Annotated in this window: 57 protein-coding genes, 1 tRNA gene and 1 pseudogene (2 of these 59 only partly in view); 46 read left to right on the top strand and 13 right to left on the bottom strand. The window is 41.2% G+C overall.

Annotated elements, in window-relative coordinates; translation table 11 throughout:
- The 4 genes from hisIE to VCASEI_RS07935 form a co-directional block, all read left to right on the top strand.
- Window positions 1-69: the final stretch of a bifunctional phosphoribosyl-AMP cyclohydrolase/phosphoribosyl-ATP diphosphatase HisIE gene (gene hisIE / locus VCASEI_RS07950; RefSeq protein WP_089110165.1), read on the top strand. 588 nt of this gene lie to the left of the window's left edge; 69 of the gene's 657 nt are visible here — the last part of the coding sequence; its start codon lies off the left edge, out of view; its stop codon occupies window positions 67-69.
- A gap of 256 nt (window positions 70-325) precedes the next feature.
- A complete protein-coding gene (locus tag VCASEI_RS07945) occupies window positions 326-748 on the top strand; it encodes a MarR family winged helix-turn-helix transcriptional regulator (RefSeq protein WP_086961096.1) in 423 nt (140 codons plus the stop codon).
- 26 nt (window positions 749-774) lie between these two features.
- Entirely contained in the window at window positions 775-1,863 is a 1,089-nt protein-coding gene (locus tag VCASEI_RS07940) for an HlyD family secretion protein (protein ID WP_086961098.1), read from the top strand.
- Between the two features lie 12 nt (window positions 1,864-1,875).
- Window positions 1,876-3,393 carry a DHA2 family efflux MFS transporter permease subunit gene (locus tag VCASEI_RS07935; protein WP_089110164.1) on the top strand — a complete coding sequence of 506 codons (1,518 nt, stop codon included), beginning with the start codon at window positions 1,876-1,878 and terminating at the stop codon, window positions 3,391-3,393.
- Window positions 3,394-3,490: 97 nt separating this feature from the next.
- Here VCASEI_RS07935 and VCASEI_RS07930 read toward each other — a convergent pair whose 3' ends face one another.
- The 4 genes from VCASEI_RS07930 to VCASEI_RS07915 form a co-directional block, all read right to left on the bottom strand.
- On the bottom strand, window positions 3,491-3,979 hold the full coding sequence (locus VCASEI_RS07930; RefSeq protein ID WP_086961102.1) for a YchJ family metal-binding protein: 489 nt from the start codon (window positions 3,977-3,979) through the stop codon (window positions 3,491-3,493).
- 32 nt (window positions 3,980-4,011) lie between these two features.
- Window positions 4,012-5,238, bottom strand: coding sequence for an EAL and HDOD domain-containing protein (locus tag VCASEI_RS07925; RefSeq protein WP_089110163.1), 1,227 nt, complete (start codon window positions 5,236-5,238; stop codon window positions 4,012-4,014).
- 178 nt (window positions 5,239-5,416) lie between these two features.
- Complete coding sequence (gene lpxH, locus VCASEI_RS07920) at window positions 5,417-6,163, bottom strand: UDP-2,3-diacylglucosamine diphosphatase (protein ID WP_089110162.1); 747 nt, start codon at window positions 6,161-6,163, stop codon at window positions 5,417-5,419.
- A gap of 84 nt (window positions 6,164-6,247) precedes the next feature.
- Window positions 6,248-6,742, bottom strand: coding sequence for a peptidylprolyl isomerase (locus VCASEI_RS07915; RefSeq protein ID WP_086961108.1), 495 nt, complete (start codon window positions 6,740-6,742; stop codon window positions 6,248-6,250).
- A gap of 221 nt (window positions 6,743-6,963) precedes the next feature.
- On the opposite strand from VCASEI_RS07915, the gene cysS reads away from it, so the two are divergent.
- Together cysS and VCASEI_RS07905 are read left to right on the top strand one after the other, a co-directional pair.
- A complete protein-coding gene (gene cysS / locus VCASEI_RS07910) occupies window positions 6,964-8,346 on the top strand; it encodes a cysteine--tRNA ligase (protein WP_089110161.1) in 1,383 nt (460 codons plus the stop codon).
- Between the two features lie 88 nt (window positions 8,347-8,434).
- On the top strand, window positions 8,435-9,013 hold the full coding sequence (locus VCASEI_RS07905) for a thymidine kinase (RefSeq protein WP_089110160.1): 579 nt from the start codon (window positions 8,435-8,437) through the stop codon (window positions 9,011-9,013).
- A gap of 153 nt (window positions 9,014-9,166) precedes the next feature.
- On the opposite strand, the gene VCASEI_RS07900 is transcribed toward VCASEI_RS07905, so the two are convergent.
- From VCASEI_RS07900 to cmoA, 5 genes are all read right to left on the bottom strand, one after another.
- Window positions 9,167-10,138 carry an alpha-L-glutamate ligase-like protein gene (locus VCASEI_RS07900; RefSeq protein WP_086961114.1) on the bottom strand — a complete coding sequence of 324 codons (972 nt, stop codon included), beginning with the start codon at window positions 10,136-10,138 and terminating at the stop codon, window positions 9,167-9,169.
- 3 nt (window positions 10,139-10,141) lie between these two features.
- Window positions 10,142-11,650 carry an inactive transglutaminase family protein gene (locus VCASEI_RS07895; RefSeq protein ID WP_089110159.1) on the bottom strand — a complete coding sequence of 503 codons (1,509 nt, stop codon included), beginning with the start codon at window positions 11,648-11,650 and terminating at the stop codon, window positions 10,142-10,144.
- 57 nt (window positions 11,651-11,707) lie between these two features.
- Window positions 11,708-12,481, bottom strand: coding sequence for an ATP-dependent zinc protease family protein (locus VCASEI_RS07890; RefSeq protein ID WP_086961118.1), 774 nt, complete (start codon window positions 12,479-12,481; stop codon window positions 11,708-11,710).
- Window positions 12,482-12,590: 109 nt separating this feature from the next.
- On the bottom strand, window positions 12,591-13,562 hold the full coding sequence (gene cmoB, locus VCASEI_RS07885) for a tRNA 5-methoxyuridine(34)/uridine 5-oxyacetic acid(34) synthase CmoB (RefSeq protein ID WP_086961120.1): 972 nt from the start codon (window positions 13,560-13,562) through the stop codon (window positions 12,591-12,593).
- Window positions 13,563-13,624: 62 nt separating this feature from the next.
- The gene (cmoA, locus tag VCASEI_RS07880; protein ID WP_086961122.1) at window positions 13,625-14,353 is read right to left on the bottom strand and encodes a carboxy-S-adenosyl-L-methionine synthase CmoA; all 729 of its coding nucleotides are present in this window, start codon (window positions 14,351-14,353) and stop codon (window positions 13,625-13,627) included.
- Window positions 14,354-14,831: 478 nt separating this feature from the next.
- Between cmoA and aspS the strand changes: the two genes are divergently transcribed.
- The 16 genes from aspS to nadA all read left to right on the top strand — a co-directional run bounded on the left by aspS (window position 14,832) and on the right by nadA (window position 29,177).
- Complete coding sequence (aspS, locus tag VCASEI_RS07875) at window positions 14,832-16,607, top strand: aspartate--tRNA ligase (RefSeq protein WP_089110158.1); 1,776 nt, start codon at window positions 14,832-14,834, stop codon at window positions 16,605-16,607.
- A 130-nt stretch (window positions 16,608-16,737) separates the two neighbouring features.
- On the top strand, window positions 16,738-17,259 hold the full coding sequence (gene ruvC / locus VCASEI_RS07870; protein WP_086961126.1) for a crossover junction endodeoxyribonuclease RuvC: 522 nt from the start codon (window positions 16,738-16,740) through the stop codon (window positions 17,257-17,259).
- An 86-nt stretch (window positions 17,260-17,345) separates the two neighbouring features.
- On the top strand, window positions 17,346-17,966 hold the full coding sequence (ruvA, locus tag VCASEI_RS07865; protein ID WP_086961128.1) for a Holliday junction branch migration protein RuvA: 621 nt from the start codon (window positions 17,346-17,348) through the stop codon (window positions 17,964-17,966).
- 14 nt (window positions 17,967-17,980) lie between these two features.
- Entirely contained in the window at window positions 17,981-18,991 is a 1,011-nt protein-coding gene (gene ruvB / locus VCASEI_RS07860; protein WP_086961129.1) for a Holliday junction branch migration DNA helicase RuvB, read from the top strand.
- Window positions 18,992-19,390: 399 nt separating this feature from the next.
- Complete coding sequence (cydA, locus tag VCASEI_RS07855; RefSeq protein WP_089110157.1) at window positions 19,391-20,977, top strand: cytochrome ubiquinol oxidase subunit I; 1,587 nt, start codon at window positions 19,391-19,393, stop codon at window positions 20,975-20,977.
- Between the two features lie 14 nt (window positions 20,978-20,991).
- The gene (gene cydB / locus VCASEI_RS07850) at window positions 20,992-22,128 is read left to right on the top strand and encodes a cytochrome d ubiquinol oxidase subunit II (RefSeq protein ID WP_086961133.1); all 1,137 of its coding nucleotides are present in this window, start codon (window positions 20,992-20,994) and stop codon (window positions 22,126-22,128) included.
- A gap of 12 nt (window positions 22,129-22,140) precedes the next feature.
- Window positions 22,141-22,248, top strand: a complete 108-nt coding sequence (gene cydX, locus VCASEI_RS07845; RefSeq protein WP_006075291.1) for a cytochrome bd-I oxidase subunit CydX — start codon at window positions 22,141-22,143, stop codon at window positions 22,246-22,248.
- Entirely contained in the window at window positions 22,241-22,543 is a 303-nt protein-coding gene (locus VCASEI_RS07840) for a cyd operon YbgE family protein (protein ID WP_086961135.1), read from the top strand. Before cydX ends, VCASEI_RS07840 begins: the two co-directional genes overlap by 8 nt.
- 134 nt (window positions 22,544-22,677) lie before the next feature.
- Window positions 22,678-23,097 (top strand): tol-pal system-associated acyl-CoA thioesterase, encoded by a 420-nt coding sequence (gene ybgC / locus VCASEI_RS07835; RefSeq protein ID WP_238321373.1) that lies wholly within the window; start codon window positions 22,678-22,680, stop codon window positions 23,095-23,097.
- On the top strand, window positions 23,087-23,773 hold the full coding sequence (tolQ, locus tag VCASEI_RS07830; protein WP_089110156.1) for a protein TolQ: 687 nt from the start codon (window positions 23,087-23,089) through the stop codon (window positions 23,771-23,773). Before ybgC ends, tolQ begins: the two co-directional genes overlap by 11 nt.
- A gap of 2 nt (window positions 23,774-23,775) precedes the next feature.
- Window positions 23,776-24,225, top strand: a complete 450-nt coding sequence (tolR, locus tag VCASEI_RS07825; protein ID WP_086961139.1) for a protein TolR — start codon at window positions 23,776-23,778, stop codon at window positions 24,223-24,225.
- Between the two features lie 7 nt (window positions 24,226-24,232).
- Window positions 24,233-25,225 carry a cell envelope integrity protein TolA gene (gene tolA / locus VCASEI_RS07820; RefSeq protein WP_086961141.1) on the top strand — a complete coding sequence of 331 codons (993 nt, stop codon included), beginning with the start codon at window positions 24,233-24,235 and terminating at the stop codon, window positions 25,223-25,225.
- Between the two features lie 58 nt (window positions 25,226-25,283).
- Window positions 25,284-26,597 carry a Tol-Pal system beta propeller repeat protein TolB gene (gene tolB, locus VCASEI_RS07815; RefSeq protein ID WP_374700997.1) on the top strand — a complete coding sequence of 438 codons (1,314 nt, stop codon included), beginning with the start codon at window positions 25,284-25,286 and terminating at the stop codon, window positions 26,595-26,597.
- 32 nt (window positions 26,598-26,629) lie between these two features.
- On the top strand, window positions 26,630-27,145 hold the full coding sequence (pal, locus tag VCASEI_RS07810) for a peptidoglycan-associated lipoprotein Pal (RefSeq protein ID WP_086961145.1): 516 nt from the start codon (window positions 26,630-26,632) through the stop codon (window positions 27,143-27,145).
- 12 nt (window positions 27,146-27,157) lie between these two features.
- Entirely contained in the window at window positions 27,158-27,934 is a 777-nt protein-coding gene (gene ybgF / locus VCASEI_RS07805; RefSeq protein ID WP_089110155.1) for a tol-pal system protein YbgF, read from the top strand.
- Between the two features lie 181 nt (window positions 27,935-28,115).
- The gene (gene nadA / locus VCASEI_RS07800; protein ID WP_086961149.1) at window positions 28,116-29,177 is read left to right on the top strand and encodes a quinolinate synthase NadA; all 1,062 of its coding nucleotides are present in this window, start codon (window positions 28,116-28,118) and stop codon (window positions 29,175-29,177) included.
- Between the two features lie 153 nt (window positions 29,178-29,330).
- On the opposite strand, the gene VCASEI_RS07795 is transcribed toward nadA, so the two are convergent.
- On the bottom strand, window positions 29,331-29,906 hold the full coding sequence (locus VCASEI_RS07795) for a UPF0149 family protein (RefSeq protein WP_170924589.1): 576 nt from the start codon (window positions 29,904-29,906) through the stop codon (window positions 29,331-29,333).
- Between the two features lie 371 nt (window positions 29,907-30,277).
- Here VCASEI_RS07795 and VCASEI_RS07790 point away from each other — a divergent pair.
- The 13 genes from VCASEI_RS07790 to phnE (VCASEI_RS07735) all read left to right on the top strand — a co-directional run bounded on the left by VCASEI_RS07790 (window position 30,278) and on the right by phnE (VCASEI_RS07735) (window position 44,581).
- A tRNA-Ser gene (locus VCASEI_RS07790) sits at window positions 30,278-30,365 on the top strand.
- Window positions 30,366-30,565: 200 nt separating this feature from the next.
- Window positions 30,566-30,715, top strand: coding sequence for a Fic family protein (locus tag VCASEI_RS19870; RefSeq protein WP_353681903.1), 150 nt, complete (start codon window positions 30,566-30,568; stop codon window positions 30,713-30,715).
- Between the two features lie 458 nt (window positions 30,716-31,173).
- A complete protein-coding gene (locus VCASEI_RS07785) occupies window positions 31,174-31,770 on the top strand; it encodes a methyltransferase domain-containing protein (RefSeq protein ID WP_089110154.1) in 597 nt (198 codons plus the stop codon).
- A gap of 7 nt (window positions 31,771-31,777) precedes the next feature.
- The gene (locus VCASEI_RS07780) at window positions 31,778-32,872 is read left to right on the top strand and encodes an HNH endonuclease (RefSeq protein WP_089110153.1); all 1,095 of its coding nucleotides are present in this window, start codon (window positions 31,778-31,780) and stop codon (window positions 32,870-32,872) included.
- Between the two features lie 244 nt (window positions 32,873-33,116).
- Window positions 33,117-33,806 (top strand): GntR family transcriptional regulator, encoded by a 690-nt coding sequence (locus tag VCASEI_RS07775; RefSeq protein ID WP_089110152.1) that lies wholly within the window; start codon window positions 33,117-33,119, stop codon window positions 33,804-33,806.
- Between the two features lie 30 nt (window positions 33,807-33,836).
- Entirely contained in the window at window positions 33,837-34,751 is a 915-nt protein-coding gene (gene prpB / locus VCASEI_RS07770) for a methylisocitrate lyase (RefSeq protein ID WP_089110151.1), read from the top strand.
- Between the two features lie 659 nt (window positions 34,752-35,410).
- Window positions 35,411-36,541, top strand: a complete 1,131-nt coding sequence (gene prpC, locus VCASEI_RS07765) for a bifunctional 2-methylcitrate synthase/citrate synthase (protein ID WP_089110150.1) — start codon at window positions 35,411-35,413, stop codon at window positions 36,539-36,541.
- Window positions 36,542-36,565: 24 nt separating this feature from the next.
- Window positions 36,566-39,157: a Fe/S-dependent 2-methylisocitrate dehydratase AcnD gene (gene acnD, locus VCASEI_RS07760; protein WP_162621061.1), complete on the top strand. Its 2,592-nt coding sequence runs from the start codon at window positions 36,566-36,568 to the stop codon at window positions 39,155-39,157.
- A gap of 23 nt (window positions 39,158-39,180) precedes the next feature.
- Window positions 39,181-40,428: a 2-methylaconitate cis-trans isomerase PrpF gene (prpF, locus tag VCASEI_RS07755; protein ID WP_089110148.1), complete on the top strand. Its 1,248-nt coding sequence runs from the start codon at window positions 39,181-39,183 to the stop codon at window positions 40,426-40,428.
- Between the two features lie 465 nt (window positions 40,429-40,893).
- The gene (phnC, locus tag VCASEI_RS07750; RefSeq protein WP_197709569.1) at window positions 40,894-41,760 is read left to right on the top strand and encodes a phosphonate ABC transporter ATP-binding protein; all 867 of its coding nucleotides are present in this window, start codon (window positions 40,894-40,896) and stop codon (window positions 41,758-41,760) included.
- A gap of 47 nt (window positions 41,761-41,807) precedes the next feature.
- Window positions 41,808-42,728: a phosphonate ABC transporter substrate-binding protein gene (phnD, locus tag VCASEI_RS07745; protein ID WP_089110147.1), complete on the top strand. Its 921-nt coding sequence runs from the start codon at window positions 41,808-41,810 to the stop codon at window positions 42,726-42,728.
- Between the two features lie 78 nt (window positions 42,729-42,806).
- Window positions 42,807-43,682 (top strand): phosphonate ABC transporter, permease protein PhnE, encoded by an 876-nt coding sequence (phnE, locus tag VCASEI_RS07740; RefSeq protein ID WP_086963112.1) that lies wholly within the window; start codon window positions 42,807-42,809, stop codon window positions 43,680-43,682.
- 2 nt (window positions 43,683-43,684) lie between these two features.
- Window positions 43,685-44,581 carry a phosphonate ABC transporter, permease protein PhnE gene (gene phnE, locus VCASEI_RS07735; protein WP_086963114.1) on the top strand — a complete coding sequence of 299 codons (897 nt, stop codon included), beginning with the start codon at window positions 43,685-43,687 and terminating at the stop codon, window positions 44,579-44,581.
- A 32-nt stretch (window positions 44,582-44,613) separates the two neighbouring features.
- On the opposite strand, the gene VCASEI_RS07730 is transcribed toward phnE (VCASEI_RS07735), so the two are convergent.
- Window positions 44,614-45,285: a glutathione S-transferase gene (locus VCASEI_RS07730; RefSeq protein ID WP_086963116.1), complete on the bottom strand. Its 672-nt coding sequence runs from the start codon at window positions 45,283-45,285 to the stop codon at window positions 44,614-44,616.
- A 110-nt stretch (window positions 45,286-45,395) separates the two neighbouring features.
- On the opposite strand from VCASEI_RS07730, the gene VCASEI_RS07725 reads away from it, so the two are divergent.
- Window positions 45,396-47,690, top strand: a complete 2,295-nt coding sequence (locus VCASEI_RS07725) for a peptidase U32 family protein (protein ID WP_089110146.1) — start codon at window positions 45,396-45,398, stop codon at window positions 47,688-47,690.
- A 344-nt stretch (window positions 47,691-48,034) separates the two neighbouring features.
- On the opposite strand, the gene VCASEI_RS07720 is transcribed toward VCASEI_RS07725, so the two are convergent.
- Window positions 48,035-48,322 carry a GreA/GreB family elongation factor gene (locus tag VCASEI_RS07720; RefSeq protein WP_086963122.1) on the bottom strand — a complete coding sequence of 96 codons (288 nt, stop codon included), beginning with the start codon at window positions 48,320-48,322 and terminating at the stop codon, window positions 48,035-48,037.
- A gap of 701 nt (window positions 48,323-49,023) precedes the next feature.
- Here VCASEI_RS07720 and phnF point away from each other — a divergent pair.
- Genes phnF through phnP form a run of 10 tightly spaced genes read left to right on the top strand, consistent with a single transcriptional unit; the run spans window position 49,024 to window position 57,125 of the window.
- Window positions 49,024-49,719, top strand: coding sequence for a phosphonate metabolism transcriptional regulator PhnF (phnF, locus tag VCASEI_RS07715; RefSeq protein WP_089110145.1), 696 nt, complete (start codon window positions 49,024-49,026; stop codon window positions 49,717-49,719).
- Window positions 49,720-50,187 carry a phosphonate C-P lyase system protein PhnG gene (gene phnG, locus VCASEI_RS07710; RefSeq protein ID WP_086963126.1) on the top strand — a complete coding sequence of 156 codons (468 nt, stop codon included), beginning with the start codon at window positions 49,720-49,722 and terminating at the stop codon, window positions 50,185-50,187.
- 59 nt (window positions 50,188-50,246) lie between these two features.
- On the top strand, window positions 50,247-50,918 hold the full coding sequence (phnH, locus tag VCASEI_RS07705; protein WP_089110144.1) for a phosphonate C-P lyase system protein PhnH: 672 nt from the start codon (window positions 50,247-50,249) through the stop codon (window positions 50,916-50,918).
- Entirely contained in the window at window positions 50,909-52,039 is a 1,131-nt protein-coding gene (locus tag VCASEI_RS07700) for a carbon-phosphorus lyase complex subunit PhnI (protein WP_089110143.1), read from the top strand. Before phnH ends, VCASEI_RS07700 begins: the two co-directional genes overlap by 10 nt.
- Window positions 52,032-52,982, top strand: coding sequence for an alpha-D-ribose 1-methylphosphonate 5-phosphate C-P-lyase PhnJ (locus VCASEI_RS07695; protein ID WP_226983252.1), 951 nt, complete (start codon window positions 52,032-52,034; stop codon window positions 52,980-52,982). The genes VCASEI_RS07700 and VCASEI_RS07695 overlap by 8 nt, the downstream gene beginning before the upstream one ends.
- Window positions 52,976-53,809, top strand: a complete 834-nt coding sequence (gene phnK / locus VCASEI_RS07690; RefSeq protein ID WP_086963132.1) for a phosphonate C-P lyase system protein PhnK — start codon at window positions 52,976-52,978, stop codon at window positions 53,807-53,809. Before VCASEI_RS07695 ends, phnK begins: the two co-directional genes overlap by 7 nt.
- Window positions 53,810-53,812: 3 nt before the next feature.
- The gene (phnL, locus tag VCASEI_RS07685; protein ID WP_226983253.1) at window positions 53,813-54,583 is read left to right on the top strand and encodes a phosphonate C-P lyase system protein PhnL; all 771 of its coding nucleotides are present in this window, start codon (window positions 53,813-53,815) and stop codon (window positions 54,581-54,583) included.
- A gap of 12 nt (window positions 54,584-54,595) precedes the next feature.
- A complete protein-coding gene (phnM, locus tag VCASEI_RS07680) occupies window positions 54,596-55,729 on the top strand; it encodes an alpha-D-ribose 1-methylphosphonate 5-triphosphate diphosphatase (protein WP_089110142.1) in 1,134 nt (377 codons plus the stop codon).
- Entirely contained in the window at window positions 55,729-56,313 is a 585-nt protein-coding gene (gene phnN, locus VCASEI_RS07675; protein ID WP_089110141.1) for a ribose 1,5-bisphosphokinase, read from the top strand. Before phnM ends, phnN begins: the two co-directional genes overlap by 1 nt.
- A 20-nt stretch (window positions 56,314-56,333) precedes the next feature.
- Window positions 56,334-57,125 carry a phosphonate metabolism protein PhnP gene (gene phnP / locus VCASEI_RS07670; protein ID WP_319020507.1) on the top strand — a complete coding sequence of 264 codons (792 nt, stop codon included), beginning with the start codon at window positions 56,334-56,336 and terminating at the stop codon, window positions 57,123-57,125.
- 93 nt (window positions 57,126-57,218) lie between these two features.
- Here the strand turns inward: phnP and bcsG are convergent.
- Window positions 57,219-57,671, bottom strand: a pseudogene (gene bcsG, locus VCASEI_RS07665) (cellulose biosynthesis protein BcsG) (it continues 884 nt past the right edge of the window).

The raw sequence follows: 57,671 nt of genomic DNA, 5'->3' as shown, positions 1-57,671 counted from the left end.
TTTGTATTGCTGCAAGATCAAGGTCTATCGTTTAATGATGTCATCAATAAATTAAAAGATAGGCATTAATAGTTGGAGCCTTTATTTTTAAGGTGTAATTGTTTTTAAGGTCAAGCATTTGCTTGGCCTTTTTTGTTTTTATTTCCTTTGTAATTAGTATGTTGTATTTTTACTATACATTTGTGCAGTATTTTTGTTGAAGATTTAGTAAGTAAGGCTTACTATATGGGTGTTCTTAATCAATATAAATAAAATCCAATTGGCTCTACCCATTATTTGTGTATTGATTCATGACCTGTTTGTTTCTTTTTTATCAAGGTATCTCATGGCTAAAACTCATGTTGGTTATTTACTCTCTGATGTATTGCGTTTGGTTCGCAAAAAATTTCAGAATGATCCTGAGATAGGGAGTTTAACTTTGGCACAAGCAAAAGCACTCAGTGTTATTGCTCGTAATGAAGGAATTAAGCAAGTTGATTTGGCTGAATTACTGGAAATAAAGCCAATGACAGTCGTGAGAGTTATTGATCAACTCGTTGAGGAAAAATTAGTGAAACGCTGCCCTAGCCCTTCTGATAGGCGAGCGCATTTAATTTATTCACTTCCTCCCGCAAAAGTTCAGCTTGAAGTGGTGCAGGGCGTGAGTAATAGAGTATGGGATATAGGTTTAGATGGGTTAACTAAAGAGCAAAAAGAACAGTTCCTCTCTACTCTTGATCATATACACCAAAACCTTCTATCAAATTAATATCATCATTTTAGGTAACATAATTTATGTCTAATGACTCTGTGCATTCAACGAATGCTGATACGGCACAATCGACATCACTTGACTTAAAAAGAAAATCAAAATTTAAATCAAAACGATTTATTTTCCTTTTTATTGTCCCTGTACTGATTGTGGTAGGAAGCCTATTTATTTATTTACAAGGTGGGCGCTATGTTGAGACGGATAACGCTTATGTGAAAGCAGATAAAACCCCCATTAGTGCTGAAGTTTCAGGGAGAGTGACAGCGGTTCCTGTCATTGAAAACCAACACGTTAATGCTGGTGATTTACTGATTCAGATTGATCCTAAGCCTTATCAGTATGCTGTTGACCGAGCAAAAGCGAATTTAGATGATATTCGAACTAGCTTGGAAACAACGAAAGCAGAATATCAAAGTAAATTGGCGAATATTGAAGTGGCAAAAAGTCAGTTAGATTACGCGAGAAAAGAAGAAAAACGTCAATATGACTTGCGTAAAAAGAACTATGCGTCGGTTGCAGAATATGATTCTGCTCATCAAAAGACATTGTTATTTGAGCTACAGATTAATATGTTGAACAAGCAATTAGACCAAGTGGCTGAAAGTTTAGGCGGTGATCCCCAAGCGCCTGTTGAACTCCATCCTAAATATCATTTAGCACAAGCTGAATTAGAACAAGCGCAAAATGACCTTACTCATGTCAATGTCTATGCCCCTGCAGATGGGATCGTATCTAAGGTGATTGAAACTGGACAATATATTTCACCAAACACTACCACAATGTTATTGGTGGCTAATTCTAATTTATGGATAGAAGCTAATTTTACGGAAAAGGAAATGAGCAACATTAAAGTGGGTCAGTTAGTGGATATCGATGTGGATTATGCGCCTGATGATTTTTGGGAAGGTCATGTAAAGAGTATTAGTCCTGCGACTGGCTCTGAATATTCAGTAATTCCAGCTCAAAATGCGACAGGAAATTGGGTGAAAATCACTCAACGAATCCCTGTTCGAATCCAAATTGAACCTAAAGAGAATGCACCTCAGCTTCGAGCTGGTATGAGTGCTAACGTGACAGTGGATACCAACAATATCCGTCATTTACCTTTTTAGTAAGGTGAGAAAATGAGTCAAGCTGTATTAAATCAACCAGAAGGTGAGGACGTTTCAAAACGTATTTTTATTACCTTCTCTGTCATGCTTGCAACGATTATGCAGGCATTAGATACTACGATTGCCAATGTTGCTTTACCTCATATGCAAGGTGCAATGGGAGCGACTCAGGATCAAATTTCTTGGGTTCTAACATCTTATATTGTTGCATCTGCGATAGCTATGCCATTGACTGGCTTTGTGGCAGCAAGAATTGGACGTAAGCGTTTATTTATCTATTCAGTGATTGGTTTTACCATTGCTTCTGCTTTGTGTGGTGCAGCACAATCACTTGATCAAATTATCATGTTTCGTTTACTGCAAGGTATTTTCGGAGCAAGTTTAGTCCCTTTATCACAATCAGTTTTGCTCGATACTTACCCAAAAGAACAGCATGGCTCAGCAATGGCCTTATGGGGGATTGGTGTAATGGTTGGGCCGATTTTAGGCCCTTCATTAGGTGGTTGGCTAACTGAATATTATAACTGGCGTTGGGTGTTTTACATCAATATTCCATTTGGTGCTTTGGCTTGGTTTGGTATTGCTGCATATGTAAAAGAAACCAGTATTGAAGCGGATCGTAAGTTTGATTTATTTGGCTTTACGCTTATTGCTGTTGCGATTGGTTCTTTGCAGTTATTTCTTGACCGGGGCGAATCGCAAAATTGGTATTCGAGTATGGAAATCATTATTGAAACGGGTTTAGCCGCTCTTGCAATGTATATGTTTGCCATACATATGTTTACGGCTAAAAAACCGTTTCTTGATCCTGCGATGTTTGCTGACCGAAATTTTGTGGTGGGGATAACCGTTGGCTTTATGATGGGGGTTGTACTCCTGGCCACGATGGCTTTATTGCCTCCTTTTATGCAAAGTTTAATGGGCTATCCAGTCCTGGATGTCGGTTTCTTATTAACACCCCGAGGCTTTGGTACCATGGCTGGGATGATGATAGTAGGGAGGCTAGCAAGGCGAGTTGATCTGCGCTATTTAATGGTCGTCGGTACTTTACTCATGATTTTTTCTTTGTGGGAAATGACACTCTTTACTGCTGAAGTCAGTTCATGGGATATTATTCGTACGGGGGTCGTTCAAGGGTTAGGGTTGGGATTGGTTTTCGTGCCACTCTCAACAATGGCGTTCTCAACGCTCGCACCGAAGTATCGAACCGAAGGAACCGCGCTATATAGTTTGATTCGAAATATAGGCAGTAGTATTGGTATTTCGGTCGTGACTACTTATTTAGCACACAGGGTACAGATCAATCATGCTGCTTTTTCTGAATACATCACCCCATTTAGCCACCCACTGCATATGGCGGCTGAAAAAGGGATGTATGATATTTCAACTCAAGTGGGTCTGCTTTCCATTGATGCAGAAGTTAATCGACAAGCGGCTATTCTAGGTTATTTACAAGATTATCGATTGATGATGTTTGTATGTGTAGTGATGCTTCCTCTCATCTTCTTGCTTAAACGAACCAAAAGTTAATTCAATAAAACAGCCTGATATAAAGTATATCAGGCTGTTTTCATTAGTTGTTTTTCTGTGTGTTTAAAGTCGCTTATTTCTTAACCGCAACAATTGCTTAACCACAACATTTCTTAAACTTTTTGCCACTCCCGCAAAGGCAAGGTTCATTTCGACCGATTTTTGTATCAGCGATTGTTTTCAATAGACGTGGGTCTACGATTTTTTCTTCAGGAATAACACCGTCAATATAACGCCACTCATTATCTTCTTTTAAAAAACGTGAACGTTCATGTAAACAATAGGATTGCCCATTGTCTTCAAAGTATGCTTTGAATTCGACATAACCTTCATCATCTTGTTCTTGGCTATCAATCACTTTCAATTCAATCCAATGGCTGCGAACCGATTCTTCAATAGATTCCGCTTGTTCATAAGCTTTGCATGAAGAATGGTAGGTTTTTAGGACAAATTCAACATCATTGAGTACGTGAGCAGAATAACGTGCACGCATCAGTTGTTCTGGATGCTTAGCGAATTGAGCATTTTGATGGATAGGCTGGCAACAATTTTCATAAGCTTGTGGATGACCGCATAAACAAGGCATAAATTTTTCTCTTTATATAAGGATATTTACCGTCAGTCGCTTTTTTTTTTGCCTTCTAGACGTAAATAATGATATTCGGGAGTAGACCAATTTAAAGCATTTTCTCTGTATAAGTTCGCATCTTCTGGAGCAAGCTTTAGTTTTTTAGAAAACCATTTGATACAAGATTGATCGTTTTTTTCATAAGCAATCGCCAAAGCAAGAATGTCACCAAGTATGCCTTTTTGCTCTAGTAAAGCATTAATAGCTTCAGGTGTTAAAGGTAGAGTATGAATAAGTTGAGATAGGGGTTGTTCTAGTAGTTTATCCAACTCTGAAAACATGCCGACAAAATAGGCTTGGTCAATGGATGTATTGATATGTTCAGTTGCTGCAACTTGTTCACAAAAATGTGCACGCTCCATGGAGGATTGGTAATACCGTGAAGGCGAAAGTTCATGGGCTGCTGCAATGGATAATGATATGAACATTTTGATGCGTTCATATCCTAGTGTTGCAAAGGCTTTAGTAAATGATGAAAAGGGCTGAGGTTGGTGTGAATTAATAAATCGCATCAGTTTGTATGACATTGTTACATCATGCCGTATTAAACGTTCAACCAGCTCAAAGTCAATAGACGTACTATTAATGGCAATATTGAGTTGTTCGACAGTAAAAGGGGATGATCCTATGCGTTTCTTTTTAATAATTTCTGGTTCATAGATGATATAGCCTTGAAAATAATCAAAGCCTGCCTGTTTGCTGGCTTCAAGTTCTACTTTATTTTCAATCTTTTCTGCGAGGTAATAAAGGTTATATTGTTTGTGTTGTTTGATGAATTTTTCAGCTTCAGCAATGGATATTTGTTTAATATCAAATTTTACGGTTGTGATGTAAGGGAGAAAACGTTCCCAAGATGACGATGGAATAAAGTCATCTAAGGCGATTTTATAACCTTTCTGATGCATAGATTTAACCGCTTCAAAAAGTTCATCATTGGGAGGGCAGCTTTCTAAAATTTCAATCATCAATAAGTGGGGTGGAAACAAGGTTGGAACTTGATCAACGAGAGATTGATAAGGGAAATTAACGAGGCAAAGTTTACCATCATATCCCTGAACATTAGTTAAGAAAAAATGTTCAATTAATAATCGACTCGTGGCCCTGTTGGGATCCATTTGTGGAAAAACATTATTAAAGCCTTCTCTGAATAATAATTCATAGGCAACAATATGGTTATCCCCATCTACAATGGGCTGTCGTGCAATAAAAGAGTACATCTTCTAATCTCTTGCTCTTATATTGATATATAAAATGAGTTGATAATAACCAACGACCATATATGAAAAGTCCCTTGCTTTCTATCTTGATAGTGTGGATTGTCGAGTGAATTCAAAACTCATATCTTGAAGTCACTTGGGTATAAGAATAGGTGAATACGTAATATAGCGTGTATTTTTACTGAGACTTTTGATCAGAAAGCGAAAATTGACGATTTTCTAATGAATTACCGTCAGTGTTACATACTAATACAGAGCCTTGGGTGTACCAATCACCAAGTACAATCCTAGTTGCAAGCCCGTTGCTGGTGGTGTGCTGGTGAATATTGGGCCGATGGGTATGCCCGTGAATCATTTGGATGACTCGGTTGTCTTCGAAAACAGAAACGACTTCTTGTGGAGTCACATCCATTATAGACATGTGCTTTATTTTTTTTTGGGCTCGTATTTTGTTTTGAACATTAGTGACGATTTTACGCCGGATAAATAATGGTATACAGTTAAAAATGCTTTGTAACCACGGTTTATGCACGGTACGCCGAAATGCCTGATAGTTTTCATCCATAGTGCATAGGGTATCGCCATGGAGAATGACGGTAGGTGTCCCATAAAGATCAATAACGGCTGTCTCTGGTAATAATTGCATTCCTGTTTCTTGGCAAAAACGCTTACCGAGTAAAAAATCACGATTACCTTGGATAAAGTAACAAGCCACACCTGATTGAGTTAATGTCTTGAACGCATTTTTTATTGAAGAGTGGAAAGGTGAATCATCATCATCGCCAATCCAAAATTCAAATAGGTCACCAAGAACATATAAAGCTTCTGCTTTTGGTGCCTCATTACGCATGAAGGTTAAAAAGCACTCTGTGATGTCGGGGCGTAAAATGGATAAATGTAAATCAGCAATAAATAATGTGGTCATAGACAGTCAATATTGAGGATAAGATAAAGATAAGGGAGATAATTCTCCCTTATCTACTGTATCGAATCGGATAAGCCGTTGGCTTTATGCTTCGATTGTAGTGCTGTTGATCATAACATCTTCAAGTGGTACATCTTGGTGCATGCCGTAAGATCCTGTGCTTACTGCTTTGATCTTCTCAACAATATCCATACCTTCAACGACTTCTGCAAATACACAGTAACCCCAACCGTTCATTGATTCAGATTTAAAATCAAGGAAAGTGTTGTCGTTAACATTGATGAAGAATTGTGAACTTGCAGAATGAGGTTCCATTGTGCGAGCCATAGCCAATGTGCCTGTTTTATTGCTTAGACCATTATTTGCTTCATTTTTGATGGTTGCACGAGTTGCTTTTTCTTTTAAGCCAGAAGTCATGCCACCACCTTGAATCATAAATCCATCGATAACACGGTGGAAAAGTGTGTTGTCGTAGAAGCCATCTTGGCAATATTTTAGAAAGTTAGCACTTGTTTCTGGTGCTTTTTCTTCGTTTAATTGAATTTTGATATCGCCGAAGTTGGTGTGAAGGATAATCATGGTTTGGTCCTTTATCATTGGATTTAGTTTTGTCATATAAAGTCTCAATTTTATAGCATGTGAAACCTAAAGCAACTTTAAACGAACAACTTCATTAACGGATGAAATTGACTGAGTTTTTATCGAGCAGATGTGCTAGTTAAAAGCGCTTTAATATCGACTTAGATTCAGGTTTGGGTATAATCACTAGTTAGAATTTTCACCAGATGCAGATAGAGATCATGTTAAAAATATATAATACGTTGACCCGACAGAAAGAGGAATTTAAACCCATCCATGCTGGTAAGATTGGCATGTATGTTTGTGGGGTGACTATCTACGATCTTTGTCACATTGGCCATGGGCGCACTTTTGTTTCTTTTGATGTTATCTCGCGTTATCTGCGTTTTGTAGGGTACGACCTTACTTTTGTTCGTAATATTACGGATATAGACGATAAGATCATCAAACGTGCAGCTGAAAATGGTGAAAGCTGTGATGAGTTGACGGAACGTCTTATTCAAGAAATGTATAGCGACTTTGATGCATTAAACATTAAACGTCCAGATGTGGAGCCAAGAGCAACACATTATATAAAAGAAATTATTGAACTGGTTGCAACCTTGATTGAACGCGGTTTTGCTTATGTTGCTGATAATGGCGATGTGATGTTTGAAGTGAAAAAATTTGAACAGTACGGAAAGCTTTCGGGTCAAGATCTTGAACAACTGCAGGCTGGCGCACGTGTTGACATTGAAAGTGCAAAACGTAGCCCGATGGATTTTGTAGTTTGGAAAATGTCGAAACCAGGGGAGCCTACATGGGAGTCACCTTGGGGAGCTGGACGTCCTGGTTGGCATATTGAATGTTCAGCGATGAACTCTTCAATTCTTGGTCATCACTTTGATATTCATGGTGGTGGTTCAGATCTGCAATTCCCACATCATGAAAATGAAATTGCTCAATCATGCTGTGCGCACGATACGCCTTATGTAAACACTTGGATGCATAGTGGCATGGTGATGGTTGATCGTGAAAAAATGTCTAAATCATTGGGTAACTTTTTTACTATCCGTGATGTATTAACGCATTATGATTCTGAAACTGTACGTTATTTTTTAATGTCTGGTCATTATCGTAGTCAGTTAAATTACAGTGAAGAGAATTTGAACCAAGCTCGCGCTTCTCTTGAGCGTTTGTATACGGCTTTACGTGGTTTGGATTTAAATTCAGCGCCTGCTGGTGGTGAAGAGTTTGTTGCTCGTTTCAGTTCAGCAATGAATGATGACTTTAATACGCCAGAGGCCTATTCGGTGTTGTTTGATATGGCTCGTGAAGTTAATCGCTTGAAAACACTTGATTTGGATAAAGCATCATCTTTGGGCGCTCTTATGCGCGAACTTGCTGATGTTATTGGTATTTTATATCAAGAGCCGGAAGCTTTCTTAAAAGGCGACACTGGCAATGATGATGAAGTGGCTGAGATTGAAGCCTTAATCAAGCTGCGTAATGATTCTCGTGCAGCTAAAGATTGGGCTAATGCAGATTTGGCACGTGATAAGTTAAACGATCTTGGTATTGAATTAGAAGATGGTGCTGACGGTACCACTTGGCGTCGTAAGTAAATTAACAATTGTAAGAGAAAAAGGCTGGTGGCTTACCAGCCTTTTTTATGAGTATAAAAAATAGACTAAATATAAATAGGTAATTTTCGTGGCCCAGATGTATTTTTACTACTCTGCAATGAATGCGGGTAAATCTACAACCTTACTTCAATCTTCTTTTAATTATCGTGAACGTGGTATGAATGCCGTTATTTTTACGGCTGAAATTGATGATCGTGATGCTGTTGGTAAAGTTAGTTCTCGAATTGGCCTTCAATCTGATGCGTATTTGTATAATGCAGAAACGGATATGTTTGGTTCAATTAAAGCGTTAAATGAACAAGAAAAAGTGCATTGTATTATGATAGATGAATGCCAATTTCTTTCTAAGAAACAAGTTTATCAATTGACTGAGGTGGTGGATAAATTACGTATTCCCGTGTTGTGTTACGGTTTACGAAGTGATTTTTTAGGTGAGTTGTTTGAAGGCAGTCAATATTTATTAGCCTGGGCTGATAAGTTGGTAGAACTGAAAACAATTTGTCACTGTGGTCGTAAAGCAAATATGGTGATTCGGATGGATGAAAAAGGGAATGCTATCGCAGAAGGTGATCAAGTTGCCATCGGTGGTAATGACCGCTATGAATCAGTATGTCGTTTACACTATAAAGAAGCTCTGGGAAAGTAAGCTCTCGGAGTGCATTTCTTGTAGATGATGCTTTTGTGATGAGTTTTAACTCTCTGATGTATTTAGACATAGATAACCCCCAATGTCGGTTGTCCAACTATTGGGGGGCAGTTCATTACTATCTGCGGATTTTTTATTTTTTAAACCAACTTTCTAAAATTGGGGTTTAGCCGAAAACTGTTTTGCTGCATAAGCTACACGTTCAGCCGCTCTTGGGTATTCTGCTGGTGTACCAAGGCTTTCAATATGCTGTAGGCGAGGCAGTAAGCCAGCACCGTTTGCAATTTGAATAGCTAAGCCTGGGCGGGCATTAAGTTCAAGCACCATAGGGCCTTCTTCTTTGTCCAATACCATGTCGGTACCCATATAACCTAACCCAGTCATTTCCCATGCACTAGAGGCCAGAATAAGAAGCTTTTCCCAGTTAGGGACCACTAATTCATTGAGAGGTTTATCCGTATCAGGGTGATGAGTTATAGGGTGATCAAACTGCACTGCACGAACCGCTCGGCCGGTTGCTATATCTAGCCCAACACCAACTGCACCTTGGTGTAAGTTAGCTTTACCATCAGATGCTGCGGTTGAGCAACGCATCATCGCCATCACAGGGTAGCCTTTAAATACAATCACGCGGATATCAGGTACACCTTCATAGCTAAACCCATCAAATGAGATATCATCAAATTTAATCAGATTTTCAACTACTGCTACATCATTTTTACCACCAAGGGAAAATAAGCCTGCCAAAGCATTACTGATATGGCGTTCGACATCTTGTTCATTAATTGCTTGTCCAGATGGTTTGATATACACCCCATCTTTATGGGAAATAATCACCAAAATACCTTTGCCACCTGAACCCCGAGCAGGCTTGATAACAAAACCAGGCCAGTCTTTGACCATCGCATGAATGCGTTTTACTTCTGCCTGCTGGGCAATAACCCCAATCAACTTAGGCACCGTTGCACCATGTTGTTGGGCAATGATTTTAGTTTTAAGTTTGTCATCAACTAATGGGTATTTTGAACGGTCGTTGTAGCGCCCTATATAGGCGCCATTACGTTTGTTCATGCCCATTACACCTTTGGCTTTCAGCTTTTGAGGAGACGTAAACATAGAAAACATAGCTTAGTTCTCCGCAAGTGGTTTGAATCTTTTTAGTTCTAATAGGCGATAGCCGGTGTAGTTACCTAAAGATAGAATACAAGCTAACACAATGAACTGAGTGCCAATAAAGTTGAAAGTGACATGCTGCACATAAGGATTCGTCATTGCTAGGTAAATAAGTACTGCGGTCAATAATGAACCACCACCTTGCATGAATACCTCTTTTGCTCCTTCTTCTTCCCAAAGAATCGACATGCGTTCAATCGTCCAAGACAAAATAATCATTGGGAAGAACGTAATGGTTAAACCCTGAGTTAAGCCAATATTAAACGATACAATGGTAAAGACAGAGATAATGAGTATTACCGTAATGATTACCGCCGATATTCGGGCAACGAGTAATAAGTTTAACTTAGATAAATAACCACGGATGACCAACCCTGTTCCGACGATTAATAAGAAACCGATAATGCCTGGCAGTAATTGGGTTTGTACAAAAGCCACCGCAATAAGAACAGGCATGAATGTCCCTGAGGTTTTCAAGCCGATTAATACACGTAAGAACACAACAATTAAAGCACCGATTGGAATCAACATGATGGTTTTAAACATCGATTGTTCTTCTAGCGGTAAACTGTGTATTGAGAAATTCAGTAGGTTTTCAGCAACGACCTTACGTTTTGTCGCAGTACTTGGTGTGATATCTTGAGAAATCATGGAATAGAACACTTTACTGTGTTTGCCTCCAATAACGTCAAGCAAAGATACATTTGATTCATCCCAGATAAGCATATTGTCTTGAACGCCTTGCTCATTATTTTCTGGATTAAATAATTGCCATGCTTTTCCATCCCAAACTTCGATCATCGGAATAATTGACTGACGACGACGGCCATCTTCTAGCTCAACAACACCAACTGTTTTACTGTATATGTTAGATGTCGCGAGTAATTTTGAAATGGCTTCTACTTTACTAAAGTCATCTAAAAGCAATGATGCATTTTGGTTATCTGGATCGTTAAATTGTTTGATAAGCTCACGAGTGAAAGTGGTGTTATCGGCAGAGCGCTCAGTAGCTTGATCTTTAATGGCGGTGACAGCGGATTCTTGAGGGCCAGTATAGGTCGGAGTAACAAGATCTTCTTTTACAGGAGGAACGGTTGAAACCGTTGCTTGAGGATCAACTAAAAATTGTGTTTTGTAATAAATAGTTTGAGGGCCTTTGGCATCACGGATAGACCACTCTGCTCGACGACCAGTCTCTGTATTGATATAAGAAAGGCCATAACCTGGCGATGAAGCGCTTTCATCGATTAGTGTAAATCCATTTTGAGTATGTGGAGCGGCTAAAGAAACTTTAACAGGGCCTCCAGATGCAACAAACTCAACACGAGCTTCAATATCCCAAATTTGTCTTGAATCACCAGGAGTCCATGGCACACCGTAGTCTTGGTGTCGCATAATACTCAGTGTTACCCCTGTGATGACAAGTATGGCGATGAGAAAATAAAATGGCACTCTAGACGTCATAACTTTTCCTTAAACCTGTCTAAATTAATTATTGTTTTTAAAAATATATATTTTGAATTATTTTTTTGACGCTTTTGTTTCGATGTATTCTCGACTAACATCAACGAACGCAACATCCTGAATGAACTCACGTCCTAATAAAATAGGATAATCCATCTGAGAGCGATCAGCTAAAGTAAATTGTGCTTTTTCATGGACACTACCAATTTTTATCCACAATTCGACAATCGGACGTCTATCTAACGAGTCAGTGCTGGATTGACGGATTTTTACATGGCGGATAATCGGGGCTTCGACCCATTTGCGATCTTTGTCTTCCGTTTCCTTATCGGAGACATGGAACTTGACCCACTTTTTACCGTTACGTTCAAATTCCTGCATATCAATGGCATTGATTGATGAGGTGGTTGCCCCAGTATCAACACGGGCAATAAACGCACTTTTTACTACATCGATGTAGACACTTTCTAACGACCCGAGTGTAACCATTCCTGGGCGAGTTTGTGGTTCTAAATTAGTTACCACGACATTTGATGATACTCCGGTATTACTGGCGCTATCTTGTGTTTTTTTGCTTGAAGTCATGTAACTTTGTTGACGCTTTTTCAACAGCTCAACTTCATTACTTAAATTGATAATCTCAGATTCTAAACTATCAATATAGTCAGTTTGTTTATCCATATTTGAATCTAACTCATCGATTCGACTTGTTATATTCTGTTCACTTTTACTCACGGCATCGATGGTTTTTTGCGAAAACTCCTCATTACTCATAAGAGCACAACCAGAGAGTAAAGTAAGCGCGGCAAGACTTATCGTATGTTTGAGCATGTTAGTGATGATTAACCTTTATAAGTGATTGTTGTGTAAAGTTTAGCGTATCTAGATCCTGCCGTGAAGCACCCTAATGTTAGGCTTGGGTGATTATCATCGCGAGTGGTTAAGGATTAGTCGCAATTAATACCGCGCGCCGAGGAGCAGGGTAGCCTTCTATGGTTTTTGTTGGGTCATTAGGATCTAAATAATCAGGTAAAGAATTGTGTGTCATCCATTTTGTAGTGCGTTGTTCTTCTGTTGATGTCACATTCTCATCGACAATCTTCACATCCACGAATCCAGTTTTCTCTAACCAAACTTTTAACGCTTTGGCAGATGGGAAAAAATAGACATTTCTCATCTGTGCATAACGGTCAACGGGGACAAGAACGGCGTTTTCATCACCTTCTATGACTAATGTTTCTAAAACTAACTCACCGCCAGGCACTAGTTGATTTTTTAATTGCTGAATATGGTCGAGTGGAGACTTACGATGGTATAAAACGCCCATGCTAAAAACCGTATCGAATGCTTTTAATTCAGGAAGTTGCTCAATACCAAGTGGAAGTAAATGGGCACGTTGATCCCCCCCCATTAATTTACGCATGGCTTCAAATTGAATTAAAAAGAGATGGGAAGGATCAATACCAACGCATAAACGTGCTCCAGCACCTAGCATACGCCACATGTGGTAACCGTTACCGCAACCAACATCAAGCACGGAACGATGGGTTAAATTTGAAATATGAGGTAATACGCGATCCCACTTCCAGTCTGAACGCCATTCAGTCTCAATATCTAAACCATGGATATGGTAAGGCCCTTTTCGCCAAGGATGAAATGTTCTTAATAAGCTTTCAAGTTTCTTTTGTTCACCGACAGCTAAAGGTTGTTGATTCGTAATACTCACTTTATGGTTTAATTCAATGTTGTCTGGTATTTCATCGGGAATTTTATTAAGTGCTTTGCTCCAACGTTCAAAATCACCATGTTCAGCATTTTGCCAATCGGTGAGTTGTTGTGGTAAGCCATTAAGCCATGGTTGAAGTCGTTGGTCTTGAGCAATTAGTTGATAGAAGTTGGCAAAATTAAACATAAAATTCATTCTTAAACATAGATAGAAAGTGAAGAAAGGGTAAATTTATCATTATGTAATGGTTATTTAATGGCAAACATTGAGCCAAAGTTGAAACATTGGAACCAGACTTCATAACTGCTAAACCCAATGTGTTTAAATCGTTCTTTATGGCTGCTAATGGGATCGGGTTTCATCACATTTTCGATAGCACTGCGTTTCTGGCTAATTTCTAATTCACTGTACCCATTCGCACGTTTGAAATCGTGGTGTAAATCAATTAATAATTCGTTAGCGACAGCATTTTTAAAGATGTACTTTTCCGACAAGATCAAAATGCCACCCGGGCGCAGACCTGCGTAAATTTTTTCCAGTAAATTTTGTCTATCGTCTGGTGAAAGAAATTGCAGTGTGAAATTTAAAACAACGACAGAGGCATTCTCAATTTCAATATTTCGGATATCCGCTTCGATAACATTAACTGGCGTGTCTGAACGGTAAGCATTAATGTGTAATTTACAACGTTCTACCATGGCGGAAGAATTATCTACCGCAATAATCTGACAGTTTTCTCTATTAATATGTCTGCGCATCGATAGTGTTGCAGCGCCAAGTGAGCAGCCTAAATCATAAATATTAGAATTAGGTTTTGCGAAGCGTTCAGCCAGCATACCAATGGCAGAAATGATATTACTGTAACCTGGAACGGATCGTTGAATCATGTCAGGAAAAACTTCAGCCACACGTTCATCAAAAGTAAAGTCACCCATTTTTTCAATTGGGGCAGAGAAAATCACGTCACGCTGGCTCATACAGTCTCACTTAGCACATCTATACAGTTGGTTATCGAAAATGACATTCATTACTATAAAGGTTTGAAAAGAAAAATAGGTTTAATGAAGTAAAAAATTCAGAAAGAAAATCTTAAATTTCTTGGGTTATTTTAAGGGAAGATGGTATTAAGCGCCATGCAGATTAAGGCTTATTTTCGTTTATTTCATGGCTTTATTTCATTGGTGTATTGTTGTCGGGTAAAATAGCGACGAAAACAGGGTGGAAATTGTTCAAGTTGATAAGGTGGTTATTGCCATCTTGATTTCAAATATGCTGATTGGACAACTTATAATCAATTTAGGCTGAAATGCAGAAAAAGAAGTTTAAAAGCCAAGAAATTGTTTTGGTTATGGTCGATTTTTGTCGACTTTCCAAGTATAAATAACAAAAGTTTTTTGTGAGTAGCTTTATGGCTGCACACTTTCATCAATTACAGAAGAGATTGGGAAATTCATTATGCGCACCCAGTATTGTGGTCACCTGAACAAAGCCCTTGCGGGACAAACAGTAGAACTTTGCGGATGGGTTAATCGCCGCCGTGATTTAGGCGGGCTTATTTTCATTGATATGCGTGACCGCGAAGGGATTGTTCAAGTCGTTATCGATCCAGATATGACCGACATTTTCGCAGAAGCGAACCAACTGCGTAATGAATTCTGTATCAAATTAACGGGTGAAGTTCGTGCGCGTCCTGATACTCAAATTAATAAAGATATGACGACAGGTGAAGTGGAAGTTTATGCCACTGGTCTTGAAATTATTAACCGTTCTGAAGCGTTACCACTGGATTTCAATCAAACCAATTCAGAAGAGCAGCGTCTGAAATATCGTTATATTGATTTGCGTCGTCCTGAAATGAGCGATCGTATTAAATTACGTGCTAAAGCTTCAAGTTTTGTACGTCGCTTTTTAGATGACAATGGTTTCTTGGATATTGAAACGCCAGTATTAACCAAAGCGACGCCAGAAGGTGCGCGTGATTATTTAGTACCAAGCCGTGTTCATAAAGGCAGTTTTTACGCGTTGCCACAATCGCCACAGCTATTTAAACAATTATTGATGATGTCTGGCTTCGACCGTTACTATCAAATAGTGAAGTGTTTCCGTGATGAAGATTTACGCGCAGATCGCCAGCCTGAATTTACGCAAATCGATATTGAAACTTCTTTCATGTCTGCCGAGCAAGTACGTAGCGTAACTGAGAAAATGGTTCGTGATATGTGGCAAGAGCTACTAAACGTTGATCTTGGTGATTTCCCAATTATGCCTTTCTCTGAAGCAATTCGTCGTTTCGGTTCAGATAAGCCGGACTTGCGTAATCCGCTTGAGCTGGTTGACGTAGCTGATCTGGTTAAAGATGTTGAATTTAAAGTATTCTCTGGCCCTGCAAACGATGAAAAAGGTCGCGTAGCTGTTATTCGAGTTCCAGGTGGCGCATCACTTTCTCGTAAGCAAATCGATGAATACGGTAGCTTTGTTGGTATCTATGGTGCTAAAGGCTTAGCATGGATGAAAGTGAACGATCTTGATGCCGGTATCGAAGGCATTCAATCACCAGTCGCGAAGTTTCTAAATGAAGACGTTATCAACGGTATTTTAAAGCGTACAGATGCACAATCTGGTGATATCATTTTATTTGGCGCAGATAAAGCGAACATTGTTTCTGAAGCGATGGGTGCATTACGTATTAAACTTGGTAATGATTTAGAGTTAACTGACAGTGCGGCATGGAAACCACTCTGGGTGATTGATTTCCCAATGTTTGAACAAGATGATGAAGGCAATTTACATGCGATGCATCATCCATTCACATCACCATTAAACATGACTGCGGAAGAATTACTGGCTAATCCTGCAACGGCGAATTCTAATGCTTACGATATGGTGATTAATGGTTATGAAGTCGGTGGCGGCTCAGTACGTATTCATAATGCTGAAATGCAATCGGCTGTGTTTGGCCTGCTTGGTATTGAAGAATCCGAGCAACGTTTGAAATTTGGTTTCTTGCTGGACGCACTAAAATACGGCACGCCACCACACGCAGGTTTAGCCTTTGGTTTGGATCGTTTAGTCATGCTGCTTTGTGGAACGGATAACATTCGTGATGTTATTGCATTCCCGAAAACAACGGCAGCGGCGTGTCCATTAACGAATGCGCCAAGTTTAGCTAATCCAGCAGCATTAGAAGAATTGGCCATTGCGGTTACCGTGGCTAAAGAGCAACAATCTTAGTATTGCATTACTAAGTTAAAACATTGCTGACTACTCTTAAAACACCCACATTTTGATTGATGCGGGTGTTTTTGTTTATCTAGCTCGTTATACTTCTTATCTATTATTGTTAATAAACACAAGGGACAGAATGTCCATTATTCTTGGAATAGACCCAGGCTCTCGTATTACCGGTTATGGTGTAATTAGGCAAGAAGGCCGTCATTTATATTATTTAGGCAGTGGTTGTATTCGTACTTCTGAAGAAGCTTTACCCGGCCGCCTTAAGCAAATATATGCAGGTGTATCTGAAATTATTACGCAGTTTCAGCCGGATGTATTTGCAATAGAGCAAGTCTTTATGGCCAAAAATGCGGATTCAGCATTGAAGCTTGGCCAAGCTCGTGGAAGCGCTATTGTTGCCGCTGTTAATGCAGACTTGCCTGTATTTGAATATGCTGCTCGTTTAATTAAGCAGGCAGTGGTTGGCACTGGCGCGGCAGATAAAACACAAGTCCAACATATGGTTAAAAGTATGCTTAAGTTACCAGCAAGGCCTCAAGCCGATGCGGCTGATGCTTTAGGGGTTGCGATTTGTCATGCCAATACGAATAAAACTCTGGTCGCATTAGCGGGGAAAGCCAGCAGTGCCCGTAAAGGTCGTTATCGTTAAATATGATAGCGAGATGAATATGTACTGGATGTTTAACCAGTAAGTTATTATTATAGATTCAAGTCATTCCCAAAAAGGAAAATAATGTGATTGGTCGTTTACGTGGAATTCTTGTTGAAAAGCAGCCGCCAGAAGTATTAATTGAAGTGTCAGGCGTTGGCTATGAAGTACAAATGCCGATGAGCTGTTTTTATGAGCTTCCTAACGTTAATGAAGAGGCCGTCATCTATACGCATTTCGTGGTCAGAGAAGATGCTCAATTACTGTATGGATTTAATACGGTTAAGGAAAGAGCATTATTTCGTGAAGTCATTAAAGCCAATGGTGTGGGGCCAAAACTTGGTTTGGCTATTCTTTCAGGCATGACAGCCTCTCAGTTTGTTACCTGTGTTGAACATGAAGATGTAACAACGTTAGTCAAACTACCTGGAGTGGGTAAGAAAACGGCGGAACGCCTAGTGGTTGAGATGAAAGATAGGTTTAAAGGGTGGGTCACTCATGACCTCTTTACCCCGGCCACGGATGCAGCGCTAATGAATTCAGTTGCGGATTCTAGAACCTCACACAACGCAGAAGATGAAGCCGTTAGCGCCTTAATTTCATTAGGCTACAAACCTCAAATGGCCTCTAAAGTCGTGGCACAAGTGGCCAATCCTGACATGACAAGCGAAGCGATTATTCGTGATGCTCTTAAGTCGATGGTATAAGGTAATTAAAAATAATGATTGAAGCTGACCGCTTGATTGCTGCTGACAGCCCCATCTTTCGTGATGAAGAGATGATTGATCGCGCAATTCGACCAAAGCGTTTAACGGATTATCGTGGACAAGATCATGTTCGTGATCAGATGGAAATATTCATTAAAGCGGCTCAGCAACGAAGTGAGCCTCTAGATCATTTATTGATATTTGGCCCTCCCGGCTTAGGTAAAACAACGCTAGCGAATATTGTCGCAAATGAAATGGAAGTGAATATTCGAACGACGTCAGGACCCGTACTTGAGAAAGCTGGTGATCTTGCTGCACTTCTGACCAACTTAGAAGAAAATGACATTTTATTCATTGATGAAATTCACCGATTAAGTCCTGCAGTAGAAGAGATTCTATACCCGGCAATGGAAGATTATCAGTTGGATATCATGATAGGTGAAGGGCCAGCGGCGCGTTCTATTAAAATAGATTTGCCCCCATTTACGCTTATTGGCGCAACCACTCGTGCAGGTTCATTAACCTCGCCGTTAAGGGATCGTTTTGGGATTGTACAACGTTTAGAATATTACAAAGTTAACGATCTTCAATATATTGTAAAGCGAAGTGCAGATTGCTTAGGACTCTCTATGGAAGGAGAGGGGGCGTTAGAAGTCGCACGTCGTTCGCGTGGTACACCTCGAATTGCGAATCGCTTATTACGCCGTGTTCGTGATTACGCAGAAGTTAAAGGCAATGGTCATATCTGCCCAGAAACAGCAGATAAAGCATTGAATATGCTTGATGTCGATAACCAAGGTTTTGACTATATGGACAGGAAGCTATTACTGGCCATTATGGAAAAATTCAGTGGTGGGCCTGTGGGGCTTGATAACTTAGCAGCAGCGATTGGTGAAGAGAAAGATACCATTGAGGACGTGATTGAACCTTACCTCATTCAGCAAGGCTTTTTGCAGAGAACGCCACGTGGTCGCATTGCTAGTGATAGAGCGTATTTACATTTTGGTATTGATAAATCGGACTAATTAACATGAAAAGAGTAACGAATCATTTGTTACTCTTCCTTTATTCTTGCATCTCATTATTACTACTCTACACTCCGCCTTCTCAGCTATCCAATAGTAAGTTTTTCAGACAAAATTTTCAATTTGTCACACTTTGTAATGTAAGAGACTAAACTAGTTAAGATAATTGTTTGTATAAAGCTCAAAGAATTGAAATTAATTTAGAAATCTTTTGAAACATCCGTGCTTAATGAGTAATATTAGCGCTAGCTATATTAGTTATTGCTTAACAAAATAATAACCATTATTACACATTTATGTAACATAAGAAGCTTGATTGTTGAGTGTGTTGACTTTAACCATCCTGATCGTTTGATGATGATAATTCTTCTTCGGATAGCGACATAAAAAGGAGTTACCATGATTGATGTTGTTGATCTATCGCGGTTGCAATTTGCAATGACAGCGATGTATCACTTCCTATTTGTTCCTCTGACTCTCGGTATGGCATTTTTACTTGCCATTATGGAATCAGTTTATGTAATGACTGGAAAGCAAATCTACAAGGACATGACGAAGTTCTGGGGTAAGCTTTTTGGTATCAACTTTGCTCTTGGTGTGGCGACAGGCCTTACCATGGAGTTCCAATTTGGTACTAACTGGTCTTATTACTCACATTATGTAGGTGATATTTTTGGTGCGCCGTTGGCTATTGAAGCACTGATAGCATTTTTCTTAGAATCCACCATGGTAGGCTTATTTTTCTTCGGTTGGGATAGGTTATCTAAGCGTCAGCATTTAACGGTAACGTGGCTAGTGGCCATCGGATCTAACTTCTCTGCGCTTTGGATTCTTATCGCGAATGGTTGGATGCAAAACCCAGTGGGTTCTGAGTTCAATTTTGAAACTATGCGTATGGAAATGGTGAGCTTCTCTGAAGTGATCTTTAACCCTGTAGCCCAAGTTAAATTTGTTCACACCGTTGCAGCCGGTTATACCTGTGGCGCGATGTTTATCTTAGGTGTAAGTTCTTATTACTTATTGAAAGGTCGTGATATTCCATTTGCTCGTCGCTCTTTCGCGATTGCTGCTTCTTTTGGTATGGCCGCTATTTTATCGGTATTAGTACTAGGTGATGAATCTGGTTATGAAGTCGGTGAAGTGCAAAAAGTGAAGCTTGCTGCTATTGAATCCGAATGGAATACTGAGCCTGCTCCTGCTGCATTTACTGCTTTTGGTTTACCAAATCAAGAAACAATGAATACGGATTATGCAATTAAAATCCCGTATGCAATGGGTATTATTGCAACACGCTCATTGGACAAGCAAGTTACTGGCCTTAAAGATCTTAAAGCTGAGCAAGAAGAACGTATCCGTAACGGTATGATTGCGTATGGTTTACTAGAAAAACTTCGAGCTGGTGATAAATCAGAAGCTAACCTTACAGCATTCGATGATGTAAAACATGATCTTGGCTACGGTTTACTCTTAAAACGTTACACTGATAATGTGGTTGATGCATCTGAAGAGCAAATTAAAGCGGCGGCGGATGATTCTATTCCAACCGTTTGGCCTATATTCTGGTCTTTCCGTATCATGGTTGCATGTGGCGTGATTATGCTTGCGGTATTTGGTTTTGCATTTGTTCAAACCTGTCGTCAAAAAATCACTCAGAAATCTTGGTTACTAAAAGCAGCATTATTTAGTATCCCATTACCTTGGATCGCTATTGAAGCCGGTTGGTTTGTTGCTGAGTTTGGGCGTCAGCCTTGGGCTGTTGGTGAAATATTGCCAACTTACGTTGCGGCATCAGCACTAACTCGAGGTGAAATACTAACTTCAATTTTTGCGATTATTGCACTGTATACGTGTTTTTTGATTGCAGAAGTGTATTTGATGGTTAAGTTTGCTCGTAAAGGTCCTAGTAGTTTGAAAACAGGACGTTATCACTTTGAGCAAAACGATACTTCTTTAGAAAGTAAAGTTTCTCGCCAAGTTGAAGTTTAAGCAGGGGATAATTCATGTTTGATTATGAAGCATTACGATTTATCTGGTGGGTGCTGATTGGTGTACTATTCATCGGTTTTGCAGTCACAGATGGTTTCGATATGGGAGTGGGAGCGTTAGTCCCACTGATTGGTAAAACGGATTCTCAGCGTCGTGTAATGATTAATTCAATTGCACCGCATTGGGATGGGAACCAAGTTTGGCTGATTACCGCTGGTGGTGCGCTATTTGCTGCATGGCCAATGGTATACGCGACGTCTTTTTCTGGGTTCTATTTGGCGATGTATGTCACATTGGCAGCTCTTTGGTTACGTCCATTGGCATTAGATTATCGCTCAAAAATTGAAACCCCAAAATGGCGTAATAACTGGGATATTTGTATTTCAATCAGCGGATTTGTACCACCGTTAATTTTTGGTGTGGCATTCGGTAATTTACTCCAAGGTGTACCATTTGAACTGAATGAATTAATGATGTCTCAATACCATGGCGGCTTTTTCGGATTATTAAATCCATTTGCCTTAGTGTGTGGTTTAGTGAGTGTTTCTATGTTCGTTCTTCAAGGTTCGACATGGTTACAAATGAAAACGACAGGTGATGTTTATAATCGTGCTCGTTCTGTTTCTACCATTACAGGGATTCTGGTCGCAGTACTTTTTGTTATCGCCGGTTTCTGGGTTCAGAACATCGATGGTTATGTTGTTAAAAGTGTTATTGATACCAACGGCCCTTCAAACCCGCTACTGAAAGAAGTGGCACGTGAACCTGGTGCTTGGATGGCTAACTTTGCTGTGTACCCATTAATGTGGATTGCACCAATCTTAGGTATTGTGATGGCACTGTTTGCCGTGATAGCCACAAAAGCTCAAAAAGGTGCATTGGCATTTGTGGCTTCAAGTTTGACATGTGCGGGTGTTATTTTGACTGCTGGTTTTGCTATGTTCCCATTTGTGATGCCATCAAGTCTGAATCCAAATGACAGCTTTACTATGTGGGACTCAACGTCGAGTTTATTGACATTGCAGATTATGACTGGTGTTGCTGCAATTATGGTCCCAATTATACTTGGATACACCACTTGGACGTATTACAAAATGTTTGGTCGTCTTGATGATGAATTCATCGAAAAAAATAAACATTCACTATACTAAGGAGTCTACGATATGTGGTATTTTGCTTGGATTCTAGGTGTATTACTTGCCTGTGCATTCGGTATTATCAACGCTCTTTGGTTAGAGCATTCAGAAATGATGGATGAGGATAGTGAATAATATTAGTCAAAAAATGACTGATATACACACTCCAATGGATAGGGCTCTTTTTAGAGCCCTGTTTTTTATTGTCGTGATGTTTCATATCAGTATGTTTATGTGGGAACCAAGAGTTTATGCAGACAAAATTGGTGGTTTTAATCTGCTGCTGACGGTCTTATTTACTTGGTCATTATGCAGCGCATTAATTTATAGTGTCGGTTTTAAACCGATTTTATGGCTATGGCAGCTTCTTTTCAGCCCATATTGGTCTGGTATTATACTAGCCTATTTCAGTTGGATGTATTTTTCATAAGATGAATACTCTGAATGAATAATAAGTGTTCATATGGTACTTATTTAAAGAAAATTTTTGCTTATGTTATTATTCAATTACATAACTTACTGTATAGTGATTGTTTATAAATAATGATGTCGGCAGGTAGTGAAGTGACAAAACAGTTGCAAGCAACATTTAAATGGCCAATTACCATTTATTATGAAGATACCGATGCAGGCGGTGTCGTTTATCATTCAAATTATCTTAAATTCTTTGAGCGCGCTCGTACTGAGGTGCTGCGCGCTCAAGGCGTTTCACAATCTACTCTTCTAGACCAAGAGATTGGTTTCGTTGTTCGCCATATGGATATTGACTATATTCAAGGGGCGAAACTTGATGAAAATCTTGAGGTTTTAACGTCTATTGTTAACTTACGTAGTGCTTCTATTGTATTCTGTCAGGAATTAGTCAATCTTGATGGCAGAATCTTGTGTAAAGCTACGGTTAAGGTAGCCTGTGTCAATATTCAACATATGAAACCACAAGCTATTCCAAGCTCAATTAAGTCGGGGTTCTCCAGTGTCAGCTGAAATTTCAATTTTAGACCTTTTTTTACAGGCCAGTTTACTTGTTAAACTTGTGATGCTGATCCTTCTAGGAATGTCAGTGTTGTCGTGGGCCGTGATCCTAAAAAGAAGTAAAATACTTAATAAAGCAGCAAGTAATGCTCATCATTTTGAAGAAAAATTTTGGTCTGGTGTTGATCTTGCTCAGCTTTACCATGAAGTAAAAGCCCGTAAAAAGAATATTACAGGGTCAGAGCAGATTTTCTATTCTGGCTTTACGGAATTTGCTCGCTTAAGAAGAACAAAGGGGGCTTCGGCGGATTACGTTATGGAAGGTGCTGGCCGTTCAATGCGTGTGACGATGTCTAAAGAGGTTGAAGAGCTTGAAAACCAACTTCCATTCTTAGCAACCGTTGGCTCTATTAGCCCATATATAGGCCTGTTTGGTACCGTCTGGGGCATCATGACATCATTTATCGCGCTTGGGCAGGTAAAACAAGCCACTTTAGCTATGGTAGCACCTGGTATTGCTGAAGCATTGATTGCAACGGCTATGGGTCTTTTTGCTGCGATTCCAGCGGTAATGGCATACAACCGCTTAAGTAACCAAGTGTCTAAGCTAGAACATAATTATGCAACGTTTGCAGAAGAGTTCCACAGTATTTTACACCGTCAAGTTATGACGGAGCATAAGGACTAATTATGGCGGGTTATGCTCGTAAAAAACGTCAATTAAAAGCTGAGATTAATGTGGTTCCCTACATTGATGTAATGCTGGTATTGCTGATTATTTTTATGGTCACCTCGCCATTTGTAACACAGGGTGTAGAGGTGGATCTGCCTAAAACAGAGTCGGCTAAACCAGCATCAGATATTGCAGGCGATTCAGACGCAAGCTTTATTATTGTTGAAGTTGATAAAGAAGGTAATCTTGGTGTCAGCGTGAACGATCAAGACATGGTTAGAGGGCTGTCGATGGAAGATGTGATCACCAGAGTGAAAGCAGAACGTTCGATTTCTCCCAAGTCGCCAGTGGCAGTAGGTGGAGACCAGAAAACCGCTTATTCTGATATCGTACTAGTATTAGATCAGCTTAACAAAGCAGGCATCGAAAAAGTCGGCTTGTTGACAGATATAAAAGAGAACAGCTAACTTGTTGATGCTAAATAAAGAATATAAATCAGCGGTATTGATCTCCCTGGTTTTACATATTGTTTTGTTCGTGCTTTTACTCGGTGGGTCGTGGTTCTCTGATAGTAAGAAAAAACCACAACACCAAATGGTTGAAGCTGTGGTCATTGACCCTAAAGCAATAGAAAAACAAGCTAAAAGCATTAATAAACAGCGCGATGCAGCAAAAAAGGCAGAGCAACAACGAGTCGAAAAACTGCGCGAGCAAGCTGAGCGATTGGAACAACAGCGCAAGAAAGAAGAAGAACGGTTAAGGAAGCAGCAAGAGCAAAAAGTTTTGGCTGACAAACAAGCAAGAGAAGAAGAGAAAAACCGTCAACTTGCTGAGAAGAAAAAGAAAGCGGATGAAGAACAAGCTAAACTAAAGAAAGCACAAGCTGAAAAAGCAGAAGCGGATAGAAAGGCGAAAGAAGCATTAGCTGCAAAAGCAGCCGCTGAAAAAAAGGCAGCAGAACAAGCTAAGGTCGATGCAAAAGCTAAGGCAGACGCCAAAGCTAAAGCAGATGCCAAAGCAAAAGCCGCTGCAAAAGCTAAAGCAGACGCAAAAGCGAAAGCTGATGCGGCTAAAAAAGCAAAATTAGCACGTGAGAAAGAAGCGCAAGAAGCGGCGCTAAATGATATTTTCTCCGGGTTAGAATCTGAAACAGAACAAATATCGTCAGCAAGACAAAAATACATGGTTTCAGAACTAGACCGTTATGGCTCGATTTATAAACAAATGATTCAAGAGAAACTGCTGACAGAAGATTCCTTTAGAGGGAAGTCATGTAAAATTAATATTCGTTTAGTACAAGCAGGTAAAGATGCCATTTTGAGTAAGGTGACTCCTATGAATGGCGATTCTGCACTTTGTTCTGCGGCTAAACGAGCGGTAGCTCAAGTCGGTAATTTCCCATTACCTGCAGATAAAGAAGTGGCCGATAAGCTTAAAAATATTGACTTAATCGTTGCACCAGAATAAACACTAAAAGGAATACTCAGTGATTAAACGTGTAATAGTTGGACTTTTTATGGTTGTAATGAGCTTGAGCCAAGTGGCACATGCTTCATTAGAATTAGTGATCACAGAAGGTGTGAATTCTGCACGCCCAATTGGTATTGTACCTTTCAAATGGGAAGGTACAGGAAAACTCCCTGAAGATATTGCTGCTGTTGTTGCTTCAGATTTACAACGTAGCGGTAAATTTAACCCTATCGCAACGTCTAAAATGCCACAAACACCTTATTCTGATTCAGATATTGATTTTTCTGCATGGAATAAAATGGGCGTCGATTCTCTTGTGACGGGAACGATTTCACAAGCTGAAGATGGTCAATATATTATTCAGTATCAACTCGCAGATATCGTTCGTGGACAACTTAGTAATGGCAAAAATAAAGCGTTAGATGAGAATGGGCAGTTAGTTTTGTCTAAAGATTATCTTCTCTTTAGTAAGCGTGCGGTTGTTCCCGCTAAACGTCTACGTGAATATGCACACCGAATTTCAGATCTAGTTTACGAAAAATTAACGGGTGAAAAAGGTGCATTTTTAACGCGTATTGCCTATGTTGTTGTAAATAGTAGCAGTAATTATCCATATCAACTTAGAATTGCTGACTATGACGGCTATAATGAACGTTTAGTCCTTCGTTCTAAGCAGCCGTTAATGTCACCAGCTTGGTCGCCAGATGGACGAAAACTAGCTTATGTTAGTTTCCAAACCGGACGTGCTGAGCTTTATATGATGGATATCTATACAGGTAAAACAGAGGTTTTAACCGCGTTCCCAAGACATAATGGCGCACCTGAATTTTCTCCTGATGGTAAAAAATTGGCGTTGGTACTTTCGAAAACAGGGACATTGCAAGTTTATATTTTGGATCTACAAACTCGTAAGCTAAAACAAATTACGAGTGGACGTTCCAATAATACTGAACCATTCTGGATGCCAGATGGTCAGTCACTCGTATTTACTTCGGATAGAGGCGGTTTACCGCAGATCTATAAAGTGAATTTGTCGAATCAATCTACAACTCGATTGACTTGGCAAGGTAGTCAGAATCTTGGTGGGCAAGTTACTCCTGATGGTCGATTCTTAATTATGGTGAATCGCAGTCAAGAAGGGTTTAATATTGCTAAGCAAGATCTGGAAACGGGGGCCGTTCAGGTGTTAACTAAAACACAACTGGATGAATCTCCTAGTATCGCACCAAACGGTGGTATGGTTATATATAGCTCTATGTTTAATGGGCAGAATGTTTTATCAATGGTTTCTATTGATGGACGTTTTAAAGCTAGACTACCGGCGACAAATGGGAGAGTAAAGGCTCCTGCTTGGTCACCATTTTTATAAAAATATAGTTTGACAATATAAGGAAGAAATATATGCAACTTAATAAGATTCTAAAAGGGCTACTAATCGCACTACCTCTACTAACTGTAGCGGCTTGTAGTTCAAGCGATGACGCGGCAAATGCATCTGATTCTCAAACTACAGCTCAAGAAACAGCTGTTGCAACTGCAGTAGATCAAGATGCAGCACTAGCTGAGCAAGAGCAACTTCAACAACAACTTCGTGAAAACTCGACAGTTTTCTTTAAGTTTGATACTTCTGAAATCTCTTCTGAGTACGAAGATATCCTAGCGGCACACGCTAAATTCTTAAGCAGCATGCCTAACGTTAAAGTTACTATCGAAGGTTATGCTGATGAGCGTGGTACTCCAGAGTACAACATCGCACTAGGCGAGCGTCGTGCTGAAGCGGTATCTAAGTACCTACAAGCTCTAGGTGTTCAAGGTGACCAAATCTCTATCGTAAGCTACGGCGAAGAAAAACCTTTAGAAATGGGCCAAACTGAAGCGGCTTACTCTAAAAACCGTCGTGCAGTTGTCGTTTACTAATAGGCGATAATTATGTTTGGTAACTTAAAGCGAGTTATTACGCTTTCGTTACTAGTAAGTGCAGCAGGCCCAGTGCTTGCTGCATCTGCTCCAGTATCTGATCTCAATGACTCTATTTCTACTGCATCTGGGCAATCGGAAACCAATGCTCAGCGTTTGCAACGTCTGTTAAATAACAGCAATCGTGTGCAAGCTCGTTTACAGCAACAGGTAGATAGCCAAGAAACAGAATTGAGCAGTTTGCGCGGTACCATTGAACGCAATAATTATGAAATGAAACAGATGGTTGAACGTCAACGTCAGCTCTTCATTGAAATGGATAAGTTACGTACGGAAGTTAATAACTTAAAATCATCCCCCGCAGCGTCGTCTATAGCAGCAACAGGCTCACCTGCCGCGGTGTCGTCGGCTGCTATACAAGCAAGTGGTGATGAACAAACTGCTTATCAATCTGCAGTGGATTTAATCCTAAAAGATCGTAATTATGATGGTGCTATAACGGCATTTAAAGATTTTCAAACTAAATATCCTAATTCAGGGTATGCAGGTAACGCTCACTATTGGTTAGGGCAGCTCTATTTTGCGAAAAAACAAGATGTTGATTCTGCAAAAAGCTTTGCCGCCGTGGTCAGTGATAAAGATTCACCGAAGCGTGCTGATGCTTTAGTGAAGTTAGGTGATATTGCAAAGCGTAATAATAATGTGAAAGCCGCCAATAAATATTACCAGCAAGTGATAAAAGAATACCCTAATTCTTCAGCAGCAAAGCTTGCACAAAGTAATTTATAATGTGCTTTAAAAATCGAAAACCATCGCAAATCGGCGGTGGTTTTTTCGTTTAAAGCAGAAGATAAAGTTCACCCTAGTATTCCCTTAGCATCCATTGTCACGATTTCAATGAAATAATTTAGAAATCATTTTAATCGGTGTACAATACCCAGATTATTAGAATTTGCGTAGAGTAATAGCAATGGCGCACATATCAGACACAATTGACACTGTTTACCCATTCCCACCTAAGCCTGCTCCACTGACAGCAGAACAAAGTACACAATACATTGAGCGTATTAAAGCGCTATTGATTGAAAAAGATGCCGTATTAATTGCACACTATTATACCGATCCAGAAATTCAAGCTTTAGCCGAAGCCACGGGTGGTTTTGTTGGTGATTCATTAGAAATGGCCAAGTTTGGTAATCGCCATCCGGCTTCAACACTGATCATTGCCGGAGTGCGTTTTATGGGTGAATCAGCCAAAATACTCACGCCAGAAAAACATATTTTAATGCCGACATTGAAAGCAGAGTGCTCACTCGACCTTGGTTGTCCTGCGGATAAGTTCACCGAATTTTGTGATGCGCACCCAGATCATACGGTTGTCGTTTATGCCAATACATCAGCGGCAGTAAAAGCACGAGCTGATTGGGTGGTGACCTCAAGTATTGCTTTAGAAATTGTTGAACACTTAGATTCTGAAGATAAAAAAATCATCTGGGGCCCAGACCGCCACTTAGGTTCCTACATTGCCAATAAAACTGGTGCAGACATGTTGTTATGGCAAGGTGAATGCGTCGTGCATGATGAATTTTCAGCAAAAGCGTTGAAAGACATGAAAGCACTTTACCCTGATGCGGCAGTACTCGTTCATCCAGAATCGCCCGCAAGTGTTGTGGAATTGGCTGATGCGGTAGGTTCAACCAGCCAACTTATAAAATCGGCTAAGTCTTTACCAAACAAAAAGCTTATTGTTGCTACTGATAAAGGTATTTTCTTTAAAATGCAACAACTCGTCCCAGAAAAAGAGTTAGTAGAAGCGCCAACTGCTGGTAATGGCGCAACCTGCCGCAGCTGTGCTCATTGCCCCTGGATGGCGATGAATGGTTTAAAAGCGATTGAAAGCGCGTTAGTTGAAGGAGGTAAAGAGCATGAAATTTTTGTTGACGAAGACATTCGTGTCAAATCATTGATCCCACTCAACCGTATGCTAGATTTTGCTGAATCATTGAATATGCAAGTCAAAGGGAATGCGTAAATAGGCGAAATTCGTGGGTAGGGCGCGTTTTTCTTGTGTTTCGAAAACTCGATAACAAAAAGACCGATATATTGGAATATATCGGTCTTTTTTATAAGTCATCTTTACATTAAAACAAAGGCCGTTATTAACGAGATCTATTCAAGCATTTTCTTAATGATTTGATGCTTGAGCTAACTCATTTCCTCGTTGAGTTAACCCACATAACATCACAGGAATTGCATTATAGATCTCTTGAAACTCATCTAAACCGGTCAAGCCTTGCTCAGAAAGTGTCATGATTGCGGTTTCTGGATCATAAAGCATACTTATCGACAGCAATACGCCACCAAGTAATGCATTATCTTCACTTTCTTCTGGCATCAAGGTTTCCCAATCATCACGAGAAAGCTGCCAACCTTGTAACAGGCCTTCAGCAAAATCTCGAACCGATTCAGTGACGATCTCTTCTTCATCTAACGTATAACCTTCAGGCCACTGCCATGTGCCTTCTAAAAGCTCAGGATGAATTTGATTCCATTGAGTGACAACGAGTTCAGCATACTGTTCAAATTCCTCTAAGGTTTCAAATGGGGCAGTTTCATCACCACCCCATAAGTAAGGTAACCATTCAGCTGGATCAAGAAGGTGGGGCGCTGCAGCCATGGCAGTGATAAAGCCAAGAGTTTGTTCAGCGTTCAGCAACTTATTTTCGTATTCAGGTTGGTTCAATAATTCAGTTAAGGTCACGATCATTACTCATCTACAAAATATGGCTTAATGATAGCAAGCTAAAGGACAGCCGCCTACTTCTTAACAGTTAACAATAGTAATCAATTGTCAAAAATTTACGTCACACGCAGTAGGGGGCAGCACCAAACCAAATACTTACAGCCGTCATCAGCCCTGCTGTGATTGTGGATTGTATGGAGGTCGTTTATAAGATGTTTTTAAACCCTTGGCTTAAATGGTTTTGCGTTGCTGCTTAGTCCATTAAACTAAATAAGCTAAATATTGACCACTTAAACCCGATTCAAAGGAAAATAACCGTAAACACTTGACCTTACCCAGCAGAATCATTAAATTAGCGCCTCGTTAAGTTAATGCTTAACCCAAAATTCGGTGAGTTGTCCGAGTGGCTGAAGGAGCACGCCTGGAAAGTGTGTGTACGGCAACGTACCGAGAGTTCGAATCTCTCACTCACCGCCACATTCTTGAAAAAAGACGTCCTAGGACGTCTTTTTTTGTGCCTGAAGATCACCAAAACCAATAAGGGCAATTTTTTATCTGACCATAACGGTTGCTCTATTATTGAATCTCAAGAGACATTAAAACAAGCTACCCCGGAAGCTAATAACTATGAGAGTGCGGTATTATCTTATTGCATGACGCCCAAAAATAGAGAATAGATTCAACAGCACTTAGGTTTGAAAAACCGTGAATACTTTATAAAAAATATTTTAAAACCTTTGATTGACGCTGGTAAATTGGCTTTAACTATTCCCGATAAACCAACCAGCCCAAAACAAAAGTTTATTACGGTGCAGACGGGACAATGATTAGACTTTACTTAAATCGTGTTTATTAATCACCCAGTGGTCTTGTTAGACAATAAAATAACCGGTTAAAAAACTGGCAACCATTATGACTGGGACAATGATGTTAAATTTCGTTTCACAGTTCATAAACCCTCCTGTTGTATAATTGATGATTAGCTAAATAGTTCTTTTGATTCTAGCGTCTCATAGTAGAAATGTCATCTCCTAGGAAAGGTTTAGAGCTTTACTGCGATGGTAAAGTTGATTGTTAGAATGAGCATATCTGATAAGTAATACGTTAGGTAATAACAGTTGTTTACAATCTTAAGTCGTAGGCCTCACTCCGCCACATTCTTGAGGCCCTAGCAGATTGTTGGGGGCTTTTTTAGCCTACAGGCCTCTATATTTTCTTTATCTCTCATCGCCATATCTAATTGAGTCATATATCATTAAACAAATGACTTACCTCTGGTTTTCTTATGTCCCAAACAATTGCTGTCTATAACGAAAAAGCAGTCCAATTTGTTGAGCAATATGATTCCGTTACCTTTGAATCGGTTCATCGGTCCTGGCAAGAATATTGGCCTCAATCTGGATATAATGTTTTAGATATTGGTGCTGGCTCTGGGCGTGACTCACGTTGGTTTGTGAATCAAGGTTGTGCAGTGGTTGCGGTAGAGCCTTGCGATAATCTACGTCTGCTAGGGCAACAAAACTCACCAGATTCGATTCAATGGTTTGGAGACTACCTACCAGATTTAGTCGGTGTTGAGGCATTGGCTCGTCAATTTGATTTGATCTTATTATCTGCGGTTTGGATGTATATTCCAGTTGAGCTACGTCCTGCTTCATTAAAAGCTTTAGCTGAACAATTAAATGCTCAAGGTAAGATCGTTATTACACTGCGTCATGGTGACTTTGATGATGGGCGAGAAGGCTACGATGTGTCGATTAAAGAAATTGAAAGCTTGGCCAATCAAGTAGGTTTGGTGATATGCCAACAATCCGGTTCTGATGATGTATTGCAACGTAACTCAGTGATTTGGGAAACGGTTGTATTAAGCCAACAAAATTAGAGTGAATATGACACCAATTCATCACCAACAGCAGCAACTAGATTTTATTGCCTACATTCAACGTTTGCTTGTTGAAGGTGATTTTACGGCAACGTATAAGTTTGCTTTATTGCATGCGCTGGCTGATGTCTGTGTCGAACAACCATTTGTATATGAAAACAGCGACCTGAATATTCCTTTAGACCTGCTAGCGGAAAAACTGATTATTTTGTATTGGCATCATGCCGTACCATTTTCATCAGAACATACGGGTGAAATGGCGCTACTTAAACAGAATAGTGGCGGGCAATCTAAAATCATTTCGGTGCTTTATGAATGCCAACAAAATAACATCCGCAGTTTACGATCTTTAAAGCAAAGTTCGCATTGGCCAAGCGTTTTTAAAGCGGACATGAAAACCTTAAAAGATGGACCTCTTTGGCGTCTGCAAATTCTCGCTAAACAAGAAGAGTGCTTTCTTTATCCCCATAGTAAAGGCCAACCGTACATTACGTTAAAGCCGGGCATTGCTTCCTGTTTTCGACGTTTTTACGATCTGGTTGTCTATCTCGCCAAAAACGCGTGGCTACAAAAAATTCAAATTATTAAACATAATCAAAGTTTGATTGGCCCACAAAGTCAGTTGCATGATTTTCTATTTGGTTTAGACCGCAATGCACTAGGTAAAGCAAAGCCGATACTCGAAGAATTACAACATGGTCTGTGTTTTTACTGCCAAAAGCCGTTAAATGGAAATACAGAAGTTGATCACTTTATTCCTTTTGCTCGTTATGCCAATGACCTAGGACATAACTTTGTCGCTGCCCATCGCGCTTGTAATAACAATAAACGTGATTTTTTAGCAGGGCAGAAGCATAGAGAACACTGGGAAGATCAAAACCTAGTCCAGTTTAAAACGACGATTGAATCTGAGTTGAGCGCTTATTTTCATTGTGATGCAGATAAGTCTCGCGCGGTAAGTAATTGGGCCTACCAAGTTGCAAACAGTAATGGCGCAAAACTTTGGCTAGCAAAAGATAGCTTTGAATTAGCGGTAAGTCTGCCATTGCAATATAGTCAGCCGCTAGGTCTAGTGGCTGAAAAACCTGCGAAATATGAATAGTTGAAAACTCTAGCTTATATTTTGTGTTGATCCTTTCATTGTTATTTTCTCTATCACTATTTTTTCCATTACTATTTCTTCCTACTAGCGCTAGCACTTTTGCCACCACGCTCACATTCTTACTTTCTTTTCTATCAACAAAACGCAAGTTGTCGACAATCTCTTTGACATACGCCTCCTTTATCGCTTAATTTATCACCATTAAATATAGATTGTTGACACTTTGGTATTGGAGTGAGTGTGAATGGCGAGTGTAGAAGACAGCGTAATAAGCAATATTCCTGATGCAAAAGAGCATACTAAATCAGAAAGTTTGACTGAGTATTTAATCGAAGCGATTGTGAATGGTGAGCTTGAGCCGGGGAGTAAAATCTCTGAGCCTGAGCTGGCTAAGCGTTTTTCGGTCAGCCGTGGGCCGTTGCGTGAAGCGATTATGCGAGTAGAAGCTTTAGGATTAATTGAGAGAATTCCACATGTTGGTGCGAGGGTGACGACGTTCTCGCAGCAAAAGCTTATCGATTTATATGCGGTGCGTGAAGCATTGGAAGGCATGGCGGCTCGCTTGGCGGCGCGTTGTATGACCGATGATGAAATCGATGCGTTAGAACAGGTATTGTCGACACATTCTGAGCATATCAATCAATCGGATGGTCAGTCTTATTTTCATCAACACGGTGATTTTGATTTCCACTATTGCATTATTAAAGCCAGCCGTAATACCCAATTAATTACTTTGCTGTGTGATGAGTTGTACCACTTATTACGCATGTATCGTTATCAATCCCCACGTTCGCATTCCCGTCCGGTTGATGCGCTCAACGAACATCTATTTATTTTTCAGGCTATTAAGAATCGTGATGAGGAATTGGCGGAAATGCTGATGCGTCGTCACATTTCAGGTAGTCGTAAGTTAATCGAACAGCAAATCGGTTAGAGAATCATATTCAAGTTAAGGAGAACGACCATGGCGACATTAAGCCAGAGGCAACAATTGACTCAAGGACAAAAGTTTCGGTTCGCGGTAGAGCAAAATGATCCGCTGCAAATCGTTGGTACCATAAACCCTTATTGCGCAATGATGGCAAAAAATATCGGTCATCAGGCGATCTACCTTTCTGGTGGTGGCATTGCTAATGCGTCTTATGGTTTGCCCGATCTCGGCATTACTACCTTGAATGATGTGCTAGTGGATGTTGAGCGTATTACCAATGCGTGTGATCTGCCTTTGCTAGTGGATATCGATACCGGATTTGGTGGAGCGTTTAATATTGCGCGCACGATTAAGGCAATGGAAAAGGCTGGCGCTGCGGCGGTTCACATGGAAGACCAGGTGGCGCAGAAGCGTTGTGGTCATCGTCCTAATAAAGCGATTGTGAGCCAGCAAGAAATGGTCGATCGAGTAAAAGCCGCGGTAGATGCTCGCAGCGATGAAAGCTTTGTGGTGATGGCACGTACCGATGCACTAGCGATTGAAGGTATTGATAAAGCCATTGAACGTGCGATTGCCTGCGTTGAAGCGGGCGCGGATATGATTTTCCCTGAAGCGATGAACCAACTAGAGCAATATGTTCAGTTTTCTGAGGCGTTGCAGTCGGCGGTTGGGCGTCATGTGCCGATTTTGGCCAATATTACCGAGTTTGGTCAAACGCCATTATTTAGCGGTGAGCAATTAGCAAAAGCCAAAGTGGATATGGTGCTTTACCCATTAAGTGCCTTTCGAGCGATGAACCGCGCGGCAGAAAATGTTTATAAGCATTTGTTAGTGGAAGGCAATCAAGAAGCGTTACTTGACCAAATGCAAACGCGTAAAGAGTTGTATGAGCACCTGAAATACCATGACTATGAAGATAAGTTAGATCAGTTGTTTTCGCAGGAGTAGAAACGAGAAAAATGATGATCGGTCATTTTGAATACAAAGAATTCGTCATCACCGGAAGTGAAGGATGAGTTATCCGGGAATATACAGCGTGTGATAAGTAGATTCCTGCTCTCGCTTAGGCTCGTCAGGAATGACGATTTTATAGGAGTGATAGTTTTAATTTTTTGAATAGTAATAAACATTCACCGTCATCCCGGAAGCGACGAATGAGTTATGTGAGATCTATCTACAGTCCGCGGCGAGTAGATTCCTGCTCTCGCTTAGGCTCGTCAGGAATGACGATTTTATAGGAGTGATAGTTTTTAATTTTTTGAATAGTAATAAACATTCACCGCCATCTCGGAAGCGACGAAGGAGTTATGTGAGATCTACCTACAGTCCGCGGCGAGTAAATTCCTGCTCTCGCTTAGGATTGTCAGGAATGATGATTTATAGATGTGATAGTTTTTAATTTTTTGAATAGTAATAAACATTTACCGTCATCCCGGAAGCGACGAAGGAGCTATCCGGGATCTATATACAGCGCGCGTGATTACATGCATTTATCACTCGTATAGAAAAGTTAAAACATGAATACAAATCCAATAACGTGCAACCAGCTCGATAGGCATAATCGCCTCATTAGAAGGCACAACATCGAGCCTAAAAGGAGATAAATCATGCCGAACCAAATATTAGGTGGCGCAGGCCTTCGTGGGCAAAGTGCAGGCACTACCGCGCTTTGTACCGTGGGGAAAAGTGGCACAGGACTAACGTATCGTGGCTATGATATTACTGATCTAGCCCATCATGCGGAATTTGAAGAAGTGGCGCATTTATTACTTGTCGGGCATTTGCCTAATCAAACCGAGTTTAATGCTTATAAAACCCGTTTAATTGGTCTGCGTGGGCTGCCGGATGCGCTTAAACAAACATTGGAACTGATCCCGGCAGATGCTCATCCAATGGATGTGATGCGTACAGGTTGTTCTGTGCTTGGTAACCTAGAGCAAGAAACTGATTTTACCCAACAGCAAGCGGCGACGGAACGTATGCTAGCGCTGTTTCCTGCGATTATTTGTTACTGGTATCGCTTTAGTCATGATGGCGTGCGAGTCGATACATTCGATCAAAGTGAAGATTCAATCGGCGGTTATTTCCTCAAACTACTCACCGATAAAGCTCCGAGTGAACTACATAAGCAAGTGATGCATTGTTCACTGATTTTATATGCCGAGCATGAATTTAATGCTTCAACTTTTACCGCGCGGGTCTGCGCTTCAACCTTGTCTGATATTCATTCTTGTGTTACTGCGGCCATTGGTAGTCTGCGCGGGCCTTTGCATGGCGGTGCTAATGAAGCGGCGATGGAAATGATCCAAGATTGGCAAACTCCAGAAGAAGCCGAAGCCAATATTCTGCAAATGCTGACCAATAAAGACAAGATCATGGGCTTTGGGCATGCGATTTATCGGGAAAGTGATCCTCGTAATGCACTGATTAAACAATGGTCGAAAAAGCTTTCTGAAGCGGTAGGGGATACGCAACTTTATGCGGTTTCAGAGCGTGTTGAAGCCGTAATGAAGCGTGAAAAAGATCTGTTCTGCAATGCCGATTTCTTCCATGCTTCGGCTTATCACTTTATGGATATTCCCACCAAATTATTCACGCCAATATTTGTGATGAGTCGACTCACTGGCTGGGCGGCGCATGTGTTTGAACAGCGAGCCAATAATCGAATTATCCGTCCTAGTGCGGATTATGAAGGGCCAGAGCATCAAGAGTGGCTGCCGATCTCGCAACGAGCATGATCAAATCAAGGTTTGGAGAAAATGATGAACAATCAATATCGAAAAGTATTACCCGATACCGGGCTGGAGTATTTCGATGCGCGCGCGGCGGTAGAAGACATTCAAGCTGGGGCTTATCAAGGTTTGCCTTATACCTCACGCGTGTTGGCAGAAAATTTAGTGCGTCGTTGCGAGCCTGAACATTTACAAGCGTCGCTGCGCCAGCTTATAGAGCGTAAACGAGACTTGGATTTTCCCTGGTATCCGGCGCGGGTCGTGTGTCATGACATTTTAGGTCAAACGGCGTTGGTTGATTTAGCGGGCTTGCGTGATGCGATTGCCGAACAAGGTGGCGATCCGGCCAAAGTGAATCCGGTCGTTGAAACTCAATTGATTGTCGATCACTCATTGGCGGTAGAACATGCTGGCTTTGAAGGCGATGCATTTGATAAAAATCGCGCCATAGAAGATAGACGCAATGAAGACCGCTTTCATTTTATCGAGTGGTGTAAAACCGCCTTTGAAAATGTCAGCGTGATCCCAGCCGGTAATGGGATTATGCATCAGATTAACCTAGAGAAAATGTCTCCTGTTATTCAAGCCAAGGATGGGATTGCCTTTCCCGATACTTGCGTGGGAACCGATAGCCATACGCCGCATGTGGATGCACTCGGCGTGATTGCGATTGGCGTTGGTGGGCTAGAAGCTGAGACCGTGATGCTTGGGCGTCCGTCGATGATGCGCTTGCCAGATATTGTAGGCGTAAAGCTGGCCGGTAAGCGTCAACCGGGTATTACCGCGACCGATATTGTGCTGGCAATAACCGAGTTTCTGCGCAATCAAAAAGTCGTGTCTGCCTACTTGGAGTTTTTTGGTGAAGGGGCGCGTGATTTAACCATTGGCGATCGCGCGACCATTTCTAATATGACCCCTGAATACGGCGCGTCCGCGGGCATGTTTTATATCGATGAACAAACCATTCAATACTTAAAACTGACTGGTCGTGATGAGAAGCAAGTTACCTTGGTCGAACAATACGCCAAACAAACCGGCTTATGGGCTGATGATCTCGCTAATGTGGATTATGAGCGAGTACTGGAATTCGATCTTTCTAACGTGCAACGTAATATGGCTGGGCCGTCCAATCCGCATCGTCGTTTGTCGACCAATCAATTAACCGAGCGTGGCATTGCCAGTGCGTGGCAAAAGAAAGAAGGTGAATTGCCAGATGGCGCGGTGATCATTGCGGCGATCACTTCATGTACCAATACTAGTAACCCTCGCAATGTGGTGGCAGCAGGACTGGTGGCGAAAAAAGCCAATCAACTTGGTTTAGTGCGTCAGCCTTGGGTGAAAACCTCTTTTGCACCGGGATCTAAAGTCGCCAAGTTATATCTTGAAGAAGCGGGTTTATTATCCGAATTAGAGCAACTAGGCTTTGGCATTGTCGGCTATGCCTGCACCACTTGTAATGGTATGAGCGGCGCGCTTGATCCGGCGATTCAGCAAGAAATTATTGAGCGTGATGTTTACACCACCGCGGTGTTATCGGGCAATCGTAATTTTGATGGTCGCATTCACCCTTATGCCAAACAAGCGTTCTTAGCTTCTCCGCCATTGGTCGTGGCTTATGCGCTTGCGGGAACCATTCGTTTTGATATTGAGCAAGATGCGTTAGGTCATGATGGGCAAGGTAATCCAATCTATCTAAATGACTTATGGCCAACGGATGAAGAAATTGATCAGGTAGTCAATCAGCATGTGAAGCCGGAACAATTCCAGCAAATCTATGTGAAGATGTTTGAAAAAGATACCGGCATCTATCAAACCAAGCCACTGTATGACTGGCGTGAAATGAGTACTTATATTCGCCGTCCGCCGTATTGGCAAGGTGCGCTGGCTAGAGAATGCACTTTACAAGGCATGCGGCCGTTAGCGATTTTAGGCGACAACATTACCACCGATCATCTATCCCCATCCAATGCGATTTTAGCGTCCAGTGCGGCAGGGGAATACCTAGCCAAAATGGGGCTGCCAGAGCAAGATTTTAACTCTTATGCGACTCATAGAGGCGATCATTTAACTGCGCAACGTGCGACCTTTGCTAACCCGAAACTGTTTAATGAAATGGTGGTGGAAAATGGCGAAATCAAGCAAGGCTCTTTGGCGAGAATCGAGCCGGAAGGCAAAGTGACTCGCATGTGGGAAGCGATTGAAACCTACATGCAGCGTAAGCAGCCGTTGATTATTGTTGCAGGAGCTGACTATGGCCAAGGTTCATCACGAGATTGGGCAGCTAAAGGCGTTCGCTTAGCTGGCGTTGAAGCGATTGTGGCTGAAGGCTTTGAGCGCATTCACCGCACTAATCTTGTTGGCATGGGCGTGCTACCGCTGCAATTTAAATCGGGCACTAACCGACATACTTTGGCACTCGATGGCACTGAGCTTTATGACGTAAAAGGCGAGATTGCTCCAGGTTGTGATTTGGTGCTAGTGATTAGTCGCACACATGGTGATCAAAAAGGCGAACAAGTCGAAGTAGAAGTGACATGTCGTTTAGATACCGCCGATGAAGTGTCTGTGTATCAGGCGGGTGGTGTATTGCAGCGTTTCGCACAAGACTTTTTGGCGCACTAAAGTGTGTGTAGAGGATCATAAATATGAATCAATCAGTGACGGTGTCACAAATATCTGGCGCACAACAAATAAAAGTTCCGGCAACTTATATGCGAGCCGGAACCAGCAAAGGTGTATTTTTTAATTTAGCCGATCTGCCCACAAGCGTTCAGAAGGTAGGAGAAAGCCGTGATCAGTTTTTATTGCGCGTGATTGGCAGCCCGGATCCGTACGGCAAACAAATTGATGGTATGGGCGGCGCAACGTCCAGTACCAGCAAAGTGGTGATTTTATCTAAAAGCGATAGCTCAGATCACGATGTCGATTATTTGTTTGGTCAAGTCTCGATAGATAGCCCTTTTGTCGATTGGAGTGGTAATTGCGGTAATTTATCTTCCGGTGTCGGCGCAATGGCGCTGCATATGGGGTTAATTGATGGGAGTAACATTCCACAACAAGGGCTATTCCCTGTTCGAATTCGCCAAGTGAACATTAATAAAACCATAGTCACTCACGTACCGATTAAGCATGGTCAGGTGCAAGAACTCGGGGGTTTCGAGCTCGATGGCGTGACCTTTCCTGCGGCGGAAATTCAAGTGGATTTTCTGGATCCTTCTGATAGTGAACCTGCTGATGGTGAAGCTGCCGATGGTAAAGGTTCGATGTTTCCCACTGGTAATGTGGTCGATGAGCTTGAAGTTCCGGGTGTAGGCTGCTTTCAAACGACCTTTATTAATTCAGGTATTCCAACCATGTTTATTGATGCGCAAGCACTCGGTTATCAAGGCACTGAATTGCAAGATGACATCAATAATGATGTAAAAGCGTTAGCCATGTTTGAAACCATTCGTGCTCACGGCGCAGTTAAAATGGGTTTAATTGAACATGTTGACCAAGCCAAGCAGCGACAACATACGCCTAAAATTGCTTTTGTTAGTCCACCGAAAAGCTATACCACGTCGAGTGGACAATCAATTCAGTCGGATCAGGTTGATGTATTGGTACGAGCGTTGTCGATGGGGAAACTCCATCACGCTATGATGGGAACGGCTGCCGTGGCAATTGCCTCAGCGGCGAGTGTGCCGGGTACTATCGTTAATCGCGCCGCTGGTGGCGGAGAGCGTGAATCTGTCGTGTTTGGTCATCCCTCTGGCACATTAAAAGTTGGCGCTAAGGCTACTTATTATTTGCTTGAAAATGGTGAACAAGGTTGGAAAATAGAAAAAGCCACAATGAGCCGTAGTGCGCGGATATTAATGGAAGGCTGGGTTAGAGTGCCTCAACCGCTCTAAATTCAAATGCGCCAATTCAGCGATTCAATTCAGATTACTGCAATGTAAATGGTATCGTTGTTTTTATTAGTATCAATAGTTGGTTATTAATGAATGGCGAGTCATTTGTAATTAGAAATCTTCGGAGGTGAATTCCTAATCGTCTCCGAAGTTCTTTTGTTCCTAAGATGGGATAGAAAACTTAATGACCAACGCTGCGTGTTCAGGTGATTTTGACAAAAAGAAACACTTAAAAAGTACTGGCATCACAAATAATAAATAAATTAATTAATAATTCATAAAGTGAACAAAGTGAAATGTCCATTGGATAAGGCTTTACGGCTTATGCTTTCTCACTAACTTGTTGCTCTTCTTTATGGTTCTATTTTCCGTAATATTTCAATCCCTTCATTTTTCTGTATTTAAAATGTCACAGTCATTCTTCTTAATGCCTATCAGTTTTTGAGTATTAAGAAGAATGAATTTATGTATCAATCAACAGATAATATCGCGGTCAATTATTTTGTCGCGGATGCTATTTTTGACCAAGGTTTAGGTGACAGAAACTCGCCAGAGTTAGACATAAAAACTCAGGTCTTGAGTGTTAAAAAGCTCACGAAAGCCTATAAAGGTGGAAAAAACGTACTGGACAATATTAGCTTTGATTTATACGAAGGTGAATTTGTTGCTGTTATTGGACGCTCTGGTGCGGGAAAATCGACGATGTTGCATACCTTAAATGGCACAATTAGTGCCTGCGCAGGTGAGATTGTTGATGTAAGTGGTGAAGGTAATAATGTGGTGACTATGCCACGTAAGCAATTACGCCACTGGCGCAGCCAATGCAGCATGATTTTTCAAAATTTCTGTTTAGTGCCGCGTTTAGATGTGATCACTAATGTGCTTCTTGGTCGCTTAAGTTACACATCGACGTGGAAATCCATGTTTAAAATCTTTGATGATAAAGATCGCGTCAAGGCGATCGAGTTATTGAAGTGGTTAAAAATACTTCCTCATGCTCTGCAACGCGCTGAAAACTTATCGGGTGGTCAGCAGCAACGTGTAGCGATTTGCCGCGCCTTGATGCAAGAGCCAAAAATTCTTCTCGCCGATGAACCGGTTGCCTCTCTTGATCCTAAAAACACCACTCGCATTATGGAAGCTCTGCAAAAAGTTAGCAGTGAAGGAATCGCTGTCATGGTTAACCTGCATTCGATTGAATTAGTAAAACAATACTGCACTCGTGTGATTGGCCTTGAAAAAGGCAAGGTGGTATATGACGGCACGCCGTCTGGTTTGACCGATGAGATCCTACACATGTTATACGGTGATGAAGTCGAGCAACTCTCTTAATTCATATTTTAAAACAACAATTAAATTCAATTGGAAAGGAACACACAATGAAAAAAGTATTACCCCTTGTCGCTATCATCACGGGATTATTGGCCACTTCAGTACAGGCTGCGCCAGAAATTAACCTAGGTGTTTTAGGTGGAGAGAATTCGACAGCGCAAATTGGCAATAACCAATGTGTGAAATCGTATTTGGAAGAAAAAACAGGCGCGACGGTGAATATTCGCAATGCATCGGATTACAGTGCGGTTATTCAGGGCTTATTGGGCGACCAAGTGGACTTGGTATTGAACATGTCACCTAAGTCTTATGCTTCTGTGTACTTAAAAGATAAAAACAAAGTAGAGCTTGTGGGTATCACAACGGATGATACCGATAACTCAAAAGGCTATCACTCTGTTGTGTTAGTCAAAGCAGACAGCCCATACAAAAAATTAGAAGATCTAAAAGGCAAAGTGTTCTCTTTTGCAGACCCTGATTCAACGTCTGGTTTCTTGATCCCCAATAACCAATTTGAAAAAACTTTGGGTGGAAATATGGATAACCAATTTAATGGCTTCTTTAGTAAAGTGGGTTTTTCTGGTGGTCATGAACAAGATATTTTAGGAGTACTCAATGGCCAATTTGATGCTGCAGTAACCTGGACCTCAATGGTTGGCAATCGTGAAGATGGTTATTCAGCTGGTGCCTTACGTAAAGTAAAAGAAAATGGTTTCGATGATTTAATGTCGAATCTACGTATTATTTGGGAATCGCCTTTAATTCCAAATGGCCCAACAATTGTTCGTGGCAATATGGATCAAGATTTAAAAGAAAAACTCGTCATGGCGGTGAAAACGCTTGATAAAGAAGACCATGCTTGCTTCATGCAAGCAGCTGGCGGGAAACTGCATTTAGAAGACACCTCTGTGAGCGAGTACCAAACTGTGATTGACTTAGTCAAAGCACAACAGAAAACCGTTCGTTAATAGCAATTATACGGCCATTTATTTCACAGTAAATGGCCGTTTTTATATATTATTTCAGATTGAAATGGATGGGTTATTTTGGATAAGCAGTTTGAACATTATTACCATCAAATAAGATCAAAACAAAAACGCGATGCGTTAATGTGGTCAGGCTTATTGATGGTTTTGTATCTCACTTCTGGATATTTCGCTGAATTTAGCTTAACAAAAGTGATCACCAATGCTCCTCATTTTTTTGATTACTTAGCCGATACTATTCCTGTATTAAAATGGGATGTGCTTTTCTCTGGACGAGATGCCAATGGACACGCTATTGAAGGTTCTCTGCTTTATTGGGGATACCGACTTCCAATCCAATTACCTTTATTATGGGAAACGTTTTGTGTGGCAATGGCTGCCACAGTGGTGTCGGCTTTAATCGCGAGTTTTTTGGCATTTTTTGCCGCGAATAATACTTACGCGCCAGCAGGGTTACGTTGGGCGGTACGCGCTTTTGTCGCCTTCCTACGCACCATGCCAGAATTGGCATGGGCCGTGATGTTTGTCATGGCTTATGGCGTGGGGGCATTGCCCGGGTTTATTGCATTAGCATTGCATACTGTGGGTAGCTTAACCAAGCTATTTTATGAATCGATAGAAACCGCATCAATGGAACCTGTACGAGGGTTACGCGCTTGCGGTGGAAATCGCTGGGAAAATGTACGCTTTGGTATTTGGCCTCAAGTAAAACCCATTTTCATGTCATACAGCTTTTTAAGATTAGAAGTGAATTTCCGTTCCTCAACCATTTTAGGGCTTGTGGGAGCGGGTGGCATTGGTCAAGAGTTGATGACCAATATTAAGCTTGACCGTTATGATCAAGTCAGCATGACCTTATTGTTGATTATTATTGTGGTTTCGGTTTTAGATTCACTATCGGGCCATTTACGTAAAAAAGTATTAGGAGAGTCTTGAGCATGTTAGTCAATTCTATGCCTGAAAAAGATCTTAATCTCGAGGCTTATCGTCAGCAGCATCAAGAGATTTTTTCTCAGCAAAAGCGTTACTTGAATAAGCTAGCCATCGTAGTGGTTGCGATGGTTTTGTTTTACGTGTTCTTTTTTGCTCAATTTGGTGTTAGTAACCAAGTGTTTGTTAATGGTAGCCAACAATTGATGCGCTATTTTTCCAATATGTTTATTTGGAAGGACTTTGCTAATTGGCCATTTAGCTATTATTACAGCCAAATATTAGTGACATTGGCGATTGTATTTGGTGGAACCATTACCGCATCACTGGTGGCTCTGCCTCTATCGTTTTTTGCGTCTCGTAATATCATGACAGGGCCATTTGCCATTATCGCGTACGCAATGCGTAAATTTTTCGATGTATTACGTGGCATTGATATGGCGATTTGGGGCATGATTTTTGTGCGAGCCATCGGTATGGGACCATTGGCTGGTGTTCTAGCAATATTCATTCAAGACTTAGGGTTGTTAGGGCGATTGTATGCCGAAGGGCATGAAGCGGCCGATGAAAAACCCTCGCGTGGATTAACCGCATTAGGGGCGGCGGGGTTACAAAAACACCGATTTGGCATTTTCACGCAATCGTTCCCAACTTTCTTAGCATTGAGCTTATATCAAATTGAATCGAATACTCGCTCGGCGGCGGTTCTTGGTTTTGTTGGCGCAGGTGGTATTGGGTTGGTTTATGCCGAGAATATGCGCTTATGGAATTGGGATGTGGTGACTTTCATTACGTTAAACCTTGTCGTGATTGTCATGGTAATGGATATGATCTCAGCCAAATTGCGTCAAAAGTATATTGTGGGCGAAGACGTACCTTTATTTGAGAGAAAAAAGTGTGAATAACATAATGTGAGAGAGGGATTCCTCTCTCAAACTTAACTCGATTTCGATTCCATCAACACATCAATACGATTCACCAACCACAGTTCATGTTTTGACATCACTTTACTGAACATTTTGCTTTGTAAGTAGCGGTCTAGCCATTGCCTTAATTTGGGGTAGGGTGACTGCAAATACCACTGTCTTTCCACTTTGGCAAACTGGCGAATAAATGGTAATAGGGCGAGATCAGCAAGGCTTTCTTGAGCGGCCATTAAAAAGGAATGTTGAGTTAAACGGTTTTCTAATTCAGATAGATAATGCTCACAAGACTGGCGACATTCCACAAGGTTGGGTTCATGGTAACGCTTAGCGGCTCGATAAGCCTCAAGGCAAGGTTTGAATTTATCATCAAATTGAAAAATTAATTGACGCATTTCATCGAGAATATTGTCATCATTGCTCATCAATAAATCGTTCGGATCGTTTTCACTTAACGCCCACAACATTACCTCAATACTTTCTTCGATTACGGTTCCATTGCTTGTTACTAATACCGGCACCGTGCCTTTAGGCGAAGCGGTTAACATTTCTGCGGGTTTGTCGCGTAAAACAATGTCGCGCAGTAGCACTGGAACTTGTGATTGATAAATCGCCAGTCTTGCTCGCATCGCGAACGGACAATTTCTCAATGAATAGAGGATGGGTAAGGGGTTATTTTTATGCATCAATTTTCTTTTTCCTCTACTCTTAAATGGATTAATTTACCTCAATGATACTCATCTGTAACAGATACAGGTATCATGCCGCCTTTAAATGTTAACCGAGACTCTGTGTGATGAACCAAAAGATTGAATTATTAGCCCCCGGTGGTGATATTGACGCCATTAAAGCCGCCATTATTGCGGGTGCGGATGCCGTTTACTGTGGCCTAGATACTTTTAATGCTCGTAACCGTGCTTCTAATATTTCATTCGATCAATTGGTTGGTGCCATCAGACTGGCTCATCAATACGATTGCCAAATCTTCTTAACGCTTAACGTTGTTATTTTAGAACAAGAGTTTAAAACGGTGGTGAAGTTACTTAACCGTTTAGCCAACACCACGCTTGATGGTGTAATTGTACAAGACATCGGTTTATTGTACGTATTACGTGAATATTTCCCAACGTTGGATATTCATGCCTCGACTCAGTTAACTACTCATAATTCTGGGCAGATACCGTTTTTGAAAAAACTGGGTGCGAGCCGCGTGAATTTATCTCGTGAGATGAACTTGCGTGAAATCACGGCAATGGCAGCGGTTGCTCACGAGCATGATACGTTACTTGAGGTGTTTGTGCATGGCTCATTGTGTGTGGCGTTCTCTGGTTTATGTTACTCAACTTCAGCTACAGCTGGTAATTCAGGTAACCGTGGGCGTTGTAGCCAAGCGTGTCGTGAAGAATATGAAACCACAGAATCGGGCCATAATTTTCCTCTTAATATTAAAGATAACTCGGCTTTCTTTGATTTACCGGCCTTGATTAATGCGGGTGTATATTCGTTTAAAGTCGAAGGGCGAATTAAAGGTGCGAACTACGTTCACACGGTCATTGATAGCTTCCGTAAACAAATTGATGGTTATGTTGAAACGGGTGAGTTGACTCAAGATGGCGAGCGTCTGTACAAAGTTTTCAACCGCGATTTTACCAATGCATTTTTACGTGGCGATTTAAATCAATCAATGTTTATTGATAACCCACGCGATAACTCTAAAAACCACGTGGTCGATAAATTGAAAGCCGATCAAGGTGATATTTCAGTAGTGCAAATTTTTGATGCCACACAACAATTGCATTCAGATAAGCAACAAATTAATGCTTCTGTCGATGAAAAAATAGCCCATTTAAGCATTGAAAAAATAAAGTTAAAATTACATTTTGCTAGTGAGCAAGGTCAGCCATTAACGCTAACCGTGATCACTGAAGAAAGCAGTAGTTCAGTGAATGAAGATGTTATTTCTCCTAAAACCGCCGTATTCACATCAAGCAGCTTAATGTCGGTGAGCGAGAAGCTAAGCGTTGATAAAGAAGCGATCGAAAAACGCTTTAAAAATATTAATAATGCTAACTATGAATTGGTCGAGTTCGATACCGAGCAAGTCCTCGATGGTTTAAGTATTCCTTATCGTGAAATTACTACGTTAAAAAATGAATTGCTGGCTTACCTAAACGACGGCATAGAAGTGATTGCTGAAGTGATATTGCCAAAACTGGAGCGACACGCCAAGCCTGAAGGTGAAAAACCAGAGCTTTCTATTCTTATTTGTGATGAAGCTGATGCATCGCTTGTGAGTATCACTGATGCGGATGTTTACTTTAAACTACCGGATGCCTACAAACGTGGTTGCACAAAATTCGTAACATTATTCCAAGAGAACCCACGTTTAATTCCGTGGTTCCCGCCGGTATTAATTGGTAAAGATTTTGATGTCGCATTGAATATCTTGCAAGAAGTGAAACCTGAGTGGATCGTAACGAATAACACTGGTATTGCTTATCATGCTGAGCAGTTGGGTATTAAGTGGATTGCAGGTCCAATGCTTAATACCACGAACTCTTATGTTCTGCAGTCTTTGCAGCAAAACTTCAGTTGTAGTGGCGCGTTTATTTCTAACGAGATAAGCAAGCAGCAAATCAAACAGATAGCTAGACCAAAGAACTTCAAAATGATGTACAGCATTTATCATCCAATTTTGTTGATGGCGAGCCGTCAGTGTTTCTTCCAACAAAGTGTCGGTTGTGAAAAACCGCGCATCGACAATGGTTGTATGTTGTCTTGTGATAAGAAAACCAGCATTAAAAACCTTAAAGGCGTGTCATTTGCTATTGATAAGCAAAAGGGAGGTTACCCGAGTATCTACAACCAAGATCAGTTCTTGAATACGGATATCATCAATGACTTAAGTGATTTATTTGATGGCTTCATGATTGATTTAACCGAGATCGGTGCAGGTGGTAAACAAATGCCAGAAAAGGTTGAATTGATTAAGCAATTTGAATTGGTATTAAGCGGTGAAGCTCAAGCAAGTAAGGTGTTATTCGACATGGTGCCTGAGTCGACTAATCAGCAGTATTACAATGGATTGTAGAGTCTAGGCCATAACGTAAGGTCATGTTGATTTTTAAGAGCCAGTAGCCAATTCGGTTACTGGCTTTTTACAACCAAAATTATCACCTTGGGAAAGGTAGACGGTTACCCTGAATCTTTCCTAGCAGTGAAATTAGACCCAGTAAGTAATTTTAAATTATGATTAATCTATTTTAGAGTCGGTCTTTTTTTTATTGTTAAATCTAAAATAGGATATTATTTCCTTTTTATTTTTCTTGATTTAACCAATCCGTTATTCTCCATCTTTTCTTTTTTTAGTTTTCGTTTCTCTTTCAAGGTTAATTCAGGTTTCTTCAGTTCATTCTTACTCATAATAATAACCCTTTAATTAATATGAACTTGTGGATTTATTGATTTCTCAGATGAAATACTTGTGATTTTATATTCCCTTTCTTTACCCAAAACATATAATTTAAAAATATCTTCTTCAGCCAGTCCTAAGATAGATGAACCTAAATAAGAATAAAATGAAATCAAACCATCACTGGGGTTATTTCTTTTGGTGCAAACAATAATCACCTGATAATGTCGATCTCTTTTTTTATCGAAGAACTTAACTCTATCTCCAACGTTTATTCTTCGCTTTAAATCTATGTGGTTAGGTTTCGACATATATTCGAGCTTTTCCAAAATATGAAGCAAAATAACTGGAGATTGATAGCTAAAGAAAATGCTAGTAAGCAATTTATGTTCTAAATAAAAAAGGCATTGATAAAATAAATTAATATTTATTACCTCTCAAAAATTAAAATATAAAACTTAAAATCATGTCCGAAAGTCATACTTTCGGACTAGCTACTGTAAGATGATTAACAATTCCGATATCTCCTGAAAAACTAAATTCACTATAACAACAAAAAAAAATTATTCAAACGCTAATAAAAATATAAAATATTAAAATGGAATTAAATGGCAAAAAAAATTATTTGTTAAAATAAAAAATCAAAAGAACATTATTCCTACTCTTTTAGTCTGAAAACAATCATAAGATAAGTGGAAAAATTTTTATGAGTAAACTATCTTGCTATAAAAATTAATTTCAATACTTGAACAATTAAATTAATCCAACAAATATTTTCCATGAACCTTCTATGACAAATAGGTCTAGACAAGTTAACCATGACGGCCATCCCCTAATGCATAGATAAATAGAATCAATTAGTTAACCTTGCCAACAAGTCATCTCTCTGCATTTTTTCGACATAAAACAGCCATGTAACTGTCACATTCCACCATCAATATGGGTTCTAGTTATAAGCTAAGACGTAAATTTCTTGGCTTGTCTAGATGAGTGATTAGGGAGCAAGAATGCTATGTCGGTGTATTTAGAGATCGCCCATACGTTAGAACAAGAAATCACCACTGAATACTTAGGTGGTGACTATCTACCATCGGAGAAAATGCTGGCGGAACGCTTTGCTGTGAATCGTCATACTATTCGTCGCGCGGTGGATGAATTGGTGGTGGTGGGTAAGGTTCATCGTCAGCAAGGGAAAGGTTGCATGGTGTTATCACAACCTTTGGCTTATCCGCTGCATGCACAAGCCGCGTTTACTAGTAACTTGTTAGAGCAAGGATCGCACCCTCGCAGTGAAGTATTAGAATCGCACTTAATCCATGCTAATTCCGATTTAGCCAAGCAGCTTAATGTGGATCTGGATAGTCGTATTATTCATATTCGTACTCTACGTAAAGTAGATGGTTGTCCGATTGCGGTCATTGAACAGTACTTTGCCAATCTTAATTGGTGGCCAGTGCTACAGAACTTTAAATCGGGATCGTTGCATCAATTTTTACGTGACAATTTAGGAGTGACCTTAACGCGCAGTAACACTCGAATCGGCGCGCACTCCCCCAATAATTCAATATGCCGTTTATTACAAATTACCCCTTCATTGCCGTTACTCACGGTAAAAACCCTCAATGTGATCAGTGGAACGGAAACGGTAGCGGAATATTCCAGCTCCAGTACTCGTTCTGATCTGATGGAACTGGTTGTGGACCACTAAATGAATACTCATAAATTAAACAACAAAACGAAAACCTTGCGCCAACATTGGATGTCGGTACTCGCGACTACGGACTTCGAACGATTATCGGATCTTTGGCAAGCTCAATCTTTTACACCTGACTACCAACTGATCCGTGCGCCAGAAATCGGGTTGGCTCAAGTTCAGGCTCGAATGGGAGGAACGGGAAATCGCTTCAATGTAGGCGATATTACGGTAACACGCTGCGTGGTGAAGTTAGCTAGTGGGGATCTAGGTTACAGCTACTTATCGGGTCGCAACAAAGCTCATGCGGAGTTGGCAGCGGTGATTGATGCTTTGATGCAATCGCAAACATACCAACACGAATTAATGCTGAGTCTTATTGAACCGCTGCAAATGCTTCGCGATCAAAAGCATCAGCAACGTCAGCAACAAGTGGCGAGCAGTAAAGTGGATTTCTTTACTTTGGTGCGTGGCGACGATTAACGAATGGCGTTTATTTTAATCACATATTTCCCTCATTTACGGATTATTCAGGAGGCCACATGAGCGCAATACACGCTGGATTTGTCGATACGATACATGACAGCCAATACTGCTTTAGACAATTACTGACCGCAATGTCACAACCAGGAACCTTTGTAGATCTTAATTTAGTGCAAGGTTTCGGCGACATGATGGACGCATCGACTCAAATATTACTCGCCTTAGCGGATAACAGTACGCCGGTATGGCTGTCGAGACAGTTTGAACATGATGAGGTAGCGAAGGCCAATTTTAGTTTTCATTTAGGCGCTGAATTATTGATATCTCAGCAAGAGGATTCTCAGAAGAAAGCCAGTTTTGCCTTAATTGGTGTGGATGATATGGCGAAATTTGATTGGGCTAAAGCGCAGTTTTATGTGGGTAATGAAGAGTATCCCGATCGCAGTACGACTGTCATTGTCGAAGTTTCAGGGCTGTCGGATCAAGCAACTAATCATCAGTTATCCAGTCAATCGTCTTCACCTTGCATCACTTTACGCCTATCTGGCCCGGGTATTGAATGTGAATCCATTCTATCGATTGAGTCGAATTCATCGCAATCACTGAAAGCGATGTTATCTCATCGACAAAATAACCATTTTCCATTGGGGTTAGATTTTATTTTGGTGTGTGGCTCGAAAGTGGTAGCGCTACCTCGTTCAACAAAAGTGGAGATTTTCTCATGTATGTAGCAGTGAAAGGGGGCGAAAAAGCGATTAAAGCTGCCCATCAATTGCAGGCCCAAAAGCGTCGTGGTGATACTGCATTCGCAGAGTTATCAGTGGCGCAAATTCGTGAACAGTTATCCGGTTCAGTGGATCGAGTGATCAATGAAGGCGGCATTTACGATAAAGATCTTGCCGCCCTTGCGATTAAACAAGCGGCGGGTGATTTGGTGGAGGCGATTTTCTTATTGCGCGCTTATCGCACCACATTATCTCGATTTTTGATTTGTGAGCCAGCCGATACCACCGAGATGCGAATTGAGCGTCGTATTTCAGCCGCTTACAAAGACGTTCCGGGTGGGCAAGTGCTCGGTCCAACCTATGATTATACTCATCGTTTATTGGATTTTACTTTAATGGCGGAGGGAGAAAGTTCTCAATCTGTTCAGCAATTAAAAGCCACCGATTCGGATATTGATCTAAGTGAACAAGAAGAAAGCACGGTGAGTCCACAAGTGCTATCGATGCTAGAAAGCTTGGACTTGATGGTGAGGGACGCCGATAGCCAACAAGCGCCAGAAGACATCACTATGCAGCCTGTGAATTACCCGAGTGATCGTTCTGCGCGTTTGCAAAATCTCGTGCGTGGAGATGAAGGATTCTTATTGTCTTTGAGTTATTCCACCCAGCGAGGTTATGGTCGCAACCATCCGTTTGCCGGCGAAATTCGCAGTGGTGAAGTGACGCTTTCTATTTGTCCTGAAGAATTGGGTTTTAACATTGAGATTGGTGATATTGAACTGACCGAATGTCAAATGATTAATGGTTTTGTGGGGTCGAAAAGCGACAAAGCTAAGCTGACCCGTGGTTATGGTCTGACTTTTGGTTTTACGGAACGCAAAGCGATGTCAGTAGCATTAATGGATCGAGCTCTGCAAGCTCCAGAGTATGGTGAAGCGGTAGATGGTCCGGCGCAAGATGAAGAGTTTGTATTAGCGCATGCCGATAACGTGGAAGCCTCTGGTTTTGTTTCGCATTTGAAACTGCCGCATTACGTTGATTTCCAATCTGAATTAGCATTATTACGCGAAATGCACAAAGAATACGATGCGAGAGAAAAGCAACAAGGAGGCTGCGAAAATGACTAATCCAGTAACGGCTAATGCATCTGTTTTAAAAGTATCAGATGTAAACGGACTGGCTTTCAATGAATCAGTTATCGATGAAGCCGATAGAAAGAGTGCTGGAATAAGCGACTCTGGCTACAACTATGGTTATCTCGATGAGCAAACCAAACGAATGATCCGTCGTGCATTATTAAAAGCGGTGGCGATCCCCGGTTATCAAGTGCCATTTGCAGGGCGTGAAATGCCGATGCCTTATGGTTGGGGAACGGGCGGAGTACAGATCACCGCTACTATTATTGGCCGAAGTGACAGGTTAAAAGTGATCGACCAAGGCGCGGATGACACCACCAACGCAGTCTCGATTCGCTCATTCTTTGAAAATATTGCCGATGCCAACACCACTGAAAAAACCGTGGAGGCCAGCATTATTCAAACCCGTCACCGCATTCCTGAAACGCCAATGCAAGCCGGGCAAATTTTGGTCTATCAAGTGCCAATTCCTGAGCCTTTACGCTTTATTGAGCCAAGAGAAACGGAAACTCGAAAAATGCATGCACTGCAAGAATATGGTGTGATGCAAGTAAAACTGTATGAAGACATTGCGCGTTTTGGGCACATTGCCACCGCGTATGCATACCCAGTCAAAGTCAATGACCGCTACATTATGGATCCATCACCCATTCCTAAATTTGATAATCCGAAAATGGACAACATGCCTGCGCTGCAATTGTTTGGTGCCGGTCGCGAAAAGCGTATTTACGCCATTCCGCCTTTTACTAAAGTGAAGAGCCTTGATTTTGACGATCACCCCTTTGACATCCAGAAGTGGGATGAACCGTGCAGCATTTGTGGTGCGACCGATACCTTCTTGGATGAAATCATTATTGATGATCAAGGTAGCAGCACTTTTGTATGTTCTGATACCGATTATTGCCGCCAAAATGGGGAGAAAACCCAATGCTAAGTTCAATACAAAACCCCCAATCTGGCGGGGAACAAGCGTTATTGAAAGTCGAGAATTTGAGTAAGCTCTACGCACCGGGTAAAGGTTTTAGTGATGTGTCTTTTGAGCTTTATCCGGGCGAAGTCTTGGGCATTGTCGGCGAGTCTGGTTCTGGGAAAAGTACCTTACTGCAATCCATTTCTGGCCGATTAAAACCCGATAGCGGCGAGGTGCTGTATTTGCAAACCGGCAGTGATGAGGCAAATCAAAGCAGCATTGCACAGCTAGAAAGTTTGTACGAGATGGCGGAAAGTCAGCGTCGTCATTTATTGCGCACCGAGTGGGGCGTGGTGCATCAACACCCAATGGATGGTCTGCGCGCGCGCGTATCGGCTGGTGGCAATATTGGCGAGCGTTTAATGGCAGTCGGTGAACGTCATTATGGCGACATTCGAGAGAAAGCACAGCAATGGTTGCAAGATGTCGAAATTCCAGCAGATCGGATTGATGGTATGCCAACGACCTTTTCTGGCGGCATGCAACAAAGGCTGCAAATTGCCCGTAATTTGGTCACACATCCAAAATTGATTTTCATGGATGAACCGACCGGTGGATTGGATGTGTCGGTGCAAGCAAAATTGCTCGATCTATTACGCCGCTTGGTGAATGAATTGGATTTAGCCGTAGTCATTGTGACGCACGATTTAGCGGTAGCGCGGTTATTAGCCCACCGATTGATGGTGATGAAACAAAGCAAGGTGGTGGAAAGTGGGTTAACCGACCAAGTGCTAGACGACCCTCAGCATCCTTATACGCAACTGCTTGTGTCTTCGGTTTTACAAGGATAAATCATGATGAATAATCAGCAACCAAATTCGTTACACAAGCCCATGCTAAAAGTGCGAGAGGTAAGCAAAACCTTTGTCTTGCATAATCAAAGTGGCATTCAATTATCAGTGTTGAACCATGCAAGTTTGGATGTTCATCAAGGTGAATGTGTGGTGTTACATGGTCATTCCGGATCGGGAAAATCGACCTTATTACGCACGTTATATGCCAACTATTTGGTCGACAGTGGTTCGATTAAAGTGATGCATCAAGATCAATGGATTGACATGGTTCAAGCGGCGCCACGATCGATTTTAAATATTCGTCGTCATACGATTGGATGGGTGAGCCAGTTCTTAAGGGTGATCCCTCGCGTTAGTGCGTTAGAAGTGGTGATGCAGCCGATGATTGAGATGGGCGGAGATCGACAACAAGCGGAACAAAAAGCCAAAAATTTATTGAGTCGTTTGAATGTGGGCGAGCACTTGTGGCATTTAGCACCAGCAACCTTTTCTGGTGGTGAACAACAACGAGTCAATATTGCACGTGGCTTTATTTGGGATTATCCGATTTTATTATTGGATGAACCGACCGCGTCATTGGATGCCAAAAATAGCGCAGTGGTGGTGGAGTTAATTCAAGAAGCCAAGCAACGAGGCGCTGCCATTGTGGGTATTTTTCATGATGAAATTAACCGTAGCCAAGTTGCCGACCGCTTATATCACATGAGCTCTCAAGCCAATTCAGACACGACCAACACCCCAATAACCGACGACATTACTGTTTCTGCTTAAGGAAAAAATAACATGATTATTACCAACGTTAATTTAGTATTGCCGAATGAAGTGGTGAAAGGATCGGTCGAGGTCATTGATGGTGAAATTCGTAGTATGTCGAATACCTTAAGTCAGTTACCACAAGCGATTGATGGCAATGATGGTTTCTTGATGCCGGGTTTAATTGAACTGCATACTGATAATCTTGAGAAGTATTTTGCACCAAGACCTAAAGTTGATTGGCCACCATTATCGGCAATGAAAGCCCATGATACTCAGTTGATTGGCGCAGGAATCACCACCGTTTTAAATGCGCTGGCGCTTGGCGATCATCGTGGCAAGTTACGTCATGAGATTTTAGATCAGCAAATTAATACCGTGGTGCAAAGCCAAAAGAATGGCACTAATCGAGTCGATCACCGTTTGCACCTGCGTTGTGAAGTACCACATAACACCACGGTAGAGATTTTTGAGCGTTACATTAATACTCCGGGAGTTCAGCTTGTTTCGCTAATGGATCACGCTCCTGGGCAGCGCCAATTTGTAAACATAGAAAAGTATCGAACCTATTATCAAGGTAAATATGGTTATAACGATGCTCAAATGGCGGAATTTGAATCGCAACAGCGTGAGTATTCTGAGCGCTGGTCTGCGCCTAATCGTGAGGAAATTTGTGGGCAATGTCGCTCGCGTAATATCCCAATGGCAAGCCATGATGATGCCACTCAAGCTCATGCTGAAGAATCGAAAGATCTGGGCATGGTGATCGCAGAATTCCCGACCACCATGGAAGCGGCAAAAACCTCACGAGAGCTAGGCTTGCATGTCTTAATGGGCGCGCCCAACGTGATTCGTGGTGGTTCGCATTCGGGCAACATTGCGGCGCATGAATTGGCGGCGGCTGGGGCTTTGGATATTTTGTCTTCTGATTATTATCCAGTCAGTTTATTGGATGCCATTTTTACCCTAGCGCACGATTCACGAAACAAGTTGACGCTTGCCGATGCGGTGAAACTCGCCACCTTTAATCCGGCTCAGTCGTTGCAATTGCACGATCGTGGTGTGATTGAAGAAGGTAAGCGTGCGGATTTATTATTAACTCATTACCACCACGGTCAGGCTTATATTGATGGCGTCTGGTGTGAAGGGAAAAAGGTTTTTTAATGAATAGCCAATCCATCTCGTCTATTCAGTCAGCGCGACTATTTTATGTGATTGGACCTTCAGGCTCAGGGAAAGACAGTGTGATGAGTTTGATCCGCGATCAATGGCCGCAACATATCGTCATCGCCCATCGTTATATTACTCGGGATGCCAGCGCGGGCAGCGAGAATCATGTTGCCTTATCGGCGCAAGAATTTGCCCAACGTCAGAAGAAGCATTTTTTTGCGCTCGATTGGCAAGCCAATGGTCATTGTTATGGTATCGGCTGTGAAGTGGATGTGTGGCTTACAAAAGGCGTGGATGTGATGGTGAATGGTTCGCGTGCTTATTTAGAACAAGCCCGCGAACGTTATGGCGCTGCTTTGATTCCCGTGGTGATTGACGTTGCTATTGATATATTAAAGCAACGTTTAACCGCCAGAGATCGAGAAAGTGCCCAAGAAATTGAATGGCGATTGATTCGTGCTGAACAATTAAAACAGCACAATATTGAAGGGGCGATCATGCTCGATAACAGCGGCCTTTTATCCGACACTATTGTGCCTTTTAATGACTATTATCAAACTCGCTTATACTCAAAGTAATTGAAATCAATAGAGGTTCAATGATGAAACTCACCTTATTGGGTTCGGGCAATACTGGGATGTCACCTGTCTATGGTTGCGATTGTATGGCGTGTAAAAGGGCGATGGAACAGCCACAATATCGCCGTCAAAAAACCTCCGCCGTGATTGAAAGTGATGGCAAACAATTATTGTTGGATGCTAATTGTGATGATTTATTGCAACGTTTTCCCAGTGGCACGATCGACCGAATTTTATTAACTCATTATCATATGGATCATGTGCATAGTTTGTTTGATTTACGTTGGGGAGTGGGAGACAACATCGCGGTTGATGGCCCGCCAGATGAGCAAGGCTGCGATGATTTATTCAAGCACTCAGGCCTATTGGATTTTCAACCGCCATTAACGGCATTTCAATCTTTTGAATGGCAAGGTATTGAGATCACACCATTGCCGATGCTGCATTCTAAAATCTGTTTTGGGTATTGTTTTAGCGTTAAAACTCAAGGTGATAATCCTATTCAACAGGTAACCAAACGTTTGGCGTATTTAACCGACACCATTGGATTACCGCCAAACACTCAAGCTTGGTTAATCCAACATCCGATCAATGTTTTGCTGGTGGATTGCAATCATTCTCCTGAGTACCAGGCCGTAAAAAGAAACCATAATAATTTGAATGATGTGCGGGATATTGTTGCTGCCATTCAGCCTAAAACCACCCGTTTGATTCATATTAGTCATGAATTGGAATGTTGGGCAATGCAGCATCCAGAGGCGTTGACTACTCAGTTCCAGCTTGGCGGTGATAATGATATTTTTGAGTGGTAATGGATTGGAGCCGCGGTAAATGGAAATGCCCTTAATCACTAGTGAGTACTTTCTCTAGTGATTAAGAGCGTGTTATTTCGCTAAAATATCCAACTATTGTGGGTATTCCTGCCAGGTTTGATCATCTAACGAGACGTAGGGTTTGTTGTTGTATTCTAAAACGGTACTTCCCGAGTTTTGCGCCACCATCTTGGTTTGTGGTAAATCTTCGCTGAGCGCTTTTGGATTAAAAGTGCCTTTGGCGTAAATGTTTTGATCAAGTAGCCGGCTAACCAAGGTTGATAAGGCTAAATAACTGGACGGTGTTTTAACGTGATACGTTTCACCTGTTCTTTGCATCTTAGGGCCAAAGATTTTCATTGCCACAGGAGTATGAACAATTGTGGTGGCAGGTATCTCACGCATACCAGAAATTTGCATTCTGTCGCCACGCATTCCCGCGCCATGTTCGGGAACCAAAACAACGACAATATTTCGTTCGGACTTTTTCAGAGTGTCAAAGAATGTGTATAAATCATCGAGTAGATTTTTTAAACGACGTTTGTA

Source organism: Vibrio casei (genome assembly GCF_002218025.2).
GTDB lineage: Bacteria > Pseudomonadota > Gammaproteobacteria > Enterobacterales > Vibrionaceae > Vibrio > Vibrio casei.
Note: the sequence above shows the minus strand (reverse complement) of the source record. Positions and strands in the feature narration are given on the sequence as shown.

Coding starts and splice junctions, on each gene's coding strand:
- VCASEI_RS07945 (WP_086961096.1), top strand. CDS start 326: ATGGCTAAAACTCATGTTGGTTATTTACTCTCTGATGTATTGCGTTTG.
- VCASEI_RS07940 (WP_086961098.1), top strand. CDS start 775: ATGTCTAATGACTCTGTGCATTCAACGAATGCTGATACGGCACAATCG.
- VCASEI_RS07935 (WP_089110164.1), top strand. CDS start 1,876: ATGAGTCAAGCTGTATTAAATCAACCAGAAGGTGAGGACGTTTCAAAA.
- VCASEI_RS07930 (WP_086961102.1), bottom strand. CDS start 3,979: ATGCCTTGTTTATGCGGTCATCCACAAGCTTATGAAAATTGTTGCCAG.
- VCASEI_RS07925 (WP_089110163.1), bottom strand. CDS start 5,238: ATGTACTCTTTTATTGCACGACAGCCCATTGTAGATGGGGATAACCAT.
- lpxH (WP_089110162.1), bottom strand. CDS start 6,163: ATGACCACATTATTTATTGCTGATTTACATTTATCCATTTTACGCCCC.
- VCASEI_RS07915 (WP_086961108.1), bottom strand. CDS start 6,742: ATGATTATCCTTCACACCAACTTCGGCGATATCAAAATTCAATTAAAC.
- cysS (WP_089110161.1), top strand. CDS start 6,964: ATGTTAAAAATATATAATACGTTGACCCGACAGAAAGAGGAATTTAAA.
- VCASEI_RS07900 (WP_086961114.1), bottom strand. CDS start 10,138: ATGTTTTCTATGTTTACGTCTCCTCAAAAGCTGAAAGCCAAAGGTGTA.
- VCASEI_RS07895 (WP_089110159.1), bottom strand. CDS start 11,650: ATGACGTCTAGAGTGCCATTTTATTTTCTCATCGCCATACTTGTCATC.
- VCASEI_RS07890 (WP_086961118.1), bottom strand. CDS start 12,481: ATGCTCAAACATACGATAAGTCTTGCCGCGCTTACTTTACTCTCTGGT.
- cmoB (WP_086961120.1), bottom strand. CDS start 13,562: ATGTTTAATTTTGCCAACTTCTATCAACTAATTGCTCAAGACCAACGA.
- cmoA (WP_086961122.1), bottom strand. CDS start 14,353: ATGAGCCAGCGTGACGTGATTTTCTCTGCCCCAATTGAAAAAATGGGT.
- aspS (WP_089110158.1), top strand. CDS start 14,832: ATGCGCACCCAGTATTGTGGTCACCTGAACAAAGCCCTTGCGGGACAA.
- ruvC (WP_086961126.1), top strand. CDS start 16,738: ATGTCCATTATTCTTGGAATAGACCCAGGCTCTCGTATTACCGGTTAT.
- ruvB (WP_086961129.1), top strand. CDS start 17,981: ATGATTGAAGCTGACCGCTTGATTGCTGCTGACAGCCCCATCTTTCGT.
- cydA (WP_089110157.1), top strand. CDS start 19,391: ATGATTGATGTTGTTGATCTATCGCGGTTGCAATTTGCAATGACAGCG.
- cydB (WP_086961133.1), top strand. CDS start 20,992: ATGTTTGATTATGAAGCATTACGATTTATCTGGTGGGTGCTGATTGGT.
- cydX (WP_006075291.1), top strand. CDS start 22,141: ATGTGGTATTTTGCTTGGATTCTAGGTGTATTACTTGCCTGTGCATTC.
- tolR (WP_086961139.1), top strand. CDS start 23,776: ATGGCGGGTTATGCTCGTAAAAAACGTCAATTAAAAGCTGAGATTAAT.
- tolA (WP_086961141.1), top strand. CDS start 24,233: ATGCTAAATAAAGAATATAAATCAGCGGTATTGATCTCCCTGGTTTTA.
- tolB (WP_374700997.1), top strand. CDS start 25,284: ATGAGCTTGAGCCAAGTGGCACATGCTTCATTAGAATTAGTGATCACA.
- pal (WP_086961145.1), top strand. CDS start 26,630: ATGCAACTTAATAAGATTCTAAAAGGGCTACTAATCGCACTACCTCTA.
- ybgF (WP_089110155.1), top strand. CDS start 27,158: ATGTTTGGTAACTTAAAGCGAGTTATTACGCTTTCGTTACTAGTAAGT.
- nadA (WP_086961149.1), top strand. CDS start 28,116: ATGGCGCACATATCAGACACAATTGACACTGTTTACCCATTCCCACCT.
- VCASEI_RS07785 (WP_089110154.1), top strand. CDS start 31,174: ATGTCCCAAACAATTGCTGTCTATAACGAAAAAGCAGTCCAATTTGTT.
- VCASEI_RS07780 (WP_089110153.1), top strand. CDS start 31,778: ATGACACCAATTCATCACCAACAGCAGCAACTAGATTTTATTGCCTAC.
- VCASEI_RS07775 (WP_089110152.1), top strand. CDS start 33,117: ATGGCGAGTGTAGAAGACAGCGTAATAAGCAATATTCCTGATGCAAAA.
- prpB (WP_089110151.1), top strand. CDS start 33,837: ATGGCGACATTAAGCCAGAGGCAACAATTGACTCAAGGACAAAAGTTT.
- prpC (WP_089110150.1), top strand. CDS start 35,411: ATGCCGAACCAAATATTAGGTGGCGCAGGCCTTCGTGGGCAAAGTGCA.
- acnD (WP_162621061.1), top strand. CDS start 36,566: ATGAACAATCAATATCGAAAAGTATTACCCGATACCGGGCTGGAGTAT.
- prpF (WP_089110148.1), top strand. CDS start 39,181: ATGAATCAATCAGTGACGGTGTCACAAATATCTGGCGCACAACAAATA.
- phnC (WP_197709569.1), top strand. CDS start 40,894: ATGTATCAATCAACAGATAATATCGCGGTCAATTATTTTGTCGCGGAT.
- phnD (WP_089110147.1), top strand. CDS start 41,808: ATGAAAAAAGTATTACCCCTTGTCGCTATCATCACGGGATTATTGGCC.
- phnE (WP_086963114.1), top strand. CDS start 43,685: ATGTTAGTCAATTCTATGCCTGAAAAAGATCTTAATCTCGAGGCTTAT.
- VCASEI_RS07730 (WP_086963116.1), bottom strand. CDS start 45,285: ATGCATAAAAATAACCCCTTACCCATCCTCTATTCATTGAGAAATTGT.
- VCASEI_RS07725 (WP_089110146.1), top strand. CDS start 45,396: ATGAACCAAAAGATTGAATTATTAGCCCCCGGTGGTGATATTGACGCC.
- VCASEI_RS07720 (WP_086963122.1), bottom strand. CDS start 48,322: ATGTCGAAACCTAACCACATAGATTTAAAGCGAAGAATAAACGTTGGA.
- phnF (WP_089110145.1), top strand. CDS start 49,024: ATGTCGGTGTATTTAGAGATCGCCCATACGTTAGAACAAGAAATCACC.
- phnG (WP_086963126.1), top strand. CDS start 49,720: ATGAATACTCATAAATTAAACAACAAAACGAAAACCTTGCGCCAACAT.
- phnH (WP_089110144.1), top strand. CDS start 50,247: ATGAGCGCAATACACGCTGGATTTGTCGATACGATACATGACAGCCAA.
- VCASEI_RS07700 (WP_089110143.1), top strand. CDS start 50,909: ATGTATGTAGCAGTGAAAGGGGGCGAAAAAGCGATTAAAGCTGCCCAT.
- VCASEI_RS07695 (WP_226983252.1), top strand. CDS start 52,032: ATGACTAATCCAGTAACGGCTAATGCATCTGTTTTAAAAGTATCAGAT.
- phnK (WP_086963132.1), top strand. CDS start 52,976: ATGCTAAGTTCAATACAAAACCCCCAATCTGGCGGGGAACAAGCGTTA.
- phnL (WP_226983253.1), top strand. CDS start 53,813: ATGATGAATAATCAGCAACCAAATTCGTTACACAAGCCCATGCTAAAA.
- phnM (WP_089110142.1), top strand. CDS start 54,596: ATGATTATTACCAACGTTAATTTAGTATTGCCGAATGAAGTGGTGAAA.
- phnN (WP_089110141.1), top strand. CDS start 55,729: ATGAATAGCCAATCCATCTCGTCTATTCAGTCAGCGCGACTATTTTAT.
- phnP (WP_319020507.1), top strand. CDS start 56,334: ATGATGAAACTCACCTTATTGGGTTCGGGCAATACTGGGATGTCACCT.